Source organism: Vibrio sp. JPW-9-11-11 (assembly GCF_013369335.1).
Taxonomy (GTDB): Bacteria; Pseudomonadota; Gammaproteobacteria; order Enterobacterales; family Vibrionaceae; genus Vibrio.
Window position 1 is genome coordinate 57,672 of record NZ_SZQJ01000001.1, and the last position, 57,167, is coordinate 114,838.

Sequence of the window (57,167 nt, forward strand, 5' to 3'; positions counted from 1 at the left end):
AGCCAACAGTGAAAGGGCGATGTTCAGTGAGAGCGGCAACGGAGGCGATGATGTCCGGATTTTTCACCATTTTGATGGTCATATGGTCGCTATCATCAGTCTTTTTAATCTTCTGCTCGGCGATGCGCTCTGGGCGGTAATCGGCAACGGCGGCGCAACCGATAAAGACATCACTGCTCGTCGCATGCTGCATCGCAGCGTTGTACATGTTTTGTGCGCTATCGACATCAATACGCTTAACACCTGCGGGAGTGGCCAGGGTAACAGGCCCTGCAATCAAGCTAACATTTGCGCCCAAACGTTGGGCCGCCTCTGCCAAAGCAAAGCCCATTTTTCCAGAACTGTGATTGGAGATATAACGCACTGGATCGATTGCCTCGAGGGTTGGTCCTGCGGTGATCACCACAGATTGCCCTTTTAGTGGCTTGTCAGCAAAGAAGTGTTCACATCGCTCCACTAGCTGCATGGGTTCAAGCATTCTACCCGGGCCCACATCACCACAGGCTTGCTCACCCGCGGCTGGCCCCCAAATGTGCATACCACGGCGCTCTAGTGTTGCAATGTTTTCTTGAGTCGCGATATTTCGGTACATCTGCTGATTCATCGCTGGCGAGACTGCAATAGGAGAGTCAGTCGCTAAAATAAGTGTGGTCAGCAAGTCGTTACCCATGCCAGCCGCAGTGCGTGCGATCAGATCGGCGGTCGCTGGTGCCAGTAAGACTAAATCGGCCCATTTCGCCAGCTCAATATGGCCCATAGACGCCTCAGCCGCAGGGTCGAGTAAACTGTCGGATACGGGTCTGCCCGAGACTGCCTGCATTGTAAGGGGAGTAATAAACTCTTTTGCCGCGTGGGTCATCACCACTTGAACTTCAGCACCGCGTTCAATTAAACGACGTGTGAGTTCGGCACATTTATAAGCCGCGATACCGCCGCTGATGCCTAAAAGGATCTTTTTACCTGCGAGTGTTTGCATGATGATCTTCCTAAAAAATTCTGCCCGTAAGATACCACGGCTAATAATTGTGTGCCTAGGGCAGTAAAATCAGTTCTTCACTTTGGACTTTGCGCCAGCGCAAACTTTATCACACCTCTCCCCGTATGCGTTTTCAGTGCTGGCGCCATGTACTTCGCACTGTACTCATCTCAGTTTTTCATTCTCGAGTCTGTTTTATTACCCTTGTTGGAATGCCCACCTCAGAAGATGTAGATGAACACTCCAGTCAAGCAACCCATGCTCCCTAAAGCGTCGATGCCACGAGAAAAGCTTTTATCACATGGCCCTCAGGCACTCACCGATGCCGAACTGTTGGCGATATTTTTGCGCACCGGAACTCGGGGAATGAATGTATTGGCGCTCTCTGAGCATCTAATCCAACAGTTTGGTTCATTAAGAGCGCTGTTTGCCGCTGATTTAGATAACTTCTGTCAGCATAAAGGCTTAGGCACAGCGAAATATGTGCAGTTGCAAGCAGTGCTTGAAATGACCCAGCGTTATCTGAGTGAAGCGCTTAAAAGAGACAGTGCGCTGACCAGCCCGGAGCAAACGAAATTGTATTTGTGTGGACTTTTGCGCGATAAACAGCGCGAGGAGTTTTATGTGCTGTTTTTAGACAATCAACACCGAGTGATCTGTGGCGAATCTCTGTTTCAAGGCACGATAGACGCCGCTTCTGTTTATCCTCGTGAAGTGGTGAAACACGCGCTACAGCACAATTCAGCTGCGCTGATTATTGCCCACAATCATCCGTCAGGTATCGCTGAACCGAGCCAGAGTGATCGCCGCATTACCCGTCGTATAACGGATGCACTGGCGCTGGTAGACATTCGTTTACTCGACCATTTTGTTGTCGGCGATGGCGAGATTGTTTCCTTTGCCGAGCGCGGATGGATTTAAATCACATTATTAGTTGTGAGTTCGTCGAATTCTGCTACAATCCCCCGACATTTTTTTGAACTATTATCAGCTCTGCCTAAAAAAGATCACGAAAACCTGTAAAAAGGATCTGTTCGGGTCTTGAGCAATGCTACTCAAGTTAGTATAATGCGCGACCTTTGATAGCCTTGTATGGGTTTCCATAGCGGTATAAGACCTCGAAATTCTTTTGAGAAATGGTTTCTTTGAGAACTAGAGAGGTTCGGCCACCAAGGTTGATATCGAGCTGAAACGATTTTGGAGAAGACATTCATGTCACGAGTATGCCAAGTAACTGGTAAGCGTCCAGTAACGGGTAACAACCGTTCACACGCACGCAATGCTACTAAGCGTCGTTTTCTGCCGAACCTACAAACTCATCGTTTCTGGGTAGAGAGCGAAAAACGTTTTGTTAAACTACGCCTATCTGCTAAAGGTATGCGTATCATCGATAAGAAAGGCATCGATGCTGTTCTTGTTGATATCCGTGCAAACGGCGTAAACGTTTAAGAGGAAATAGACAATGGCAAAGAAAGGCGTACGTGAGAAAATCCGTCTAGTATCTTCTGCAGGTACTGGTCACTTCTACACGACTGATAAGAACAAGCGTAACATGCCAGGCAAATTTGAGATCAAAAAGTTTGATCCTGTAGTTCGCCAGCACGTTATGTACAAAGAAGCGAAAATCAAGTAATTGATGCTTTTTTGAACTTCCCTCGGGAAGCGTGAATTAGAAACCCAATCATAGCAATATGATTGGGTTTTTTATTACCTGTAAGTTTATTGTACTTGTCGATCACCTTGGCGTAAGAGGCTATTATCTAGACACTAACCGCTGTCATCTAGGAGCCGCTAGCTATGCGAGTCTCGCCCACACGTCGTAGACGTTGGAACAACATCCTGATTTTAGGCATTATCGCCTTTATCGGTTTGCTTAACTTACCAACGTTGATTAAAACCTATTTAATTGATGAGCCAGAGGTTCAAAGTCAGTACCCTTATCTGCTCAATCCTCACGCCGAGCTTCAAGCATTGCACTTCTCAAACTGGTCGCTGGAGAAGAATCAAGGCCGTTGGCGCAGTACAATCCCGACATCGATTACCGAACAAGAGCTAGCTCAACGTTGGCAAAGTTTGGTCGGGACAGAGTTGACTCAAGAACATGTTGATAGCCTGAAAGCTCAGCTTGGTGTACCACAATCGATTGAAGTGTGGTATCTCGACCAGGAAGAGCCACAAAGGATCACCTACTATCAGACCCCTCAATTTTGGTTGCTCAACAACTGGCAAGACAAGTGGATAGCCATTTCGGTTGAATCTGGTTATCTTATGCCTTGATTATACGTGTCTAGCATCATTCGAGGTTCATCATGCCAGAGTTACCTGAAGTCGAAGTGAGCAAAATGGGGATTTCACCTCACTTGGTCGGTCAAACCGTTGCAACGCTGACTTTTCGTACTCCAAAGCTGCGTTGGGATATCCCACCAGAGCTCAAAAAAATGGAAGGTCAGGTGATTCGTAATATCTCGCGCCGAGCCAAATACCTATTGATCGAAACCGACATTGGGACAGCCATTGTCCATTTGGGGATGTCTGGCTCACTGAGAGTGCTCGACGCAGAAATAACGCCCGCTAAGCATGACCATGTCGACTTGAAACTGACGAATGGTAAAGTGCTGCGCTATAACGATCCAAGGCGTTTTGGCGCTTGGCTTTGGACTGAAGATGGAGACCATGCTGCGCTGAGTACGATGGGGCCAGAGCCGTTAACTGATGATTTTAATGCTGACTATATAATTGAAAAGGCTAAAGGAAAGCGTGTCGCGGTTAAACAATTCATTATGGATAACAAGGTGGTTGTTGGTGTGGGCAACATCTACGCCAATGAGTCTCTATTTAGCGCCAGAATTCATCCCACTCGCGCTGCAGGGAACATCACCAAGAAAGAGTGGACGTTACTTGTTCGCGAAATTAAGCAAGTTCTCGACACTGCCATTAAGCAAGGCGGTACTACCCTCAAAGATTTTGCTCAAGCGGATGGAAAACCGGGCTATTTTGCTCAGGAGTTGTTAGTATACGGAAAGGCGGGGGCACCTTGTACAAAGTGTAACCAAACTATATCAGAAAAAAAAATTGGGCAGAGAAACTCATTCTTTTGTGATAACTGCCAAATATAATGACTTTGCTAGCTATAAAACCAACTCAGTACCTAAGCATGCTTAAAACGATTTCTAGAACTCTTCTTTATCTCCCACTTCTATGGTTAGCAATTGGAATAATATGGTTACCTCAAGGTAATAAACCTATGGTGGCAATAGTGGTCCCTGTTGCACTGTTGTATGTATTAACTCACGGTTTTGAAGATGTAAGAAGAAACTTTAAAGATAATTATTGGCTTTCAGGTCTTTTGCTTTCTAGTATATTTGTTGGAGCTTCCTATTTTATACACGGGGCAAGTAGTCAAGAACTTAGAGGACTACTAATATCTCTAGTATATTTAGCTCTATTGCCGATTGGTTTTATTACCATCAATAGGGCACAGACTATAACTTTCCTAGCCTCTTTATCATCATTTTCTTTGTCTATTTGGTATTTTATTATCGAACCTTCAGATAGAATGTTATGGCCAACCAACCCTATCCCATTAGCTATACACCAAGGTATGATATACTTACTTTCTTTAGCATTATTACTTACTGATTTTGACAAAAAGAAAAAATGGCTTCTAGTATTATCCATGCTATTAAGTGGTTTTTCTATACTTCCTACGGAGTCTCGGGGGCCGATAATTTTAGTAGCTATGTTGAGTCTATTATCTTTGGTTATATCGATTTATAAAAAAAGAATACGTGCCAAGCATACACTATTAATTTTCTTGGCTGTGTTTTTAGTATTGTTCGTTACTAAAGAGCCTATATTATCTCGCATAGCAGATACTTCGGCAGAAGTCGTACGTATCAAAAATGGAGACTTAAATTCATCAATGGGCTTAAGAGCTCAGATGTATTCATCTGGAATTGAGCTTTTTATTCAGAAACCATTTTTGGGGCATGGAGAGATCTCCTCAGAGTATGCTGAAAAACATGTTCCAGGCTATAGCCGATCTGCTTATTGGTATATGAAAGGACATTTTCATAATAACTATATTGATAAAATGGCTAAGTCGGGAGTATTTGGATTAGTCTTCTTCCTGTTTTTTCTAGTGTATCCTTTTTATATGGCATTAAAAAAATATAAATTTTGTTTTTGGGTATTAGGTTTACCCTCTATATATTATGTTCTTGTTAGCTTGTTTGATAGTCCGTTTCGTAACGGAGATACAACCGTGCTATATTTAGTTGTCGTGGGGCTAACTCTTCAAGTAATAAGTGCTAGAAGTCAAGATAATAGAGTAGGTGTTGATTAGTTATGAAGTTGTTTTACTACCTCAAGCATATGGGACTTGGTCTCGTGCCCTATGTTCTATTTATAAGATATAAGCAGTCATTAGAAAAGAGGTATGCAAACAAAGAGGACTATATTCAAAAAAGAGTTAATTACTGCTGTAAACTCAGTCGAGGTTTGCAAGTTTCAAATTTTAAAACGCCCATATATGCGTATCAGCGCAAAGGCTACACATCCTACTACCTTGATTTAAAAGAATTCCTACACTACTTTCCTAAATCATGCCGATTTAACTATTACTTTGGTGATGAAACGCACATAGAACCAGTACCCACTCTATTTAAAGCACGTCCAATTGAAGGTGATAATAGTAACTCAGTCCTCTTCAAGCTTGATAAGCGTCGACACTTTCGATTTGTAAACGATAAGCTGAGCTTCATAGACAAAAAAGACGCAGCGGTGTTTCGTGGTGCAGTGACCCAACCACATCGAATTCGATTTATGCAGGAAATGTTTGGCCACCCTTTAGTTGACGCGGGTCAGTCAAATAGTTCCGATGAGCACCCAGAATGGCAAAAGCCATTTATGTCTGTTGAAGAACAGCTTCAATACAAATTTCTAATCTGTTTGGAAGGAAATGACGTGGCTTCGAACTTAAAGTGGGCGATGTCTTCAAACTCTGTTGTAGTGACACCAAAAATGAAGTTTGAAACTTGGTTTATGGAGGGGACGCTTCAGGCGGGTGTGCATTACATTGAAGTCAGAGATGATTGGTCTGACTTTGAAGAAAAGATTCAGTACTACATTGATAACCCTTCGGAAGCTGAAGAAATCGTCAAAAATGCTCATGAATATATAGCTCCATTTAAAGATGAGAAGCTAGAGCAGCTAGTATGTATTAAAACGTTGGAGCGATACTTCGAGCTATCTGGGCAGTTAGAGAAAAAGTAAGCAATGAAAAAAATTCTAATCGTAGGTCCTTCTTGGGTTGGTGATATGGTCATGTCTCAGGGCCTGTATATTGAACTTAAAAAACAGTACCCAGACTCACAGATTGACGTATTAGCACCTGCTTGGTGCAAAGCTATCCTTGAGAGAATGCCACAGGTTGATCAAGCGTTAGAGATGCCGCTTGGTCATGGACAATTTGATCTAAAGACTCGCTACCAAATGGGCAAGCAATTGAGACGCGCAAACTATACCCAAGCATATGTATTGCCCAACTCTGCTAAATCAGCATTGATTCCTTTTTTTGCTAAAATACCCCAACGAGTGGGTTGGAAAGGGGAAATGCGCTTTGGTCTACTCAATGATATCCGTACCAATAAGAAGTCTTTCCAGTACATGCTGGAGCGTTATGTGGCTTTGGCTCACTCTAAATCTACTATGACAGGCAGTGGGTGTTTAGGTGAGCTGAAAGATCTGCCATATCCCGCTTTGAGCCTGCAGCCTAAAAGCCAGCAACAAGCTATGGAACAGTTCGAGCTTAATGATGAGCGTCCTATATTAGGTTTATGTCCAGGTGCTGAGTTTGGCCCAGCTAAGCGTTGGCCAGAAGGACATTTTGCCCATGTGGCTTCGGAGATGATTAGCAAGGGTTACCAAGTCTGGCTATTTGGCTCGGCTAAGGATCGTGAAGTGACTTCTGCCATTATCGATCAGATCGCTCCTGAGAATCAGCAACATTGTTATAACCTAGCGGGTAGCACTTCTTTAGTTCAAGCTGTCGACTTGATAGGCGCATGTCAAACAATAGTAAGTAATGACTCTGGACTAATGCATGTCGCTGCGGCAGTTGGTTGCAATGTCGTTGCCATATACGGTTCAAGTTCACCCAAATATACTCCGCCACTCACTGACAAACTGGCTATTCTAAATACAGATATTGAATGCCGACCTTGTTTCGAACGTACTTGCCCTAAGCAGCACCTTAAATGCTTACAAGAACTTATGCCAGAGAAGGTAATTGAGGCAATTACTAAACTTGATGCTTTGGTAGTGGCCTAATGTCTGGATTGGTTCGCTTCGTTTATACCTTGTTACTGGTAGCTTTTAGCCCTTTGCTGCTTTGGGTGCTTTATCGAGCAAAATCGAACAAACCTAAGTTCGGGCAGCGATGGAAAGAGCATTTTGGCTTTACACCTAAGCTAGGTAATCAGAGAAAAGGCGTCATTTGGGTTCACGCTGTTTCTGTCGGCGAGGTACTTGCGAGCAAAGGGCTAGTGAATCGCTTAGCAAAACAATACCCAGACAAGCAGCTACTTGTTACAACCACAACCAGTACAGGCGCTGAACAAGTATCTAAAATGGGCAGTCATGTCACTCACCGCTATATGCCTATAGACTTCTCTTGGTGTGTACGAAGGTTTGTTAATGTTGTTAAGCCTGACGCATTGCTCATTATTGAAACCGAGCTTTGGCCTAACACCATCCACACTGTCTCTTCAATTAACATCCCCATAATACTTGTTAATGGTCGATTATCTCAGAAGTCATTTTTAAATTATCGGAAGCTTAGCCTACTGATATCACCAGTACTGCAAAAACTGTCGACGATAATGACTGTTCACGCTGATGATGCGAATCGCTTCAGGCAATTAGGCATTAGCGGTAAAAAGGTTATTGATACGGGTTCGATTAAGTATGATGTAAGCCTTGATGAAGAGGTCTATCTTCAAGGCTTAAAACTAAGGGCTAAACTTGGTGACAATCGCAAGGTCTTGATTGCAGCAAGTACGCATCTAGGTGAGGACGAGAAAGTCCTTGCTGCTTTTAAAGCTGCAAAATTGGAATATCCGGAATTGCTACTTGTGCTGGTTCCACGCCACCCTGAGCGTTTTGACTCTGTGGCTGAACTTGTAAAAAATCAGCAGCTATCTTTGGTTCGACGAAGTAGTGGAAGTTTAGATAGGCTACCTGAAGGTACAGACGTCTATTTGGGTGATACTATGGGTGAAATGATTAAGTATCTTGCGGCGAGTGATCTTGTATTTATGGGCGGTAGTCTAATCGGAGACAAGGTGGGTGGGCACAACTTTGTCGAGCCCGCTATGCTCTCTAAGCTAACGATTACCGGACCAAGCTACTATAACTTTGCAGATCTAGGTAAACAATTAATTGCTGCAGGCGCTCTAGAAGTCGTCGAGGATGAAGAGCAATTAGCCAGTAAAGTTATCGAGTATTTCTCGTCACCGTTAAAACTAGAACAAGGTGGTAAAGAAGCTTTATCCGTTGTAGAACAAAACCAAGGTGCGCTGCAGCGTAGCGTTGATATTATCAACAGAGTTATAGAGAGTGCTAAGTGATTAAAACATTCATCATTCATGTCAGCAAAGGCTATGAAGATCGCCGCAAGCATATCGATAGTCATCTTCCCTCTCGCGGGATCAATGAATATGAATATATGCTTCGTGGTGATATCGACGATTTGAGTGATGCTGTACGTCACGAATTTTTTGGCTCGAAGCTTACCTTGGCCGAAAAATCTTGCTTCTATAAGCATTATCTCGTAATGAAAGCCGCTATAGAGCAAAACATAGAACAAGTTTTAGTGTTAGAAGATGATGCGTTATTGGTGGAGAGCTTTCTCCATGACTTTTCTCTCATTTTGTCAGAGTTAGAGGGGAAGAGTAATTATTTCGCTAATATTGAGGAAGCATCTAACTCGGTACCGCTAAGTGTAAGAAAATCAAACCAATACCTATATCCTTGTAAAGTGAACAAGCTATGCGGAGGCTATGTGTTTGATTTAGTCTTTGCCAAAAAGATGGTCGAATACATCGAATCTCAACAAATCGATACGCCAATCGATGGTTTGATTGGTGATAAGATTGATGAACTTCAGTTCAATCTGTATTGGGTTCACCCTCCTGTAGTAAAACAGGGGAGTAAAGTGGGTATGTTTGAAAGCCAGCTGAGTGGTCGTACATCAGGTTTGTATGCCACGGTCAGAAGCTGGTTCAAAGAGGGTTATCGTACTCACATTCGTAGCCATTTAAGTAAAAAGCAAAAAGCCCTATTTAAAAACGTAACCAAGTATTGATTATGACTAGAACCGCCAAGAAATATTTAGCTTTTGTCATTTATGGCAATGATAAGACCTATTATCAGGGTGCACGCTTCTGCATCTTGTCTTTCTTATCTAATTGGCAAGGAGATAAAGGCTCTAGGCCTGAGGTCGTTGTTCTAGCAGAGGAAACAGAGCATTTTTCGGGTTTGCCTATTCATCTTTTTCTGATCAGTGCGGAGCAAAAGCGCGAATGGAGCCTCAATAATACTTATCATTTTCGAATCAAAAACCGAGGCTTAAAGTACCTCGGTGAGCAGTTAGAATTAGAAGAAGACGATAAGTTACTGTTCCTAGATACAGATACGTATTTTGAGCAGTCGACAAATATTTATTTTGATTCCATCACTGCACAGCAGTCACTGATGTTTTTTCCTGAAGTCGCTATCAACACTCTGCCCGACACTAATGAATACGCCGTTATTCGTAACAAAACCTTTGAGCTTGAGGATGGCTCGACTTATCACGTTAGTGACGATTCGACCATGTGGGCTTCGGCTGTGATCGGTATTACAGGCGCGCAATTGAAGGCATTTGATTATGCTGACCAGCTTATCAAGGCGCTACGTAACGGCGGTTGTAAAGCTCATACACTGGAGCAGTTTGCTCTGTCTGAAGCTTTGAGCCGCGAAGTAACATTGGTACCAAGCAAAGATTGGCTCAAGCACTATTCGACCAGCGGCCGTAAGGACTGGGGGCGAAAAGTGCTAGAACGTTTCTTTACTGTGCACGGTAGGAAGCCTTTCGAAGAGCAAATCAAATTAGCAAAAAATGTCAGTTTCACTCGTCCGCTTACTGAAGTCATTCGCGGGCATATATATAAAAAGAAGAAAAAGCTGCGTAAGCTATTGGGACTAAAAGAAGAGTAGGTTTCGAGAGTTTCAGCAACATCTCCTATTTATTACTCTTATAGCCTTCTTCTAGGCTTGTCCACGCGTAATCTGGAAGTTGGATATTACCGAGCCGAACTTCTTTGTCAAAAGACCGTTTGAGTCGCTCTAGATTGCTCTGCTTCCAGCCATTATCTATTTCTTCCCTCTTACATTTATCAAAGTCGATAAGCCAAACTTGGTTGCTTTGGTCGATCAGAATATTGTGAATATTAAGGTCGGTGTGATTGACGTTCGCATCATGCATTTTCTTTATTTCCCGACCGACTTTCTTAAAGAGGTCTTTCGATAGCACTTGTTGAGACAGCAATCCGACAAGGTCGTTAGCATTGCTGATTCGTTGAACAATAATATCCGCTTGATAGGTTAGGCCGCTTTTCGTCACTCGTGCAGCAACAGGAGCGGGTACACTTACATTGCATTCGATTAGGTGACGCAGTAGTTTTAACTCTTGATAGGCCCGAGTATCTTCGAGTGATGTAAACCAATAACTGTCTTTGATGAGTTTGCCAAATAGCCCACCCCTGCGGTAGTGCCTTAGTGCAAATTCGCCGCGATACCCTTGTACAAACCAAGTCGTGCCTCGGCCTCGAGCGCTGCCTGTTACCGCATTGTGTTTTTGCCAGTAGTCGACAGAGAAAGCGTGTTCAACATTTTCAGTCAATAGTAAAGGGTCATGCCAGTATGTGGTGTTATTGATTTGTGTTTGCTTGAACATCTATCTCTGTCTCGACTTGGTCAGTTTGTGGCATACTAGGCGCATGATTATATCAAACACTTGCTGCAAATGAGCCTCTCAAATAATTATCGGAAGATTCTTGTTATCGCAACACACTGCATTGGAGACAGTTTGTTGATCACAACCTTTACTCGCAGCCTTCGCGCAGCGTATCCAAATGCTCAAATTGATGTATTAGTGAATGCGAGAGGTGAGATGGTGTTTGGTACTAACCCAGATATTAATGAACTGGTAGAAATTCCGCCCCGTCCCAAGCTCAAAGATTACTTGCGCATTCTTCGTCAGCGTGGGCGCTACGATCTTGTCGTCAATGAAATGCTTAATGATCGAACTGCTATCTACAGCTTTGTGTTTGGTAAAAAGCGTTTAGGGGCAGTAGATGATTCTCTTGGCGGTGCTTGGCTAAAGAAGTTTATCTTTAATCATCATATCGTAGAGCAACATCGTTATGAACACAAAATGAGCCGCGCTGCGCGGATGCTAAAACTGATAGGGGTTGATATCGAGCCTCGACTCATTTCCCCAGAACAAGCATTACCCAGCGAGATAACAAAGAAATTGCCTGACTCTTTTATTGTGGTTCATGCGCCATCATCTAATGAAATCAAGCAGTGGCCAGTTAACCATTGGCTAGAAGTGATTACAGCGCTCTTAGAGAAAGGATACAAAATAGTGCTGACTGGGGCCGATATTCCTCGCGATAGAATGATTGTAGAAGAGATTCTTACTGCTTTACCAGAATCACCGCATCTAGTCAGTGTGCTTGGGCAGTTAACTCTTGCTCAAACATCGAGCTTATTAAAAATGAGCCAAGGTTTTGTTGGTCCTGACAGCGGGCCTGGGCATATGGCATCGGGCTACCCAATCCCAATTGTTTCGATTATCAGTGTTGCACCTGCGAGCATGTGGTCGCCTTGGCCATATGCTCAGCCTGTTGATATGGAGAACAATCTCTACACAAATGGTACGCCTTCTCAAACCGTGGGCAATATTTGTTTGGTTCAGTCACAGCGTGATTGCGTCCCTTGTTATGGCAATAAATGTAAGATCAGCGATGATTTATACTCTCCCTGTCTACAAGATATAACACCTAATGCTGTCATCGATGCAGTGAGGTCGATGATTCCTTTGCAAAGAGATAAGTAAATGCATAAAGAACCCAAAAGTATCTGTGTATTGCGTCTCTCAGCAATTGGCGACGTTTGCCATGCTCTCTCTGTCGTTCAGCAGATTCAACGGCGTTATCCGAGTTGCAACATTACTTGGATAATGGGCAAGATTGAGGCGCAGTTATTGGGTGACCTTGAAGGTATTAATGTCGTTGTTTTCGATAAGAAGCGCGGTTTTAAAGGGATGAAAGAGGTCTGGCAGCAACTTAAAGGCCAGCGATTTGATTACCTACTGCATATGCAGGTTGCATTAAGAGCGAGCCTGCTGACGCTCGGTATTAAAGCTAAAAAGAGAGTCGGGTTTAGCTGGCATAGAGCCAAAGAAGGCCAGTGGTTATTTACTAATGTTAAGCTGCCTACAACGGGTGCCCCCCATGTTCTCGACAATTTCGCTCAGTTTGCCCTTTACTTGGATTGCCCGGCCCAAGAGCCAAAATGGAATATCCCTCTTGCCGAGAGCGATTATTCGGCGCTGGCTCAACTTGGTGGTAAGCCCTATATTGTTATTAGTCCTGCAGCGAGCAAAGATGAACGCAATTGGCTTCCGGAGCGTTATGCGAGTATTGCAGATTATGCTGCTGGAAAAGGTTATCAAGTCGTGCTTTGTGGTGCCCCTACTGATCGAGAACGCCGCTTAGCAGATAGCATCATAAGCTTTGCCGAGAAACCGATTCATAATCTCGTTGGGCAGACCAGCTTAAAGCAATTAACGGCGGTACTCTCAAAAGCAGAAGTGGTGATTGCTCCAGATTCAGGCCCCGCCCATATCGCTACAACTCAAGGCACACCGGTTATCGGTCTCTATGCTCATAGTAACCCTCGCCGAACAGGGCCTTATAATAGTTTGCCGTATGTGGCCTCTGTTTATGAGCAAGTTGCAGAAGCCCAATATGGTAAAGCGGTCTCTGATTTACCTTGGGGCGCGAGGGTAAAAGGAGCTGACTTAATGTCGAACATCTCTGTTGAGTTAGTCGAGCAGCAATTAGATAAAGTATTGACTGTACCACAAGCTGAAAAGTCAGCGGTGCAATAAGAAACGGAATATATATAGGATAGTTATGCGTATCGCCATCTACCCAGGCACTTTCGATCCAGTGACCAATGGTCATTATGACTTAGTAAAACGAGCGGCGAGTATGTTTGATCACCTTGTTATTGGTGTTGCAGAAAGCCCGAGTAAGAATACTTTGTTTTCTCTTGATGAGCGAGTAGCACTGCTGAAAGAAACCTGCTCAGATCTTAATAATGTTTCAGTCGATGGTTTTAGTGGCTTGCTGGTTGATTTTGCCACGGAAAAGAAAGCGACGATATTGGTTCGCGGCCTAAGAACGACAATGGATTTCGAGTATGAGTTTGGTTTAACGACCATGTACCGTCGTTTGAAACCAGAGCTTGAAAGCTTGTTCCTTACACCCGCTGAAGAATATGCGTTTCTTTCTTCTACCTTGGTTCGAGAGGTTGCTATTCATGGTGGTGAAGTAGAGCAGTTTGTTCCAAAGTGCGTTCACCGTGCAATTGCCCAAAAGTTGGCAGCTAAATAGTCAAGAGAGTCCAATGAATATACTGATTTACACTCATGCGACTTTGCCTGTAGTCAATTATGGTGGTACTGAGCGCGTTATATGGGATCTTGTCTATGCGCTTCATCTGCAAGGTCATCAGGTTACGCTTCTCGCAGGTAAAGGGACGGTTTGCGATTGGGCTAGGGTTATCGAGTATAACTCAGAGGTGCCACTTGAAAACCAAATCCCTAGCGATGTTGATGTGGTGCATTTTCATGGTGATTTTGAACCTATCACGCGTCCTTACGTGATTACTCAGCACGGAAATTCGGACGGACCTATCGATCCAAATACCATTTTTGTCTCTTCACAGCATGCTCGTAATCACGGAGCGCAAGCTTATGTGCATAACGGGCTAAATTGGGACAACTACCTCAAACCAAACCTAAACACCGACCGACAACGCTTCCACTTTTTAGGCAAGGCGGCATGGCGAGTTAAGAATGTTCAAGGTGCGATTGATATAACCAAGCGCGCTGGTGAGCAACTCGATGTGCTGGGTGGTCATCGTCTCAACTTCAAAATGGGCTTTCGTCTTACACTAGACCGTCATGTCCGTTTCTTAGGCATGGTGGATGACACGACGAAGTCGCAAGTCATGACCCAATCTAAGGGGTTAATCTTTCCGGTGACTTGGCACGAGCCGTTTGGTCTCGCTATCACCGAGAGCCTTTACTTTGGCTGCCCTGTTTTTGGTACACCTTACGGGTCACTGCCTGAGCTTGTGAGTGATGAAGTCGGTTTTTTATCAGAGAAGCAAGCAGAACTAATAGAGGCAGTTAGTGGTGCTTCGAAGTATAGCTCTAAAGTTTGCCATGAATATGCAAGAGATTTGTTTAATGCGGATCTAATGGCGAAAGCGTATGTGGTTATGTATGAGAAGGCGGCTTCAGGAGAGGCGCTCAATCCTAACTTGGGTAAGATTATTACTGACTTTAAGCGCCTACCTTACATAAAGTAAGACCACGCATTTGCGTGGCCTATCTATGACTAGTAACCCACGTAAGGGTCGTTGCCGTCTCGGCGCGTCTTGAGTAATTTGAGTATCCACATATATTGCTCTGGACGCGGATTGACAAATTGCTCGACCACTTCATTCATAACTCGAGCGTCTTTATGCTCATCGCCAGATAAGTCCTCAAGCGGCGCTTTTATCTCGATCTCATATTTGCCAGTTTCGATATTGTAGCTGGCAAAAGTCGGAACAATCTTGGCGCGGCTCACTTTAGCTAGCTTACCAAGCCCTGGTAGGGTCGCTTTTTCTGTTGCAAAGAAATCAACGAAAACGCTTTGTTCTGGCCCGTGGTCTTGGTCGGGTAGGTAGTAACCTAAATAGCCATCTTTGACTGATTTAATAAACGGTTTTATACCACCACTGCGGTCATAAACTCGACCACCATATTGCACTCGCTGTTTATGCATCAGCCAATCGGTTAGAGGATTCTTCTGGCTGTTGGCCATCGCAGATACTGGCAGCCCTCGTGATGCGAGTAAGATTGCTGGGATGTCAATACACCAGGAGTGTGGCACAAGCAAAATAGCGCTTTGATCGTTTTTTCTTAGTTCTTGTAGGTGTTCAATTCCTTTTATCTCCGAGTGATTTTCAAGCCACTTTTTACTTCTAAGAGTGATGGCTGGAAAACCGAGTAGAAAAGCACCAGCTGTGGTTAGACATTTTTCTAGGATCTCTTCGCGCTCTTGCTCAGACTTTGCTGGGAAGCAAAGCGATAAGTTAATACGAGCTTTCTGAATAGAACCTCTTTGCTTTTTACACAGTTTCTTTGCGACAAAGGAGGCCACTGAAACTCGAACTGAGTTAGGTAGTAAGGATATAGGTAACCCAATTAATAGCCCAAGCCACGTTCCCCAATGTTTGGGAGCAAGGAATGCTTTTTGGAATGTTGGGTTATATGCTTTAGGGTCGTAGTCGTTGCGATTTGTAGTCACGAAAAACCTTTATCTGACAAGAAAAGAAAAAAGCCAAGAGTTAATACTAAGATAACGTCTTGGCTTTCAATCAGCAAACAGTTCGATCAGCGGTTAATCAAGCTCATATACTCCGCCACACCCTCAGCCACAGTCTTAAACTGGTGATCGCAACCTGCCGCGCGCAGTTTAGTTAAGTCTGCCTGAGTGTACTCCTGATAAGCGCCTTTTAAATGCTCAGGGAACGGGATGGTCTCGACCTCGCCTTTGCCATGGTGCGCAATCACGGCTTTGGCTACTTCGTTGAACGACCCAGCATTGCCCGTACCTAGGTTGAAAATGCCCGATACGCCATGCTCAAAGAACCACAAGTTAACCGCAGCTACATCACCCACATAGACAAAATCACGCTTAAAGTGTTCGCTACCGGCGAACAGTTTTGGGTTTTCACCGGCGTTCATTTGGTTATTGAGGTGGAAAGCAACCGAGGCCATCGAGCCTTTGTGTTGCTCACGAGGGCCATAGACGTTGAAGTAACGGAACCCTGTCACTTGAGACAGTTTTTCTCCGTGCTGTTCGGCGTCTTGCCAAATGCGGCGTACGTAGTTGTCAAACTGCTGCTTTGAGTAGCCGTATACGTTTAATGCGCCTTCGTACTCTTTTTCTTCAATGAAAGTATCAGTTTCACCGTAAGTTGCAGCCGAAGAAGCATAAAGGAAAGGAATTTCACGTTCTAAACAGAAATGCAGTAGTTCTTTTGAATACTCATAGTTGTTGAGCATCATGTACTTACCATCCCACTCAGTTGTCGTAGAACAAGCACCTTCATGGAAGATAGCTTCGATGGGCCCAAAGTCATCACCTGCCATGACTTGAGTTAGAAAATCGTCACGGTCCATGTAGTCTGTGATGTCCAAATCAACCAAGTTCTGGAACTTCTTACCATTCTTAAGGTTGTCGACTACCAAAATGTCGTTAATACCTTGCTCATTCAGTGCTTTAACGATGTTGCTGCCAATCATCCCCGCACCGCCCGTTACGATGATCATACTTTTACCTGCATTAATACTGAGTTGTTGTGAGTATATCAGTTATTAGTTCCTAGTTCCTAGAGGCGAGTTCCTAGAGAGGGCAATGAACATCTTTTTCTAGGAATTCATTTTTAGAAACTAGAAACTGCTTTCAACTAGGAACCTTTTTTCACTACCCCACCCGTCAAATACAACCCAATCGCTGCCAACACCGGATAACCAAACGCCTCATTAATCATCACGCTGATGGGCTGCCACTCAAACCCATGCATACAGCCGAGCACCACCGCCGAGTGCAATACCACATAGGGAATGGTAAACAGCAGCACAATGTAGCGCTGCACCAACTTAAAGGGTTCGAACGCCTTAAGCAGGGCGAGTTTGTGCTGCGCTTTTTCTTCGTTAGCAAAAAACATCGCATCTCCACTGTTGGTGAGGGCTTGTAAGCTCTTATCGATAAACGAGGGGCTACCGAATATTTGGCTCCATAAACTCATGCTTGCTCCTTGAGATTAGATAACTGGGGCTGGATGACCATCACCGGGCACGCCTTGTTGGCCCAATAATGGTGTGGCTGAACCTGTTCGTCGGCAATAGAGAACAGCGCTTGTAAGCGCGCAATTAACTCAAATAACGCCTTACGTTGGGCGAGGGTGAAGTTGTCTTGTGGCTGATTGTGCTCATCACAACCGCCGACTAAGCAAATTCCAATATTGCCGCGATTGTGCCCGCTCACGTGGGCGCCGATTTGATGCAGCGACCGCCCTTGCTCGATATCACCTTGGCGAGTGATCACATAGTGATACCCCACATCACGCCAGCCTTTGGCGAGGTGCCATTTACGGATTGCCTCTACACCAATGGCTTGGCTCGGCGGTCTTACGCTGCAATGTACTGTGATAGCACGCAGCGGATGGTGAGATGAACTCATAGAGACTCCTGTTTTTGGCAAAGGTGAATCAAGTACACCACAAACGCCTCAAGCTGTTGCTCGAGCGAGTGTAGCGCCAGTTCGGATGGATGTTGCATCGCGGCTTTTTTCGAGTGCGCCGCCTGCTTGGCAATATCGGCCAGCGACATCTTTTGCAAATACAACAGCACCGCCAGTTCATGGCCAATCGGTTCGGCTCGCTGAGCTTGGGCGAGTAAGCCGATAAACCCCTCACGGCATAATCGCTTAGGAAACGGAAAATAGAACTCCTCTTGGTTGGGTTGAAAATGGGAATAGACGTAAATCAAGCGCTGCAACGCTTGAGAACGAGGGGCTAGGGCGTATGAATGACATACCGGCATAGCAACTCCCTTTTTGAACAGAGCCGCCATGTTAATTGGCTAATCGCACCTAGGGTCGGGCGGTAAGTGGTTTATCGAGTTTAATAACCGGAAGTGTGACGTGGGTATTGTATTGGTTGCATATTTGGGCGCGTGTTGTTTATTACGCTGTGATCTGGCTGGAAAATCTCCAAATAAGGGGCGATACACTCAACCCCAATCGCGCAGAGCTTGGTGTGGTAAGCGGCTTTGGCTAAGGAAATACAAGGACACCACCATGAGCCACACGCTGGTTGCCGCATTGATGAAGGCGAAAACCGGATCGCCCATCAGTAAATTGATTTTGTTAAAGCTGGCCGACAATGCCGATATCCACGGCCGCTGCTTTCCCTCCTAGCAGTATCTTGCGCTGTATTGCGAAGTGTCGCTGCGAACGGTAAAGCAGCACATCAAGCTGCTCGAACAGCAAGGTTTTATCGAACTGGTGCACCGCTTTGATAAGCGTGGTCGACAGCGCAGCAATCTTTATCAGCTACATACCCCTGCTCATTTGCATGTTGAGCTGGGCGATACTCACAGCCCAAAGCATTCAGACGCTTCTCCCTCTCACCGTGCAGCGACTGCACCCATAATCTCTCAATTAAATACTCATACAGAGGATTATAGGCAGGCAGCAGCAACCATGCGCCCTGTGGATAAGCAGGTAGAGGCATTTCATCGAGAGGGAAAGTCGCATCCGTTTAGTGAGCGCATTCAGACCATGAACGACAGCCACAAACGCAAGGCAAAAGTGGGAGAAAACGATGAATGAGCTACTGTCGCTGAGCGAGAAAAAATCGATACTGCGCCAATACAGTGCCCGAGCCGATGGCAGGCATCAAGAGTTACTCGATGCCATGATAGACCATTACCCCAAACCGATGAGCGGGCTCGAGATAAAACAAGCGCTAAAGATGCAAGGGCCGTTTGCGCTCTCATCGGCGCTGCGCAACAGCAAAATATTTCTCGAGATCGACAAGGTATACGACTCAGATCGCAAGCAGTGGGTGTATGTGCTAGATAACGCGCCAATAGCCAGGGCCAAAGCTGCCAGACTGATGAACCAGTTAGTGTAACCTAACCACGGAAATCGAGCGGTTAACTTGCACCCATCAAATGAAGCGAATACAATCCCGGGTTAGGCTGAAAGTTTATCGGGATAGCCCATTGTGCGGGAAACAAACAAAGCCAAGCCGGTGTTTTGCCCCAGCACATACGTGCACGCCAAGACTGCGCTATCTCGAACGTTTCGCGAAGTCTTTCCCATGGAGAATTTCCTATTGGGGCGGGTTGGAAGAAATAGGTGAAACAATGCTTTATAAGGGGTGGGGAGAAATTCACTGTCTCAAAATGAATAAGAAGTGTCTCGGGCTTGGTTGAATGGCTGAGATGAAAATGCAACAAATAACAATTTTTGGAAGTGTAAGTGATGACAATATCACCTGAGAGAATGACTCACCTGAAACAATTGGAAGCGGAATCGATTCACATTATGCGTGAAGTCGCCGCGGAATTTGATAACCCAGTGATGCTTTATTCAGTAGGCAAAGACTCCTCCGTTATGCTGCATTTGGCAAAAAAAGCCTTTGCCCCGGGTATCCCTCCTTTCCCTCTGATGCACGTCGATACCACCTGGAAATTTAAAGAGATGATCGAGTTTCGTGACCAGATGGCCGAAAAACTGGGCATGAAATTGATTGTGCATCAAAACCCAGAAGGGCTTAAGATGAACATTAGTCCATTCGTTCACGGTAGCTCGAAACACACCGATATCATGAAAACCCAAGGGCTAAAGCAAGCGCTGGATAAGCATGGGTTTGATGCCGCCTTCGGTGGTGCGCGCCGAGACGAAGAAAAATCTCGCGCCAAAGAGCGTGTTTACTCGTTCCGTGATGAACACCATCGTTGGGACCCTAAAAATCAACGTCCTGAGCTGTGGAACATCTACAACGGCAAAGTGAACAAAGGCGAAAGCATTCGCGTGTTCCCTTTATCAAACTGGACTGAGCTCGATATCTGGCAGTACATTTATCTAGAAAACATCGAGATCCCGAGCCTTTACCTTGCTAAGAAGCGCCCTGTGGTTGAGCGAGACGGTATGCTGATCATGCTGGACGATGAGCGGATGGAGCTAAAAGAGGGCGAAGTTGTTGAAGAGAAAATGGTTCGTTTCCGCACCCTTGGTTGTTATCCACTGACTGGGGCGGTGGAATCTGAAGCGACAACACTGCCAGAAATCATTCAAGAAATGTTATTGACTACAACGTCAGAACGCCAAGGGCGCGCAATTGATCACGATAGCTCCGGGTCGATGGAAAAGAAAAAGCGCGAAGGCTATTTTTAAAGATTCGCTCTGGTTAGTCATTCCCCGTGCTTACTACCGCGTTGGTTATTGCTGGTTTGTTGCTCTGCCTGATACTTACTAAGTATCGGGCGGTTTCTTTATTTGTTGTCGCGACGATTTTGCTCTATCTCTCTGGTCAAATAGAGCAAAGCGACATTTTATCCAATGTGACCAATAGTGCAGTGTTAACACTGGTCGGCTTAATGATTGCCTCTTTAGCTTTAGAGAGAAGTCAGCTTCTTACTTGGATTTCGAGTAAGGTATTTCACTCGAGCTACCCCAAAACGCTGTTCCGCTTAGCCGTTTCGACCTCAATCAGCTCTGCCTTCTTAAATAATACCGCGGTTGTGGCGACCTTGATGAGTAGTGTACAGAGAAACCAAGAGCACGCACCTAGTCGACTGCTCATCCCGCTTTCCTACTTTGCCATTTTAGGTGGGACGTTAACCTTAATTGGAACGGCAACCCACTTGGTGGTAAACGCAGTACTGCTAGGTAGTGGTCATCCTGAGCTTGTTTTTTTCGACTTCACCCCTGTCGGTTTGATTCTTCTGATCTCGGTCGGCGCGGTGATCGCTCTGAGTAGTCGGCATCTTGAGAATAAAAGTTCGAGTGAAAAAGCGCAACAAGGCTACTTTATTGACGCCGAAGTGAGCGCTACCAGTCAGTTGGTCGGCAAAACGGTAAGAGAAAACCATCTGCGAGCATTAGATGGACTGTTTTTGGCGGAAATTGTTCGCGGTCAACAGTTGATTTCTCCTGTTACACCAGAAACAAAAATTGAAGCCAATGACAAGCTGGTGTTTACAGGAGATGTAGAAAATATTAAGCAGCTTACCCAACTTGATGGAGTAGTAGTCTTTGCTGATAATAGCCGATTGCTTAGCAGCAATTTAACCGAAGTTATTGTTAGTCCTGAATCTGTCCTCATTGGAAAAACGCTTAAGAGCAGTGGTTTTCGATCTCGCTTTGACGCAGCAGTGGTGGCGATTAATCGCCAAGGTCAACGTCTGTCAGGCAAACTAGGGGAGCAAATACTCCAATCGGGAGACAAACTGGTCTTGGCGATTGGTCAGGATTTTAACAAGAGACAAAACCTCACACGTAACTTCTTTATCTTAAATGGTATTGATCTTAATAGCACCCTAACAGCTTGGCAAAACGCGTTAACCATAACGGGCTTTATTGCCGCAATTGTTACCTCTGCATTTACTCATATAAATCTATTAGAATCTATTGGGGCTTATATTATCCTAATGCGGGCAATCCATGTGATTGATGGCGCAACGATTCGCCGCCGCTTTCCGTTTGAGCTGTGGCTTATTTTAATTTGCGCGCTTTCAATCGCTCAAGCATTTGTTGATTCAGGTTTGGCGAATGGTGTGACAGAGGTGCTATACCAGGTGTTAGGTGATGCATCACCATACATGGCGTTAATCGTGTTATTTTTGGTGACAGTAGTTATGACCGAAGTCATGACCAATACTGCCGCTGCTGCCATTATGTTACCTATTGGTGTATCATTAGCTAGCATTTATCAGGTAAGTAATATGCCGTTTATTATGGCGATAGTATATGCAGCCAGTGCAAGTTTTTTAAGCCCTTATGGGTATCAAACAAACTTGATGGTCATGAATGCGGGTGGATACCATTTTAAGGACTTTATTCGAGTTGGATGGAAGGTGTCTCTTAGCTATATCTTGGTGGCTCTTATCGCGATACCTTTAGTTTTTCCTTTGTAACGAGTTATGAATCCATACAGCAAAAAACAGAATCAATCAGTCAGTGACAATCTTGTCTGGCACAACGCGACGGTAACACTTGAACAGCGTTCATTGCTCAAGAAGCAAAAGCCGGTTGTATTGTGGTTTACCGGATTAAGTGGCTCGGGAAAATCTACCGTGGCAAATGCGGTTGAAAAAAAACTGCTCGCTTTGGGTAAGCATAGCTACCTTCTCGATGGCGACAATGTACGCCACGGACTTAATAAAGATCTCGGCTTTAGTGACGCAGATAGAGTGGAAAACATCCGCCGTATTGGCGAAGTGGCGAAGCTTTTTGTCGATTCTGGCTCGATTGTGCTAACCGCTTTTATCTCACCGTTTATTTCAGATAGGCAGCAAGTGAGAGAGCTATTAAGTGAAGGGCAATTTTTAGAAGTGTTTATTGATACACCACTGGAGATCTGCGAGCAGCGAGATCCTAAAGGGCTTTATAAAAAAGCGCGCGCGGGAGAAATAAAGCACTTTACTGGCATTGATTCTGAGTACCAAGCGCCGACTGGTGCAGAAATTCATGTTAAAACGGCGCAAGCGAGTGTAGATGCATGTGCACAGTACATTGTTAACACACTTATCGAGCAAGGATACATTTAAACGATGCATTACGACGTGTTTAATGGTGATGCAGATGGCATCTTGTCATTGGTGCAACTTCGAAAGTTTGAGCCTAAAAGCTCGACTCTGATCACTGGATTGAAGCGAGATATCAAATTGTTGCAGCAAGTGGTTGCCCAATCGGATACCAGTGGTGTTACGGTTTTAGATATCTCAATGGAAAAAAACATCGATGCCTTGCACTCATTACTAGAGAGAGACATTCCGGTTTTCTATTGCGATCATCATCGTACTGGCGAAGTGCCGCAAGCCAACAACTTTACCGCATTGATCAACCTTGATGCGCAAATTTGTACCAGTCTTCTGATTAACAAGCACATTGGTGGGCGTTATGCCCATTGGGCCATTGCAGGGGCGTTTGGCGACAATTTAAATGCCCAAGCTGAGGCGCTGGCCATAAAGTGTGATTTATCCGCGGAGCAAATCGCCTTCTTAAAAGAGCTGGGCGTGTTGGTGAATTACAACGGTTATGGTGCTAGCTTGGCGGATTTGCACATAGAGCCCACAGATCTTTTCGTGAAATTAATGGCTTATGAGTCACCTTTTGATTTGCAAACGGATACCAGTTCACCATACTTTTTGCTCAAACAAGGTTATGAGCAAGACGTAAATCACCTACGAACATTAAAGCCAACTTTTTATAGTTCGGTTGCCAAAGTATACAGTTTACCGTGTGAGGCCTGGGCGAGACGTATTAGTGGGGTATTTGGCAACCAATTAGCCAATCAATCGCCAGATAAAGCGCATGCAGTCATGACACTCAACCAAAACAGCGAAGATTATACTGTGAGTGTGAGAGCACCTTTAGAAAATCGAAGTGGTGCCGATGAAGTTTGCAGCCAATTTGTAACTGGTGGCGGCAGAAAGGCCGCTGCTGGGATTAATCAATTACCAAAGTCTGAAGTGGAAAACTTTGTTCAGGCTTTGAATGAATATTACGAGAAGTAGGATACAAGATGTCACACTCTTCAGACTTGATTACAAAAGATATTGAAGCCTATTTGAAGGTTCATGAAAACAAGGATTTATTACGTTTTCTCACCTGTGGCAATGTAGATGATGGTAAATCAACCCTAATTGGCCGCCTGCTATACGATTCAAAGCTGATCTACGAGGATCAGATGGCAGCGATTGAGAAAGACTCACAAAAATTCAATACCACCGATGAGGCGTTTGATCTAGCTTTGTTGGTTGATGGATTGCAATCTGAGCGTGAACAAGGCATCACCATAGATGTAGCTTACCGCTACTTTTCGACAGACAAGCGTAAGTTTATTATTGCCGATACCCCAGGGCATGAGCAGTACACTCGTAATATGGTGACAGGTGCATCGACATGTGACCTGGCAATTGTAATAGTGGATGCTCGCCGTGGTATTCAGGCCCAAACTCGCCGACACAGCTACATTTGCTCTCTATTGGGTATCAAACACATTATAGTTGCCATTAACAAAATGGACTTGATGGATTACAGCCAAGAGGTGTATCAACAGATCAAAGCCAATTACCGAGAAATGGCGAAAAACTTCAATATCGATGATATTCGCTTTGTACCGATTTCAGCGCTAAAGGGCGACAATGTGGTGACCCCAAGTGTAAAAATGGATTGGTACCCTGGCGCTACATTAATGAGGTTGCTGGAAACAGTGAAAGTCGATAAAGATAAAGACCTCGAACACATGCGCTTTCCTGTTCAATATGTTAACCGCCCTAACTCAAACTTCCGTGGGTTCTGCGGCACATTAGCTTCAGGCTTAGTGCAACTGGGTGATGAAGTAGTTTCGCTTCCTTCAGGCAAAACCTCTCGCGTGAAAAGTATTTACACTTTTGACGGTGAACTAAGTGCCGTACAGCCAGGCCAAGCAGTCACACTCACATTAGAAGATGAAATTGACATCTCACGTGGCGACATGATTGTACACAAAGGGCACGAGCCTAAAGTGACCAATCAATGTGAAGCACACCTAGTGTGGATGGGCGAGCAGCCGATGTTGACTCACAAAGAGTATCTATTTAAGTTTGCGACCAAGAGCTGCGCAGGTAAAATCTCTGAAGTTGTTCATAAAGTAGATGTTAATACGTTAGAACAGCATGCAGAAAAATCTGAGAGTCTAGAGCTTAACGAAATTGCTCTAACTAGTATTAAGCTCATGGATAAAGTGGCAATAGATAAGTATCAGCAATTGCCACAAACGGGTGCTTTCATTGTTATTGACCGAGTTAGAAACGTGACAGTTGGCGCAGGAATGGTCAATAGTTTGTCAGAATATAAAAAAACAACAGATAGATTATATTCTCAAGCAGAAAAAGAGCTAAATAGTTATGTTCGTAAGCACTACCCTGAGTGGGGTTGCGCAGAAATCTAATGAAATTAATTAGAGTTTTTTCACAAGTTGCTTCAATTCAAATTATAGCTACAGCATTAACTCTTTTTCTGGTGTTGTACTATACGAGAGTTCTTACAATTGAAGAGTTCGGATCTTATGCGTTATTAATGTCAGTGGTTTCACTAGCTTCTCTCTTAGCTGTAGCGGGAATAAACATATCATTGGTAAGAACAATACCTGTTTCTAGCAAAGAGACTAGCCTAAGACTAATAGAGCTGTCACGTAGAAGGGTATTTTATCGTATTTTTTTTATAACACCTTTTGTTGTACTGTTCCTTTTCGAAAAGTCTGACTACCTATCCATTGTTTTCTCTTGTATCTTGATCGTTTTAAAGTGCCTAACTATTAGGGAAACATCAATACTCAATGGAATGGGAAAACATAAAGTTTCACAAATCTTCTTATTTCTTTTATTTCCTTTGTACAATGGGGTTATAAATTTTGTGTTATTTTTATTCGATATTAAGCTTACGATTACATTGATAATTGCTGTAATGTCCTTATCAAGTCTACTAGTCCAATATCAGAGTAGATGCTACAGAAAACGTAATATATCAAGTCACGAATTTGAAGAAGAGGATAGCTCCAAAATTGTAGCTAACTCTAGCATCTTTTGGTTATCTTTAGTCTCTGTAATTGATATGATTGGAGTGGAACTTGGGACCTTGATACTTGGTTTTTTTGGTAGTCCAGATGATATTGCGCTCTTTAGAATTGCATCGCAAACAATGATTTTGGCTGTAATGGTTATCAGTTCAATGAACATTATACTAAACCCCAATATATCAAAATTGTACGGAAAGAGTTGTAATAATACGTCTGCGCTACAGCTCTATTTAACTAAATCTGTTCGGTTAACCTGCTTTATAATATTTCCAATACTGAGTATACTATTCATATTTGGAGAATATGCCATTGTTACTGTGTTCGGCCAAGAGTACAAGTATAGCCATGAAATTATAAAAATACTTATTTTTGGACAGGTTTTTAATTCTTTATGCGGTTCTGTGGGGGTAGTTTTAAATATGACTACTAATGAAAAAATTAGCGTTTTTATCTCTACTCTGGGACTGATTATTTATATTTCTCTCGTAATTATTGGTCTCGCTTTGAAGTTCAATGTATTATATTTGGTTGCGATTGGTTCTGCTTTGAATGTTATTTTTATAAATGTATCCTCCTCTTACTACATAAATAAGAAGTTTGGACTAATTACTTGGCTTAGATAATGGTTTTTAATAATCGATAAATAATCTACCTGACATATAACATATAAAAAAGCTTATTAGGGAGTGTGTAAATGTTGAATATTGCAGTTGTAGGGGCAGGAATTTCGGGCCTTTCTGTGGCAAAAATGTTACAAAAAGAAGGGGCTAATGTTCATGTTTTTGAAAAGTCTTCCACTATCGGTGGTATAGCGCGTGTAACAGATATTGAAGGTTATGGGCCTTATCATACTGTAGGAGGACACTGTTTCAATAGTAAATATGATGCGGTTAAAAAGTTTGTATTTGAGGAAGTTCTACCCAAGGACAAATGGAATAAAATCAATAGAAATGCAAAGATATCATTTCAATCAAGTTTGATACCATACCCTATTGAGTTAAATTTACATGCTTTGGCCAAAGTAGACCAAGACTTGGCGAGTGATGCCCTGGTAGATTTTATGACTGCGCCAGGAGGAAGCTTAAACGACAACCTGGCGAGTTGGTTTAAAGATAGTTTTGGTACTACGTTATCAGATAGGTATTTTATTCCTTACAATCGGAAAATTTGGGGAAGAGAGCCAAGTCAAATGTCTTCGACTTGGGTATCAGACAAACTCCCTCTACCAAACAAAAAACAAGTTGCTCAGAGCTTGTTTACTCCTCAACAAGATTTCATGCCACATGCTAGCTTCTATTATCCAAAGTCTGGTAGTCAAAATGAGTTTATCGAAGCGCTTTCTCAAGGTCTAAAAATTACTAAGTCGTTTGAGGTAAAGAGTATAAATAATGGTATTATCAATGATGAGTTAAAGTTCGATTTTGTCATCTCTACGATACCATTAAACGAAATATGTAATGTGGTATCGTTAAGTCGAGAAGAGAATGAGCTTTGTAAAGCTCTGAAGTATAATAAAGTAACTACGATGCTTTGGGAGACTAATGAAATAGAGGAAACATGGTTATATTACCCTGAAGAGAAGTTTAAGTTTCATCGACTAATAAATATCGGGTCATTTATTCGTCCAAAAAGGAATATTGCGATAACAGAGGCGGTTGGAGAGGTAGATTACGACGAGATGGTTAATAGTGGAAAGGAAATTCATCAGTTGATCAAGCCTATATCCTATAATGTATCAAGTCATGCTTATGTAGTATTCGAAGAAGAAACAAGACAGAAGTCAGAACAACTTATAAAAACCCTAGAAACCCATGGTGTATATTCACACGGTCGATTTGGCCATTGGGAATATTATAATATGGATATTTGCATTCAAAAGTCATTTGAATTGGTCGAGAGGTTGAAGAGGATTTACAAAAATGAATTTTAATTTCAAGTTAAAAATAGTGATTCTTGGACTAAAAAAAACCAAAAGAATCTTGGTTTCATTTTACAGGATCATCTTTGCAAGCTTTATTAATTCTATAGATTGTAATGGTGTAGTTAAAAGTGATAGAGCGAAAGTATTATACATTCCTATCGCTAAAAATGGATGTTCTTCAATCAAGAAACTTATTTATGAATATGAAAGTAGAAAATCTATTGGATCAGACCATGAGCTACATAAGATTGTTAACTCGAACGAATCTATTTTCTCTGAATCCTTAACTGTTGAGCATCAAGGTTACCAAAAGCTATTTGTATGCAGGAATCCTTTTTTAAGAACCATTTCCTTTTATAGAAACAAGTTTGAAGAGTACAATAAGCCACGTGGAAGTGGCCGTCCTGAATTTGCTTACAGCGAATACCTCAATGGTGTTTTTAGATCGAGTATGAAATTTGAAGAAGTAGTTGATGTTTTGTCCCAAATTCCTGATAGCTTGTCAGAGCGCCACTTTCAATCTCAATCTTTTGGTTTTGATTATTATTTGAAAAAGAATGACAATGATATAACGATAATAGCTCTTGAGGACAGAGATAAGCTTAATGAGTTTTGTAGAGGATATTTTGGAAAGTTGATGTACACGACAAACAGTACGTCAACAGATGATGGTGAAATTGACTTAATTAAAAAGTACTATACTATCGAAACCTTGAATAATATCTATGAAAGGTATAAATCTGATGTAAATCGTTTCGGATACAAAAGCGACTATGATAGGTACAAGGAAGTGTTAGTTAGATGAAGAAGTTTGTTTATTTGGTTCAAGGTCGGTCTAGTAATGTAGATGTCTTTTTTTCTTGGGAATCTGAAGACGCTGACATAATTATATTGACTTGGGATAAGGAGAAAGAAGGATGTATTTTTTATCCAAATAGTACTTGGGCTACGGGGAGAAACCGATTATTGTCAGAAGCTCTAGAACGAGATGATTATATGTACTTCATATTTATGGATGAAGACGTAGATTTTACTCTAGGCTCGCATAAAGATCTTGAACGCTGTCTTATAGAATACCAACCTTTAATCGGAGCTCCAGTGCAATTTAAAAGTTCAAGACTTCAGCACATTATAGATAATATACCGCTCCTTTCTAGAAATAAAGTTCAGTATCAGTATCATATTGATGAGCAGTTACAAGCATTTCATAGAGATGCATTGAAAGAAGAATTGCTGTTACCTTACAGAACAACATATGATGATGTTTGTTGGTGGTACAATACCGAACTATTACAATATATTATTAGAGATAAATACCATTCATCATCCTTGCAATTCAATAACATTGAAATAATTAATGAGCAACATATAGACTACCCTCAGAGCTACGACTTGGAAACAGCGAACAATATAATTGATATGGAGGTAGGTCCAGGAAATTATAGGAGAAGGCTAATAGAAGTAGGTATGGGTAAACATGGATGGCTTATGTCTAAGTTTATTATCCTGTATCATCTAATCTGCGAATATTGGAAATCCGCAATAAAATGAACGTTAATTCAAAGTTCCATGCCAACTTTATTGTTGGCTGGTTCGTTTTTTTTCTTTTAATATTGTCATCGCTTTTACATTATTTAGTGCCAGGTTATTATGGATTTGATTATCTAGCTGGATTTACCCTACTTTTGATTTTAATAAATTTCAGGTTGGAGAAGCAAACAATATTACCGTTGTTTTACTTTGCTGTTATTTCCTACACTTACATTATTTCATTTACTGGATATTTATATGATACCCCATTTGGTTTTTTTGAAGGGGCTAGTGGTGAGGAAGTTAGAACTACTTTAAACATATTTACTTATGCTGCAATAGCCTTTATGATGCCATTGCAAATTAAAAGATTTTTCATAAAGAGAAATGAATATGCAAGGATAGATAGATTTAAAAATATTCCAATTCTAGTATTCAAGGAAAAGTTGATTAAGCTATCCTCTTCGCTAATTGGATATATTGTTATCTTATTTCCATTTTCTGCCTATTTTTTCTCTTTTGACGATCCTATGTTGTTTCTGTATCGAATAGGATATGAGTATGAATCTGAGCGTATATATCGAGTTTTAGCAACCATAATAATGCCATTCTCATTTCTTCTTTTAGGTGCGGTTAAACGTAGAAGTGCAAGGTATTTACTGTTTTCTCTTAATTTTATCATGTTTTTTGGTCTTACATCGAGGACAACTTTGCTTCTTCTCGTTATTTATTTTTTTGTGAGGACTTTTATTAGTCGTAAGAGATTTTGGCATTATGGCATGTATTCGTTTATCTTTATGATAATAGCGACGTCGGTCTTGTCTTTTAGGGTCAATCTTCATCAAGGATTTCTTCCTAACTTATTGTCCCTTGTAACGTTAAGTCTTGATTGGGGAGCAATAATTTCTGGTTTTAATTACATTCTTTCTTTCTCTGTATCAGTTGTTCATTATTCTGTGAATGAGTTGACTTTGGACTCTGACATTTTCTGGACATCTATCAATCCTTTACCCAGCGCAATGTTAGATTTGTCGGTAATATACGATAGTCAAATTAACCCATTTGTTCCTGTACCTGCTATTGGTTTGGTGGCCACTTTGGGATTTAACTATCTGATTTTAACCTATTTTACTTTGGGAATGGTTTTTTCTTTGATGTTTGATACTTGCAAAAGTAAGCTTTTAACATCTGTATTAGTATTGTTCCTATTACTAATATCATTACTATCAACACAATATAATTTGAGAGGTTGCTCTAGAATTCTTTCTGTTTCATTTATCCTATATGTCAGCTATTATTTTATGTTACTTATGTCGAGGGAAAGAAAATGCTATTCATTTTAGGTCCGTCAAAGGGGCCTGTTACTGGCCAGAGTTACGCTTTGAATAAGTTTGTCGAAAAAACTAGCTCCAACTGTATTGTTGTTTCAACATCATCAAGATCTTCAAATGTTCTACTCAAGACCCTCTACAACATTATGCTATTCCCGCATATTTTATTTAGATTGATGTCCAGTAATCCTTCCAGAGCCTACATTAGTATCTCTAGAGGTAACCTCTCGCATTTAAGGGACTTGTATGCGATCTTTATTTGTCGGTCTATGTCGATTCCAGTAATATTACACTTACATGGCGCAGACCTAAAACAATTACGCAACTCAATCCCAAGGTTTTGGCGATATATTTTTGACTCATGCTATCGTTATAGTACTGCTAATATTGTACTTTCTGAATCTATGAAAGAACAATTTGACTTTTGCGACGCGTTTAAGACTAAAGTGGTTCCCAATTTTCATGGTTTTGACAATAGAATTGAAGATGTAATATCTCATATAGAAAGCTCTGATCTTTCAACTATTCGGATATGTTATTTTTCTAATGTGATGGCTAGTAAGGGGATCGGGTGCCTTTTAGATGCTTTGAATGATTTGGATTGTGACTTTGAGTTGAAAGTTGCAGGAAAGATTATGGACGATGGTACAATGCCCTTTGAAAGTTTCAAACATGATTTCTTATCTAGAGTAGAGAGTGATGAAAGAATAACTTACTTGGATGGTGTCTACGGAGATGATAAATATAGATTCCTTCTAGACAATCATATTATGGTATTACCAACATTTTATAAAACCGAAGCTCAGCCAATTTCAATTATTGAAGCACTATCTCTTGGGAATATTGTCATTACTACAAAGCATAACTATCTGTCCGACTTGATAGAAAATGATAGAAATGGCCAATTAGTTAATGTGAAATCCCCTGAAGAAATTTCATATGCTATTAATGGGCTATCCAGAGATAGGAGGCGTCTCAAATCGATAATGCTTAGAAATGCTCGTTTTTACTATAACGACTATTCATTGTTGTCACATGTTAACCGTGTAGAGGAAGTGATTTTCCATGGCAAAAGAAGTTGAGCCTCTAATTTCAGTGATAGTTCCAACCTATAATGTGGAAGAATATATTACTGAAGCTATTGTCAGTATTTTTAATCAAACATACAATAACCTAGAAATTATCGTAGTAGATGATGCATCAACTGATAATACATATGCTATTTTGCAGAGTTTGCAATCTAAGGACCCTAGATTAAAATTATTCCGTAACGATACTAATTTGAAGATATCCAAGACATTAAATCGTGCTTTGAAATACGCTTCTGGTGATTATATAGCAAGAATGGATGGAGATGATATATCTTATCCTGAAAGAATTGAGAAGCAATTGTCCTATATTAAATCTATGAATGTTGATATTGTCGGTGTTTCCAACGAGTTCTTTAACAGTCAAGGTGTTTTTGCTGTTAATAATTTGGGTGCGGATTCCGTTCAAATAGTTAATGAAGCTAAATTTAGGAATCCAATGTCACATAATTGGTTGGCAAGAAGAAAAGTCTACGATTTTCTATGTGGCTACAACGATTGCCCTCCAGTTGAAGACTACGACTTTGTTTGTAGAGCCATACTAAATGATTTTAAACTTGTTAATTTGAGTTATGTTGGTATGAAAATAAGATTCCGCCAAGGGAACACATTTGATCAAGGTGCATATTTACAGTATTGTTTAGCCAAATATCTTTCAAAAGAATTTCGAAAGAGTCTGTTACGTGGCGATAAATCTATTTCTTATAATAGGCTAAAAAAAGTAGAGCCATCACATTTGGTCCAAGGTATGTACAGAGAATCACTTCGCTACCGAAGAAAGTACATGAAATACAGAAATGATAGGAATTATTTCGGCATGGTTGTCTCTTCGGTTTTCGCAATGTTCTTGCATCCGAACTCAGTCATTGACGGTTTATTGTTGAGATTTGTTACTAATAAGAAAGGTGATTTTATATGAAGCGTGCTTTTATAACGGGTATCACAGGCCAGGATGGATCATACCTAGCGGAGTTATTATTGGATAAAGGATATGAAGTTCATGGTCTTATTCGCCGAGCATCACTATATAATACAGAACGAATCGATGCGCTGATTAATGTTGGCGCCAATATTAAACTGCACTATGGTGACCTAACCGATTCTTCAAACTTGATTCGACTAGTTAAAGAAATCCAACCTGATGAAATCTACAACCTAGGTGCAATGTCTCACGTAGCAGTTTCTTTTGAATCTCCAGAATATGTTGCAGATGCAGATGGCATGGGTACTCTTCGCCTCTTGGAAGCGATTCGTATCAACGGTTTGGAAAAGAAAACGCGTTTTTACCAGGCTTCTACCTCTGAACTTTACGGTGAGGTTCGTGAAATTCCCCAGCGTGAAACCACCCCTTTTTATCCGCGCTCTCCATACGCCGTAGCGAAAATGTACGCCTACTGGATTGTAGTTAACTATCGTGAATCTTATGGTATGTACGCGTGTAATGGTATCTTGTTTAACCACGAATCACCGCGCCGTGGTGAAACTTTTGTAACTCGCAAGATTACGCGTGCTATTGCTAACATCTCTCAAGGTCTGGAATCTTGTCTAGAACTTGGCAATATGGACGCTCTCCGTGATTGGGGCCATGCTAAAGATTACGTACGTATGCAGTGGATGATGCTGCAACAAGATCAGGCTGAAGATTTCGTGATTGCGACGGGTAAGCAAATCTCTGTGCGTGAGTTTGTTCGCTTATCAGCGAAGGAAGCGGGGATCGAGCTTGAGTTTTCCGGCGAAGGCATTGATGAAATTGCTACTGTGGTCGCTATTGATGCAACAAAAACCCCAAAAGTTAAAGTTGGAGATGTCATTGTAAAAGTCAACCCTCGCTTCTTCCGCCCGGCAGAAGTTGAGACACTGCTTGGTGATCCAAGTAAAGCGAAAGCCAAACTTGGCTGGACTCCAGAAATCACTGTGGAAGAAATGTGTGCAGAAATGGTTGCCTCTGATATCGACAAGGCAAAACAACACGATGTTCTCAAAGAGCACGGTTTTGAAGTTGCGATCTCACTTGAAAGCTAATTAATCATAAATACTATCTCGTTTATATTGCAGAGCTCCTTAATTCAAGCTCTGCTTTTCTATTTAAATTATCGGTACTAGTATGAAAAGAGTATTTGTCGCAGGTCATAAGGGGATGGTTGGCTCTGCTATCGTTCGTCAACTCTCTAAAGACAGCTCAGTGGAAGTTATTACTAAAGATCGCAGCGAACTAAATTTGCTAGATGCATTAGCTGTTGAGGCTTTTTTTGCTGACCACCAAATAGACCAAGTTTACCTTGCAGCTGCAAAAGTCGGGGGGATTGTTGCCAACAATACGTACCCCGCCGAGTTTATTTATCAAAACCTGACGATTCAAAATAACATTATCCATTCGGCACATCTCAATAATGTTCAAGACCTTTTATTCTTAGGTTCTTCTTGTATTTACCCTAAGTTCGCACAGCAACCGATGCGTGAAGATTCTTTGTTGACGGGTACCCTGGAAGAAACCAACGAACCTTATGCCATTGCCAAGATTGCCGGTATCAAAATGTGTGAGTCTTACAATCGCCAGTATGGTCGTAATTACCGCTCTGTTATGCCGACAAACCTCTATGGCGAGAATGACAACTTCCACCCTGAGAATTCGCATGTGATCCCAGCGCTCTTACGCCGTTTCCATGAAGCCAAACTCAATGGCGATTCTAAGGTGGTTGCTTGGGGGAGCGGCAAACCAATGCGAGAGTTCTTGCATGTGGATGATATGGCGGCGGCGTCTATTTATGTCATGAATTTAGATCAAGCAATCTATCAAGCGAATACAGAGCCCATGTTAAGTCATATTAACGTTGGAACCGGGGTTGATTGCACTATACGTGAGCTGGTGGAAACCGTAGCAAAAGTGGTTGGCTTTGAGGGTGATATTGAATTTGATACGACCAAACCAGACGGTACTCCGCGCAAATTAATGGACGTCTCTCGCCTCAAACAGTTAGGCTGGGAAGCGACAACGAGCCTAGAAGAAGGCTTGTCGATGACGTACCAATGGTTTCTAGAAAACCAAGAGACCTATCGCGGTTAAGCGTATGGGTAGAAGGTGACCACACAATATGTTTTTAAGCAAAGAGCGGTTTTCTCACGTCATTGAAAGTACGCCACTCGTGTCCATAGATTTGGTGATTGAGGATGAAAATGGACAAATCCTCCTGGGTGAGCGCTTGAATCGACCCGCTCAAGGATTTTGGTTTGTTCCGGGTGGTCGTATCTTTAAAAATGAGACGCTGGAACAGGCTTTTCTCCGCTTAACGAGAGATGAGTTGGGCCTTGGCTACGATATGTCTCAAGCGACGTTACTTGGTCCTTACACTCATCGGTATGAAGACTGTGTGTTCGGTAGCGAGATCTCTACACATTATGTGGCGATCGCTTACCGGTTAGCGGTTGTTCGCAGTGATCTCAATTTACCGCTGGATATTCAACATGCTCGGTATCGTTGGTACGACAAAGCCGAGCTTTTGACCAGTGACAAAGTGCACCTTCATACCAAATGGTACTTTAAAGAATAATGAAATTTTAATAACGAGTTGACTATGTTGATCCCAATTGTAATGGCTGGCGGCTCCGGCAGTCGTTTGTGGCCTCTGTCACGAGCGAAATACCCCAAACAGTTTCTCGCGGTGACAGGTGAGCAGACTATGCTCCAGCAGACGCTGAGTCGCATGGACGGTTTAGCGCACAATGCCCCTTTTGTCATTTGTAATGAAGAACACCGCTTTCTCGTCGCAGAGCAGTTACGCCGTATTAATGCCGAGCATAGCGGTATTCTATTAGAACCTGTCGGTCGCAACACCGCGCCAGCGATTGCGCTCGCGGCTCTATTTTTAGCGGAGAAAGACCAACAAGCCATAATGCTGGTTCTGGCGGCTGATCATGTCATTAAAGATAGCCAGGCTTTTCATGATTCTGTAGAAGCAGCGATCCCCTATGCGCAGCGTGGCGATATGGTCACCTTTGGCATTACCGCTAACGCGCCAGAAACCGGCTACGGCTATATTAAAGCAGGGCAGGCGATCAGGCTTGAACAAGAACAACGAGGCTTTAGTGTCGAACGCTTTGTTGAAAAACCGGATTTAGCGACTGCCAAGGAATACCTCGAAAGCGGCGATTACTACTGGAACAGTGGCATGTTCTTGTTTAAAGCATCGACCTACTTGGAAGAGCTCGGTAACTGCCGTCCTGATATTTTAGCCGCATGTGAAAGCGCTTATGAGAGCCACTTTGATGACTTGGACTTTATCCGTATGTCAGCGGAGTTGTTTGAGCAAATACCGGATGAATCTATAGACTTTGCTGTAATGGAAAAAACAGACAAAGCGGTGGTGGTGCCCATGGATGCGAGCTGGAGTGATGTTGGGTCTTGGTCGGCGCTGTGGGAGGTCAACAACAAAGATGAGGCGGGTAATGCCATTAGAGGAGATGTACTAACTCAATCCACTTGTAATAGCTACATCTATGCACAAGACAAGTTAGTTACCACAGTGGGTGTGGATAACCTAATTGTCGTAGAGACGAAAGATGCGATTCTAGTCGCGGACAAAGACAAAGTGCAAGATGTCAAAGCCATCGTCAACCAACTTCAAACTCAAAACCGCAGCGAATGTCAGCAGCACCAAGAGGTGTTTCGCCCATGGGGTTCCCATGAGACTGTATCTGAAGGAGAGCGTTACCATGTGAAGCATGTGTTAGTTAAACCAAAAGAGAAAACAGCTCTTCAAATGCATCACCATCGAGCTGAGCATTGGGTTGTGGTATCAGGTACAGCTAAAGTGACAAAAGGTGATGAAACCTTTCTTCTAACTGAAAATCAGTCAACGTATATTCCGGTCGGGACTCCGCACTCGGTAGAAAATCCAGGGCAAGTGCCTTTAGAGCTTATTGAAGTACGTTCAGGCTCGTACTTAGAAGAAGACGATATCGTACGCTTTGATAAGCAGGCTTCGAAATTTGGTGGTGACTACTAATGAATCTGAACAATATAAACTCGACCTTGATTGCCGCCGAAGTTTTACGTACATCAGGGGTCCAGTTCGGCACCAGTGGCGCCCGTGGCCTTGTTTCACAGTTTACGCCCGATGTTTGCGCCGCTTTTACCCATGCCTTTTTAGCGACCTTGCAGAGCCAGTTTTCGGTGACTCATATGGCGGTTGCGATCGATAACCGGCCAAGCAGTCCTGCTATGGCTCAAGCGATTGTACAAGCACTCAAAGATGCAGGTGTAGAGCCAATCTATTACGGTGTTGTTCCCACTCCCGCTTTGGCGTATACCGCAATGCAAGACAACATGCCATGTATTATGGTCACTGGCTCGCACATTCCGTTTGACCGAAATGGTATCAAGTTTTACCGCCCTGATGGTGAAATTACCAAGGCCGATGAGTTGGCTATTTTATCGCAGGCCACACCGTTTGAAGCTATATCTGCGTTCCCTGAGCTGGCAGTGAGTAAGAAAGCCAGTGATGTTTATAAAGAGCGTTACGCTCGTTTGTTTGTAGCAGACTTTCTTAAGGGCAAGCGTATCGGAGTTTATGAGCACTCCAGTGCAGGACGCGATCTCTATCAGCCGCTGTTTGAAGCGTTGGGTGCAGAGGTGATCTCGCTAGAAAGGACGAATGAGTTTGTTCCTATTGATACGGAGGCGGTGGCCGAAGAGGATAAGCAAAAAGCGCGCGTTTGGTCTAAGCAGTACGATCTCGACTTTATTTTCTCGACCGATGGCGATGGCGACCGCCCGCTTGTGGCTGACGAGAACGGCGAGTGGCTCAGAGGCGATATCCTTGGCTTACTCTGTTCAAAAGCACTTCATATTGAAGCCGTCGCGGTGCCTGTAAGCTGCAATACCGTGATTGCTGCTTCTCCTGAGTTTAGCACCGTAAAGACAACACGAATTGGTTCACCGTATGTCATTGAAGCTTTTGGGCCTTTGGCACAGCAATACCAACGTATTGCTGGATTTGAGGCGAACGGCGGTTATTTGCTCGGCAGTGATGTCTCGGTTGGGGAGCGAACCTTAAAAGCACTGCCCACGAGAGATGCGGTATTGCCAGCGTTAATGCTTTTGTCCCTAGCGAAAAAATCAAGTATTACTCGTTTGGTGGCAAATCTACCTCAGCGTTTCACGAGTAGCGATCGCATTAAAGATTTTGCGAATGAGAAAAGTCGCCGTTTGCTAGAGCAGGGCTCCAATGACCCAGAGGGCTTGCTCGTCAAACTCGGTTTTGAAGGGCTCAATGTGGTGCAGATCGATCGCACTGATGGGTTGCGTTTGGTTTTGTCTAATCAGACTATTATTCACCTTCGTCCATCGGGCAATGCACCAGAGTTGCGTTGTTATGCGGAAGCGGATGATACCCAAACTGCGGATGGCCTGGTCAACAAGGTTTTGACGCGCATAAAAGACAGCAATTAATGATTGTGCAATAACGCTCCGCATTCCATTTGTTGACTCGAAATCAGGGCTAGAGATTTAGCCCTGATGATTTTTGGTAAGTACGCCCATGATTTATCCTTTAAAGAACCCGATAAAAAACTTTGCTTGGGGAAGTCGCCAGGCCCTTAGTGAACATTTTAACATTGCCAACCCAAACCATCAGCCTCAAGCGGAACTGTGGATGGGAGCTCACCCTACAGCCAGCTCAGTCATTTCTATTAGTGGTGAAGAGGTGGCTTTGTCGTCTGCGATTGAGACTGACCCGCAGTTTTGGTTAGGTCAGCGTACGTTGTCTTCAGGTCATACGCTGCCTTTTTTAATGAAATTGCTGGCGGCAGAAACGCCTTTATCCATTCAGGTCCATCCTTCGAAAGCTGCAGCAGAGTTGGGTTTTAACAAAGAGAACCAACTCGGTATCGCGATCGATGCGCCCCATCGTAACTACAAAGATGCCAATCATAAGCCTGAACTCGTGTATGCACTCACGCCCTACTTAGCCATGAATGGCTTTAGGGTGTTCGAGCAGATTGTTGAATATTTTGATTTGGTTAACCTTGAATCTATTCGTTCGTTGTTTGCGCCGTTTAAGCGCTCACCGAGTTCGGCAACATTAGCGCATTTTTTCTCGGGCCTATTGGCGATGCAAGCGGAGGAGAGAGCGCGTGCGATAGCAGAGCTTATTGAGTCAATTAAGAGCTTGTCTGTCTCACAAAACATCGATAAAACATGGGCGTTAGTGACGCGTTTTCATTCGCTGTATCCTAGTGATATTGGGATTTTTTCTCCTCTATTTTTAAACGTGATAGAACTTCAGCCAGGGGAGGCGATGTTCTTATATGCAGAGACACCTCACGCCTATATTCACGGCCTAGGTGTGGAAGTAATGGCGAACTCTGACAACGTGTTGAGAGCAGGGTTAACGCCTAAACACATAGATGTTAATGAATTGGTAAGCAATACGAGGTTTGAGCCGATCTCCTATGAGCACCTTAGAATGAAGCCAACGAGTAAAAAAGGGCGCGCTGTTTATCCGATACCTGTTGATGACTTCAAATTTGATCTCCTTCACCCCAGTGATGGCCTTGTATTGGCGGTCTCCTCAGCGGAAGTGTTGCTCGTTTTGACGGATAGTGTGACCATTCGCGTTGAGGATGAGAGTTTAGTCATTCAAAAAGGGGAATCCGTTGCTTTACCTGCCGCAGTAGGTGAATACCAGCTGGAAGGTAAAGGCGCAGTAGCTAGAGCATATTGTTAAGGTAGAAATGAAAGTATCAATTATTACGGTTTGCTTTAATTCAGAGGCAACGATCGAGGATACCATTCAATCAGTTGCGAGTCAGGATTACGTCGACATTGAGTACATTGTTATTGATGGTGGATCCATTGATAACACAAACGCGATTATATCTAAGTACGCTGATGTGGTTGACATTCATGTCAGTGAGCCTGACCGCGGACTGTATGATGCGATGAATAAAGGTATTCACTTAGCTTCTGGTGATGTTGTTGGCATACTAAACTCGGATGATTTTTTTGTATCGTCAAAAAGTGTTTCAGAATTAATGGCCGGCTTTGTAAGCTCGGATGTCGATGCTGTATATTCTGATCTTGTTTATGTTGACCAAGGAGACACGAATAAAATAACTAGGCTTTATAGCTCAAGAATGTTTAAAAGATCTCTAATAAAGTTTGGCATTATGTTACCCCACCCCACTTTCTATGCTAAGAAAAAAGTCTATAACGCAGTGGGTGACTACAAGTTAACCTACAGGGTGGCCGCTGATTTTGAATTTATCACAAGATGCGTTGTTCATAATATCAGCTTAAAACGTGTCCCCGTGATTACTGTAAAAATGAGAGAAGGTGGAATCAGCTCTAGTAGTTTACGGTGGCGAATTCATCAGAATATGGAAATTGTCAGAGCTTGTAGAGAGAATGGCGTCAAGACGAATTTGTTTTTCGTTGCTATGAAGCTGCCTTACAAGATGTTTACTCTAATTACAAGAAAATTGGTTAGGATTTAATTGATGAACGTTCTTGTTACTGGAGCCACTGGTTTTGTTGGTAAACATTTTGTTCATGCTCTCGGTCCAGACATTCGAACTCGTCTTGTTACTCGAAAGCCACTGCTTGGCTGCGATAACTTCACGGTCGACGATATCAATGGAGATACAGATTGGGCAGAAGGGCTTGTCGGGATTAATACTGTTGTTCACTTAGCTGGTGCGGCACACAATAAGCGATCTAATCAGCGCGATTATGTCAGAACCAATGTAGAGGGTACGCTCCATTTGGCGCGAATGTCTGCGGAGGCTGGTGTAAAACGTTTTATTTTTGTGAGCTCGATTGGAGTAAATGGTACAACTACAGGTAGTAGCCCTTTTACTCCAGATTCCAGTGTGAATCCGCATAATGCTTATTCACAATCCAAGTATGCAGCCGAAGTTGGTTTACAGAGACTTTCTGAAGAAATGGGTATCGAGGTTGTGATAGTCAGACCAACCTTGGTTTATGGGCCTGATGCTCCGGGGAACTTTGGTTTGCTCACTAAGCTTGTGATGAGATTACCTTTATTACCATTTGGGTTGGCGAAAAATAGACGTGACTTCATCTCTGTACAAAATTTGTCGGATCTTTTGTTGTTGTGCATGACTCATCCCAAAGCTGCGGGACAAATATTTTTGGCAAGCGATGGAGCAGCCGTTTCTACTAAAGAACTTACCAATGCTATTGCATCAGGAATGAACAAAAGGGTGACTCAGTTTCCCATACCGGTAAGCATAATGCGATTTTTAGGCAAGCTGACTGGTAAATCAGCCATGATCGAACAGTTATACGGTAATTTAGAAGTCGACTCCTCTAATGCAAAAGATCTTCTGGATTGGTACCCACCATTGACGATGGAGCAAGCGATGGCTTCATTAAATAACTCGGACAAATAATAATGCTCATTCGATTGATTGATTTCCTCGCAGCTTTTTTTGGACTGCTTTTCCTATGGCCTATTTTGCTCATTGTCACTGTCATTGGTTTGTTCGACACTGGCTCGCCGATCTTTGTTCAAGAGCGGGTAGGGCGCAATAAAAAACCTTTTAAGTTGATTAAGTTTCGCACTATGACGGTCGAGACAAAATCCGTAGCCAGCCACCTTGCCAGCAATGCGTCGATCACCAAACTCGGTGGCTTTTTGCGCAAAACTAAAATCGATGAATTGCCTCAGTTGATCAATGTGTTGAGAGGTGAAATGAGCCTAGTTGGCCCACGACCTAACTTGTTTAACCAAGAAGAGCTGATTAAAGAGCGTGAGGCTTTAGGCGTATACGATGTGTTGCCAGGTATAACCGGCCTTGCTCAAGTTCAAAACATTGATATGTCGACCCCCGCGTTGTTAGCAGAAACCGACAAAACCATGATTGATACCTTGACACTAAAAGACTATTTTCGATACATCATCATGACGGCTACTGGCAGTGGCTCAGGAGATGCTGTCAAGTAGTTAGCATCTATAAACAAGACAAGAGCCACAAACGCCAGTACAATACTGGCGTTACAAGAATAAAAAGAGTTCGAAAATGGCTAGGCTACAATACCTCTGGAATTTATCACGCCCAACTAAACGTGTGATCAGTGTCTTTATTGATACCGTATTTATTGTTGGGGCGTTTTATGCCGCTTATTGGGTACGAATTGGCGATATTATTCCTTTAGGTGATGCCGTCGCTAAGTATGTGCTTATCGGCACATGGGCTTCAACCATTATCGTGTTCTCTAAACTCGGTTTGTATCGCGCAATTCTGCGCTATCTCACCTTTCATGCCTTGGCGGTGGTTAGCATCGGAACGCTGTTTTCGGCCAGCATGGTGGCGATGTTGGCGTTTTACTTCGATGCGCCCATACCACGCTCTATTCCTATTATCTACGGCGCGTTTTTGTGCTTACTCAGTGGCGGCTCTCGGTTAATCGTGCGCGTGTTGGTCAGTGAGGCTAACAGTAAAGGTAAAAAACGGGTACTCATCTATGGTGCAGGCGCTGCAGGCCGGCAACTGGCACTGGCGCTGCGCTCATCCGAAACTCACAGAGTGGTTGGCTTTATTGATGAAGACCCAACCCTCGATAACACCATTATTCTTGGGGTGAAAGTCAAGGCAACTAACAAGGTGGCGCACCAAGTGAAAAAACGGCAGGTGAGCCAAATCCTGCTCGCGGTGCCGAGTGCCTCGCGCGCCAAACGTAAAGCGATTTTAGACTCTTTAGTACACCTTCCAGTGGAAGTGCTTACCGTGCCGGATATGCAAGACATAGTTGAGGGCAAAGCCACTATTGACCAGCTAAAAGATGTGGCGATTGATGATTTGCTCGGCCGCGATCCGGTTGCACCTCAGCAAGCACTTATGGAAGCCAACATCAAGGGCAAGGTAGTCATGGTGACAGGGGCGGGGGGCTCAATTGGCTCTGAACTGTGTCGGCAAATACTGCTCAATCAACCTAAAACCGTGATCTTGTTTGAACTGTCTGAGTTTGGCCTGTACCAAATCGACCGAGAGCTCAGTCAATGGATTGAAGAGCATCAACTCGACATCACCTTAGTGCCGCTACTCGGTTCAGTGCAGCGCATCAACCGCTTGAGTACGGCAATGAAAACCTATCAGGTTGAGACGGTGTATCATGCAGCGGCCTATAAGCACGTACCACTGGTTGAATACAATGTGGTCGAAGGGGTGCGAAACAACGTATTTGGCACTTGGTATACTGCCAAGGCAGCGATAGAGGCGGGTGTGGAGTCGTTTGTTCTCATATCCACCGATAAAGCGGTGCGCCCGACCAATGTGATGGGCACCACCAAACGTATGGCAGAGCTCGGGCTGCAAGCGCTGGCGGAACAAGAAAACGCCAAAACTAACGGCACCCGTTTCTGTATGGTACGCTTTGGCAATGTGCTTGGCTCATCAGGCTCGGTGATCCCGTTGTTTAAAAAGCAGATTGCCGCTGGCGGGCCGGTGACCGTCACGCACCCAGAGATCACTCGCTACTTTATGACCATTCCCGAGGCGGCGCAATTGGTGATCCAAGCCGGTGCCATGGGCAAGGGTGGCGATGTGTTTGTACTGGATATGGGTGAGAGCGTCAAAATCACCGATTTGGCAGAGAATCTCATCCATCTTTCTGGCTTAGAAGTCAAAAACGAACAAAACCCGCATGGAGACATTGCCATCGAGTTTTCAGGATTGCGCCCAGGTGAGAAGCTCTATGAAGAGCTACTGATTGGCGATAACGTCGAGTGCACTGAGCATCAACGGATCATGACGGCGTTAGAAGATTACCTCTCTTTGGATAGCTATACCGATTTGTTGGCTAAGCTCGATGAGGCATGCCATAGCTTCAATCACGAGCAGATCCGCGTGCTGCTATTAGAAGCGCCGACGGATTTTAATCCCACTGATGGGATTGGAGATTTAGTGTGGCGAAAGCTTAATGAACAGGATCAAGACGATAGTACTGTTCATTAATTGCTGATGAATGTTCGATTTGTGTAGCTATTTAACTGGTTTCGACTATGGTAACCTCGGGCCTAACTAACCTTTATTACCCATTGCGAATAAAAAGGAACCATTGTGAGCGGGCAAAACCAACCACCTCTGACTCAAACTTCTTATCCACCTCAAGTGCCGAGCGCCTTTCAACAAAGCGATGAAATCGACTTAAGAGAGCTGTTTAAAGCACTTTGGGATGGCAAAGTTACTATCATTCTTGCCACCTTTGTATTTGCTGTAGGGGCGGTGATTTATGCCTTAACGGCGCAGGAGTGGTGGTCATCTAAGGCTAAAATTGCCCAGGCGCAGCCACAAGATATTGCGGCCTATCAGCAGCAGGTAAAGCAATTCCAGCCGGTATTTGATGTGTATCAGGAAGATGGCACTGTATTGGTGAGCAAAGAGCTCGATGATTTGATTGATACCGAAGTGCTGTTTCAACGTTTAGTCGATACCTTTACCTCGAGTAATAACAAGCGTGCGTTTCTTGATGCCAGTGAGGAATTTACAGTATTTAAGGCTGAACTTGAACTGAGCTCAGATACTGACAGCGATGCCGCCAAAGAAGCCGAAAGAAAGCTATATAGCGAGTGGTTTGAAAAAATCTCGGCTAGTGTTGTGGACAAAAAAGCAGAAATCTCACCTTACGATATTAGCTTTCAAGCCACCACTAAACAAAGCAGTGCCCGTTTGCTCACCGATTATATGCAGGTGATCACCGCCAAGGCGCACAGTGATGCGTTAAACAACTTGCAAGCGATGATTGATGGTAAGCGCAACGAGTTGGTCCAACAAAAGCGCATTTTAGAATCGCAAGCGAAAAATCGTATTCAGGTGGAAGCTGAAAAGGCGCAATATGCTTACGCCATTGCTAAAGCGGCAGGGGTGGATACCCCAATCCAAACCAATGGCGACAGCGAAATTTTTGCCATCGATATGGGAACCAAAGCGCTTGAGGCTAAAGTAGCGGCGCTGCAATCGTTGAAAAACCTCAGTGTGGTCGAGCCTCGCCTGCAGCAAATCAACGCCAAGCTGGATATGTTGGCTAACCTTAAGGTGGATCGTAATATTCAATTTAACACCTTCCGCTACTTAGAAGACATTGAAGCGCCGATTAGTCGTGATAAGCCCAAACGTGCCCTTATCGCAGTCCTCGGCACTCTCCTCGGTGGCATGCTGGGTGTGGCAATTGTTTTAGTGCGTTTTGCATTTCGCCGCGAAGACGACTGATCGTTATTAAGCAGCAATAAAGCCAAAACGCCTCACTGGCATAAACCAGTGAGGCGTTTTGGCATTGTTGCAAAGGTTATTTCAGCTACAGAATCCGCTTCAGCACTCTATCTGCTTTGACTCGGGTGATCTTACGCATTAACTTCTGTACCGCATCTGGGTAGTCTTCCGCTTTCTCCAGCTGTCTGTAGGTACAGATTAACTGAGTATGTTGAAGAATATTGTCCACTTCTTTTTCAAACTGCGGCGTTAAGTGGTGGAAGTGATCTTGAATTAGAATCGCGTTTTCTAAATCTAAGCTCCAAGCACGCGGATTGAGGTTATTTCCGGTGATCAGCATGTAACGCTTGTCGACCCATATCCCTTTCAAATGAAAGCTGTTTTCATCGTGCTTCCATAATCTTAGAGAGAGCCTTCTTGCGGCGATATTGGCTTCATTGGCTTTGGCAAACTGACGTAAGTTTCTTTCGTATAGATAAGGCAAGCCGCCGATGGTTTTGAACTCTTCTTGTGGTGAAATAAAAAAGTCGTTGGCGGTTTTATCCCCCACCACAATCGTCACCTTGACTCCGCGTCTGAGCGCTTTTTTCACTTCTTTTGCTACGCTGCGCGGGAAGTTGAAATACGGGGTACAGATGAAAATTTCATCCTTGGCTTTGGCCAGCAGTTGATTGATGCCTTGATTGAGCTTGTTGCGCTTTTTACCAACGCCGACCATCGGCGTAATCGCAACTTGCTCGTTAGATACTGGTTGAGATTCAAACGTGTACTGGGCTTTAGCCAGTGAGGCACGCAGTTGGCGAATTTGCGCTTTGATCGCTTTGGTCTCTGGCTTAGTTTCTGAGGTAAGATCATTCACCGCGGGGTGGGCCATCAACTCATTCTGTACAAATTCAACCATGCTGTCTGCTAGTGCTTTATTGGCTAACAAGTGGTAGCGATCAAAGCGATAGCGATCTTTATAGTTAAGGTAGATGTTGTTTAGGCTCGCGCCGCTGTAGAGCACCTGGTCATCAATGATAAAACCTTTTAAGTGCAACACACCAAATACTTCCCGGCCACGTACAGGGATGCCATATACTGGCACTTTATGCGGATGTTTATCCGCAAAGGCTTTATACATAGCGGCATTGGTTTCACCTGGCTCAGCGCCGATTAAACCGCGTTGGGCACGATGCCAGTCCACACAAACATTGATATCTAGGCCTGGATTACGCTGTTTAGCTTGATAAAGCTCGGCCAATATTTCGCGTCCAGCTTCGTCATCTTCAAGGTAAAGGGCCACAAGGTAGATTCGTTTACTTGCCTGACGGATCGCTTCTATCAGGCGAATCCGAAAATCTTTGGCAGCGTACAGCGTTTCAAATCCCGCTGGGTCTTGCGCCAAAGTAGGCAGTTGCTCGAATAAGTTCCTATTGGTCATCATGTTGGGTGGATTACCTTTACTTAAAGTGGACAGGGATATTAGCAAACAAAGCGTCGAGTTTCGAGCGATGAGCGTCGAGTTTCATGCTACTCGCTCCCCGCCGCTCTCAAGCTGATCTCGCCACCAATAAAGCTCTCGATGCCTTGCTCGGTTTCAAGCAGCACCGCGCCTTGTTCATTAATACCTTGTGAGATACCAACAATCTCACGTGGGCCCATAATCAGTTTAATCGGGCGGCCAATAAAGTTATCTAGGCGATTCCAGCGCTCGACAAAGCCTTGCATTCCATAAAGCTCATAATCCGAAAGAGCCTGATGCAAGGTTTTGATCAAGGTGACCGCCAGCTGATTGCGATCAAATTGCTCTGATTGCGCCACTTCACTTAAGCTTGCCCAGGGTTGGGTAATACCTTCGGTGGATTCGGCCATTGAAAGGTTCATCCCCATTCCTATCACTAGATGTGCCGCCGCGCCCGCTTGGCCCGACATTTCCACCAATATGCCCGCAAGCTTCCGGTCTTGATAGTAAAGGTCGTTCGGCCACTTGAGCTTAACTCCAGATAGCCCAAGCTTTTCTAGGGCTTCGACAATGGCCACTCCAACCACTAGACTCAGCCCCATCGCTGCCGCCATGCCAGCATCTAAGCGCCAATACATCGACAAATATAAGTTAGCGCCAAATGGAGAGACCCAATCGCGCCCGCGACGCCCGCGTCCTTTGGCTTGATATTCGGCAATGCACACCGAGCCTGATTGCAAGCTATCGATTCGATCGAGTAGATATTGGTTGGTGGAATCAATAATCGGGATCAGAGTAACAGGTGTGGATAGCGCATCAGTCAAAATTTGCTGATCGAGTAGCTGTATCGGCGTCGCGAGTTGGTAGCCTTTACCTTGCACACGGAATATATCGACTCCCCACTGTTGAATGCCTTTAATGTGTTTACTTATCGCTGCTCGGGTCAGGTTTAACTGCTCGCCCAATTGTTCCCCTGAGTGGAAGCCACCTTGCGCCAAGGTGTTTAAAATCGCGAGTTTGACCGAATGATCTTTCATTGACGATTCTCCAAAATGCGCTCAAGGGTAGTTTCACCGTTAGCACCCATAAAGCGCACTTCATGTTCCAGGGCGATTTGGTAGCGCTGAAACACCTGATCTCGAATGTGCGCCGCGAGATTCACCACGTCAGTGGCTTGGGCATTGTCGGCGTTAATCAGCACCAGTGCTTGGTTTTGATGCACCTGTGCGCCTCCGATGGCAAAACCTTTCAGCTGACATTGATCAATCAGCCATCCCGCCGCGACTTTCATTTTGTCGCCAGAAGGGTAGGCAACGATAGCGGGAAATTGCTGTTTGAGGCGCTCAAAGTGAGCGAGAGAAATCAGCGGATTTTTGAAAAAGCTGCCAGCGTTGCCGGTTTTATTAGGATCGGGCAATTTTTCTCTGCGCACTTGGCAAACACGCTCAAAAATAGCTTGAGCGGTGACCTGGCTCTGCTCATCTGCCAGTGTGCGAAGTGGGCCGTAATCGATATTGGCTTGCCAAGCTTTGTTGAGTTTCAACCCCAGCGCTACAATCGCCACTTTCCCTTGAAGCTCGCGTTTAAAGATGGAATCGCGATAGCCAAATTGACACTCGTCTGCGCTCAATCGTCGAACCGTAAAACTTTCCAGATCCAGCACATCGACATAATCACAAACATCTTTCAGTTCAACGCCATAGGCACCAATATTTTGGATCGGCGCACTGCCGGCACAGCCAGGTATTAATGCTAGGTTTTCCAAGCCGGAGTAGCCTTGTTCGACACACCAAGCCACCAGTGACGGCCAATCTTCACCACCGGCAACGCGCAGGTGCCACGCCTGGTCAGACTCCGATACTTGCTTGCCATGCAGTCGGTTGACGATCACTACGCCTTCAAAGGGGGCGGTAAACAGCACATTGCTACCTTTGCCTAATAATAGCTTTGGCAACTGAGCCCACTCCGGCTTTTGATAAATAGCCATCAAGTCATCGACGCTATGCGCTTCGACTAAGAATTGACACGTTTGAGAGATAGCGAAAGTGTGGTGTTGACGTAAGTCTGCGTTGGCTTTTATCTGCATAGTGGTCGGCACTAGTATTTGCGTAGTGGTTTGCATTGTGTCGCTTGGCTAATCTAAACTGCCAGCATTCTACCTCAATTTGACTCTGGGTTTTACTCTTTGATCGACGCGTTAACTATAGAATCCCTCGACCCTATTAAACTTCCTTTGGTTGCTCGTTTGTATAAAGCGCATTACCCCTCTGGTAAGGCAAAGAAAGATGAGTTGACCATTGCTGGGTATCATCACAATCACCTCGCCGCTGTGGTGCGGTTTCGCACGGTTGAGCAATATCGACTGTTGACCGGAATGCTAGTGGTGCCGGAGTACCGTCAGCAGGGGGTTGGTCATCAATTGATGGCGCATTGCCAGCAGCAGGTATTGCAGCAAGGTGATTACTGTTTTGCCTACGCCCATCTTGAAACTTTTTACTCGCAATACGGTTTTAAAACGCTGGAAGGCTCAGCGTTGCCTAACCCGCTCAATAACTTGTTTGGCCGCTATAGTCGAACTAAAAGTTTAGTGGCGATGCGCTATCAGACTTCCAGTTGTTAAATCTCACTATTCTCAATCTCTGTAAAGCATTTGCTTTATAAAGCGCTTGCTGCATAATATTTGAGTGGTTGAGGGAGCAAAAATGAAAAGCGTCGAAAAGATATTACAAACGGTGAAGCGTGAAGGCGCGGTGACCGCTAAGCAAATTGCTGATGAGCTGAATATGACCACTATGGGCGCTCGTCAACACTTGCAGGCGCTCGAAGACGATGGTTTGTTAGCATTTGAAGACCTTAAGGTCAAAGTGGGGCGGCCTACGCGTCATTGGTCATTGACGCAAAAGGGCCACACACAGTTTGCTGATCGCCACGGCGAACTGACGATTCAAGTCATTGAGGCGGTCGAGTCGCTGTTTGGGACCGATGGACTGCAGAAAGTCGCCGATGAACGGGAAGCCAGCACCTATCAACACTATGCCTCAGCGCTGGAAAAATGTCGCACTCTGGAGCAAAAGCTGGCTCGGTTGGTTGAGCTGCGGCAGCAAGAGGGCTATATGGCAGAGCTTGAAGTACAGGATGCTGGCTTTGTCTTGATTGAAAACCATTGCCCCATCTGTAAAGCGGCCACCCGTTGCCCTAGCTTATGCCAGTCGGAGCTCAATATCTTTCAGCGTTTGTTAGGTGAGCCGTATGTAGTGTCGCGTAGCGAACATATTGTCGCTGGCGAAAGGCGCTGCGTGTATCAAATTACCCCTCGTTAAAAACTGGCTTTATCATTTCTAAAAAATAAGACACCTCCATATCCAAAATGTCATTTCTCGACTATTTTTATAGTGTGTTGATAAAATCATCAACAGTGTTGGAGGCCGTATGCAATCACCTTTAATCAATCAAACCTTGCCATCATTCGATGAGTTAATGGCTATGGCCGAGAGTAGCCCAGATGCTTTCAATCGGTTTAAGCAAGAGATGTGTGAAGAAATGATTCAGTCGGCCTCTGTAGAAATGCAAGACAGACTGTGGGCTCAACAGAGTCATATCGATCGCGTATTGAGTAAGTGTAAGAACCCCAACCAAGCCAACGTAGTGTTGATGCGAGAACTGGTATCGCAAATGGTCAAGTTTCAAGACGTACTCGACAGTGATGGCAGCGATCTTGAAAATAAACCGATAGCAGAAGTGATCCCTTTTGATAGCTGGCGTTGAGCGGGTATAAGTTTGAAGCGGCGAATTTCGAGCCAAAAGTATTGACATCCAGCCACAAGTACTCAAGCTTTGTCGCCACTCGCCACTCGCCACTCGCCACTCGCCACTCGCCACTCGCCACTCGCCACTCGCCACTCGTTCTGTGCTCTAACTCTCAAAAAAATTCTTTAGCCCCCTTGGGTTTCTCCAAACTGCCCCAAATATAGTTAGCACAAGGCCTTGACGCCTTGTGCTATTGCGCAAGGCCATTATCAAATCAACATGGAAATTTCAGGAGAGACGACCGATGAACATTCGTCCATTACACGACCGAGTTATCGTAGAACGCCAAGAAGTTGAATCTAAGTCAGCGGGTGGCATTGTTTTGACTGGTTCTGCTGCAGAGAAATCGACTCGCGGTGTTGTTCTAGCTGTGGGTAAAGGCCGCATCCTAGAAAACGGCACAGTACTACCGTTGGACGTTAAAGTTGGCGACACTGTTATCTTCGCTGAAGGCTACGGCACTAAAACGGAAAAAATCGACGGTAAAGAAGTGCTAGTGATGTCTGAAAACGACATTATGGCGATCGTTGAGTAATAGCAATCATTGAGTAATTTTTTGCTCAGATTCAACTACTAATCAAAATTTAAGAATTTAGAAAAGGAAACTAAAGATGGCTGCTAAAGACGTTAAATTTGGTAATGACGCACGTATTAAAATGCTAGAAGGTGTCAACGTTCTAGCTGACGCAGTAAAAGTAACACTAGGCCCTAAAGGCCGTAACGTTGTCCTAGACAAATCTTTCGGTGCCCCAACCATTACTAAAGATGGTGTGTCTGTCGCGCGTGAAATCGAGCTGGAAGATAAGTTCCAAAACATGGGCGCGCAAATGGTTAAAGAAGTGGCGTCTCAAGCCAATGACGCAGCGGGTGACGGTACCACGACAGCAACAGTTCTGGCTCAAGCTATCGTGAACGAAGGCCTAAAAGCCGTTGCAGCGGGCATGAACCCAATGGATCTTAAGCGTGGTATCGACAAAGCAGTAATTGCTGCCGTTGAAGAGCTAAAAACGTTGTCTGTTCCATGTGCAGATACAAAAGCTATCGCACAGGTGGGTACTATCTCGGCAAACTCTGATGTGAGCGTCGGTAACATCATTGCTGAAGCGATGGAAAAAGTCGGCCGTGATGGTGTTATCACAGTTGAAGAAGGCCAAGCTCTGCAAGACGAGCTAGACGTGGTTGAAGGTATGCAGTTTGACCGCGGCTACCTATCTCCTTACTTCATCAACAACCAAGAAGCCGGTAGCGTTGATCTAGAAAACCCATTCATTCTTCTTATCGACAAGAAAGTATCGAACATCCGCGAACTACTGCCAACGCTAGAAGCAGTAGCGAAAGCGTCTCGTCCTCTGCTCATCATTGCTGAAGATGTGGAAGGCGAAGCGCTAGCGACATTGGTGGTAAACAACATGCGCGGCATCGTGAAAGTCGCGGCGGTTAAAGCGCCTGGCTTCGGTGACCGCCGTAAAGCAATGCTACAAGACATCGCGATTCTGACTGGCGGTACGGTTATCTCTGAAGAGATTGGTCTAGAGCTCGAGAAAGTGGTTCTAGAAGACCTAGGTCAAGCGAAACGTGTGACCATCACTAAAGAAAACACCACCATCATCGATGGCGCGGGTGAAGAAGAGATGATCCAAGGTCGCGTTGCTCAGATTCGTCAACAAATCGAAGAAGCGACTTCAGATTACGACAAAGAGAAGCTACAAGAGCGCGTTGCTAAGCTAGCGGGCGGTGTTGCCGTCATCAAAGTTGGCGCAGCCACTGAAGTTGAAATGAAAGAGAAGAAAGACCGCGTGGAAGATGCACTACACGCAACTCGCGCAGCGGTTGAAGAAGGTGTAGTAGCAGGTGGTGGTGTCGCGCTTATCCGTGCAGCGTCTAAGATTGTTGATCTACAAGGTGACAACGAAGAGCAAAACGTCGGTATCCGCGTGGCACTACGTGCAATGGAAGCGCCTATCCGTCAAATCACCACTAACGCCGGTGACGAAGAGTCCGTGGTTGCTAACAATGTCAAAGCGGGTGAAGGCTCTTACGGTTACAACGCGGCAACCGGTGAGTATGGCGATATGCTAGAGATGGGTATCCTAGACCCAACTAAAGTGACTCGCTCTGCACTTCAGTTCGCAGCTTCGGTTGCTGGCTTGATGATCACCACAGAAGCGATGGTGACGGATCTACCACAAAAAGACGCGCCTGCAATGCCTGATATGGGCGGCATGGGCGGTATGGGTGGCATGGGCGGTATGATGTGATCATCGCCTAGCTAACTCATAGCTAATAGCAATTGAAACGGAGGCTTCGGTCTCCGTTTTTTATTTCCTGCCCTAAACCATCTACTTCAGTAGGTGGTTATCATTCGCGTCGGCCTTACCTGTCAAACCACTCATACTAAATGCATCTTTGATTTTTCCTGAAGTCAAAGAGGACAAATAACCTGAGTAGATACAATCAAACTTCCCACGTATTTTGGTGAGGGGCACCGCTTTCGATCTTTTTCGGAGAGTTGCTTCAAAGCCGTCTCGAGGGTCATATGTACTATCTGCCATTATTGATTCTTTTCGCTTGCTTAAAGGACTGAAGAGATTTGGCGGCATGTCGGTGTCGTGTTATCTGCATCTTCAGAAAAGTAGACTTTTTGTCACGTGTTTGGGTCTTCGCTACCACGTTTAGTTTATTTCGCCAAGACTCTAACTTCAGTAGTATCCATAATAAGAGGTGTAATTGGACCTTTAGGTGGATGGCGATAGTTAGCTCGTCTATCCAGAAAGCGAGCTAATTTCTACTTATGACCATTAGTTGCGTTTTTCGGTTAGTTACAAACTGCGCTTGAGCTTAACCATCACTATTTTTAGTCTTCACTAGGGGCAAGTTCGCAGAATTTAGAAAACGTTTAACTGCTTTTAGCAACGCCGTCCTGGAACTAGATTCAGAAAGAAAATTACTATACTATTTAATAGCCTATAGCTGTAAATTCATTAATGGGCAAACTTCTTAAATTTAAGGATGTAAACTATGAAAAATATTGCGTTGGCAATTTTAGTTTCATTAGGTATGTCAGCTCACGCTTTTGCTGAAGCAGAAACTGCAGCCGCAGGTTCAAGTGCAGGTTCTACAGCAACGGGTGCAGCGGCTGCAGCTGGTGGTGTAACTGCTGGTGCTGTGGCTGCAGGCGTAGCATTAGCAGCAGTTGCAGTTGCTGTTGCTGTAGATGACAGTACCGATGGGACAACTGGTACTTCTAGTACGACAGGAACTAACTGATCGTCACTAGGCTATAGACCATCAAGAGCTCCCACTCGGGGGCTTTTTTTACGGTTAGTTTATCAAGGGTGTGTTATGGTTCACTGTCTTAAAGTCACGCTGTTAGTGTTACTTGTTGTTTTTTCGACAGGATGTAGTCAAAAATTCAAATCGGTTAATGCAACACTCAATGAGGCGTTTCTGGGTGGCGATGACATCGAGTTAACCAAAGAGCAAGTCGTTGGAATTCCTTACGCCAGTATGTACGTTCGGGTCAATCAAGGTCCGCAGGTGTTTATGGTTCTGGCATTTGCGGAAATGAATCCCGTTACTGGGGTCGAGCAGTTAAAGTGGGTTTCGGCCGACAGGGCGATGATCGTCACTGAACAAGGCCGTATTGTGAAAACACTTAATGTGTTTGGCCACAATCTCATCCATTTCTCCCGTGGTAATACCGCAATGCCCAAAGTGGGTCGTCCATATCAATGGACGGCGCGCTACGATTGGGAACCACACAATTTCAACCAGTATGCTGAGGTTTCCTTTGGGGGGCGCGAGCGCGATATGGTCGAGTCACTGCTATGGAGCAGCGATACGCGCATCATCGAAGAAATCGTCCACTTTGAACAAGGCGACATGCAGGTCACCAATCGGTTTTGGCTCAATGAACAAGACCGTGTAGTGAAAAGTGCCCAGTGGCTCATACCAGAGCAACTTCTCATCGAATTTGAAATCGTGAAGCCCTACTTGAGCCAACAGTAATGACAGTTAAGTTAATGAATAATTTGATTAAGATCGTAGCTGCTCTGCCTTTGCTAATGAGCAGTTTATACGTATTTTCTGCCGAACTCAGCGTCTATCTACCACAAACCAAGCAACGTTTTGATTATTCTACGCCAATGCGCTTAGAGCGCGTATTAGCCGACATTCAATCTCAAGCAGACTCGTTAGCGGTTCAGCAGTTTCCTTATGCCATGCAGTTATTTGATCGTAGTGAAGCGCAAAAGGCCCTGCAGTTAAAACAGCAGGTTATTTCAGAGCTCAAACAGTTAGGTCTACAGGAAGAAAAATGGCAAATTTCTACTCAGCTTTTGGTGGATCAAATCGAAAAGTGGAAAGTCGGTCAGCGTAAATTTATTGAAATGGATTACGATGCGGTACGCCTTAATCCTGCCTTTAACCCAATGCTTGAAGGTGAATACGAGCTTGTTGCTCCGCGAAGAGACAACCGAGTGAGCATTGAAGGTTTGGTGTTTAACCCAAGCGCTATAAAACTTAACCCCGACTATACAATATCTGAATATCTAGATGAGTCGATGATGATATCTAGTAGCCATCCAAGTTACGTGTGGCTGATACAAGCAGACGGTAAGGTATTAAGAGTGGGTTATGCCCATTGGAACAATCAAAAACAGCAGGTGATGCCAGGCAGCGTTATATTTGTTGGCTTTAACTCCAAAGCAGACAATATGGTTAAAATGGAGCAAGCGATAGTTTCCTTGATCCGGATGAGGAAAAAGTATTAATGAAACCACTATCTTCAGCGCTTTGGCTTTCGTCCAGCTTAGTCTTTGCTTCAGCTTCAACTATTGCGAAAAACAATGCACAATGGGAAATCTCTCAAACGGATTTTGGTGGCGTAGGTCTGATGCAAGTTCCAACTGGGCGTGTGGCCGAACACGGTGAGTTCAATATTGGTCTTAACTTCAGTGAAGATTATTACCACTACTCAGTCTCTACTCAAATCATGCCTTGGCTTGAAACCACAGTCCGCTATACCCAAGTGCCAGATGTACTCTACAGTGATCGAGAAGGGTACAGCGGCAGCACCAAATATACCGATAAAGGCATCGACGTTAAACTGCGTTTGTGGGATGAAAGCTACTGGTTACCTGAAACCTCGGTGGGGTGGCGCGATTTAGGCGGTACAGGTCTGTTTGATAGTGAGTACGTGGCGGCTACCAAGCGCTTTGGAAACTTGGATGTAACTCTCGGCTTAGGTTGGGGCTATTTAGGTTTGCACAATGATGTGACTAATCCAGCTTGTAAAGCCAGCGAATCTTACTGTGTTCGCCAAGACGGCTATAAAGGCTCGGGCGGTACCATCGACGCCGAACGCTGGTTTACCGGTCCAATGGCAATTTTTGGCGGCTTTGAATATCAAACTCCGTATGAGCCGTTGCGACTAAAACTGGAGTATGAAGGTAACGATTATAGTACTGACTTTCCTGTTGTTCGAGGTAGCAAAGAGATGAACCAAGGCACTCGATGGAACGCTGGTGTCAATTATCGCTTAGGTGATTGGGGGGATGTAAAAGTTAGCTATCAGCGTGGCGAACTCTTCTCGGTGGGGCTGAATCTGTACACCAACTTTAATCAAATGACTTCGGTATGGCGGGATGAACCCAAAGAGGTGCTAACTCAAGGCCAACGACCTGCTGAGGGTGATTCAGAAGCCTATTCCGGTTGGCAAACTGTTTCAAGCAAGCTGCAAAGCAATGCCGGTTATGCGCAAAACCACCTCTATTTAGAAGATGACACCCTAGTGTTGACCGGATCGCAAATCAAGTATCGCGATCGTGAAGAGGCTCTGGATAGAGCAGCGGTGATCTTACACAATCACTTAACGACCACAGAAGAAGGCCACAACATCACTAGCTTTAAAGTGGTGGAGCAGTTGAATGGCCTTGCACTGACTCAAACCGAAATCAACAGAGAAGACTACCTGTTTGCCGCCACTTACTCATCCATTGATGCTAAGTTAAGCGATGCGCTTGAAATGGGTGAGCCCGATGTGTCAGTCAATGGTTCTATTGCTAGTAGTTGGAAGCCTTGGGACTACAGTTTATCGCCTGTGCTAAAACAAAGCTTTGGCGGCCCTGAGTCATTTTATTTATACAACTTTGGCATTAGCGCTGGTGCCCACTATTGGTTTACGGCAAAGCTTGAGTTAAGCGGTGGGATTTACGTTAACTTATTAGATAACTACGATAAGTTTAACTACGGCACCGACAATCACTTTAACCCACATGTAGATAACGAAGCGACGCCAAGGGTGCGCACCATGATCCGGAGTTATGTGCATGACAATCCAGTCCGTATGAACCAGCTGCAACTAACGTGGTTCGAGCAACCTGCTGAGTCCATTTACACCCAAGCTTACGCGGGCTATTTGGAAATGATGTTTGCAGGTGTGGGCAGTGAGGTGCTCTATCGCCCAATGCAGAGCAACTGGGCGTTAGGTGTCGATCTCAATTTTGTCAGTCAGCGGGATCCAGATTCTTGGTTTGGCGTGTATGATGAGGACTACGACTACTTTGATGGCGTTGACTCGAACTCCAGTCGCTGTGTCAGTGCGCCAACGACCTGTCGTGCCTATGTGCTGAACAAAGGTTTTACTGGCCATGTTACTGCTTACTATACGCCGCAGTGGAGTCTATTGGACAATACTCTGTTCAAGGTGAGTGCAGGTCAGTTTCTGGGAGGCGATGTTGGTGTCCAAGGTGATGTTGCTAAGCAGTTTGATTCTGGTGTTATTATGGGCCTTTATGCGGCCTTTACTGATCTCACTTCGGAAGAGTACGGTGAAGGCAGTTTCAACAAAGGGTTCTACATCTCGATTCCACTGGATTTGATGACTGTCAAGCCAAGCACCAGCCGCGCAGTATTGGCTTGGGAGCCTATTACGCGTGACGGCGGTCAGAAGCTGTCGAGAAAATATCACTTGTATGATAGGACCGATGCGCGTGCTCCATGGAGTGAAAAAGCAAGCCGAGTTGAGTAGGTTAAGCGAGTGAGACCAGTTTGGTATTATTGGATCCAAGTTTAGCTTGTAGTTAAGTAA

General features: G+C 44.2%; 57 protein-coding genes and 2 pseudogenes (1 of these 59 only partly in view). 49 read left to right on the forward strand and 10 right to left on the reverse strand.

Going from position 1 to position 57,167, the window contains the following annotated elements; genetic code table 11:
- Nucleotides 1-976: the 5' portion of a bifunctional phosphopantothenoylcysteine decarboxylase/phosphopantothenate--cysteine ligase CoaBC gene (coaBC, locus tag FCU94_RS00275; RefSeq protein WP_176286590.1), read on the reverse strand. The gene continues 242 nt to the left of window position 1, outside the view; the window shows 976 of its 1,218 coding nt (coding positions 1-976); the start codon lies at nt 974-976; the stop codon falls past the left edge of the window.
- A 258-nt stretch (nt 977-1,234) separates the two neighbouring features.
- Here coaBC and radC point away from each other — a divergent pair, with 258 nt between their 5' ends.
- The 11 genes from radC to FCU94_RS00330 all read left to right on the forward strand — a co-directional run bounded on the left by radC (nt 1,235) and on the right by FCU94_RS00330 (nt 10,234).
- A complete protein-coding gene (radC, locus tag FCU94_RS00280; RefSeq protein WP_176286703.1) occupies nt 1,235-1,897 on the forward strand; it encodes a RadC family protein in 663 nt (220 codons plus the stop codon).
- 291 nt (nt 1,898-2,188) lie between these two features.
- Nucleotides 2,189-2,425 (forward strand): 50S ribosomal protein L28, encoded by a 237-nt coding sequence (gene rpmB, locus FCU94_RS00285; RefSeq protein ID WP_004743834.1) that lies wholly within the window; start codon nt 2,189-2,191, stop codon nt 2,423-2,425.
- A 13-nt stretch (nt 2,426-2,438) separates the two neighbouring features.
- Entirely contained in the window at nt 2,439-2,609 is a 171-nt protein-coding gene (gene rpmG / locus FCU94_RS00290; protein ID WP_004410866.1) for a 50S ribosomal protein L33, read from the forward strand.
- Nucleotides 2,610-2,773: 164 nt separating this feature from the next.
- Nucleotides 2,774-3,253 (forward strand): hypothetical protein, encoded by a 480-nt coding sequence (locus tag FCU94_RS00295; RefSeq protein WP_176286591.1) that lies wholly within the window; start codon nt 2,774-2,776, stop codon nt 3,251-3,253.
- A gap of 32 nt (nt 3,254-3,285) precedes the next feature.
- Nucleotides 3,286-4,092 carry a bifunctional DNA-formamidopyrimidine glycosylase/DNA-(apurinic or apyrimidinic site) lyase gene (gene mutM, locus FCU94_RS00300; protein ID WP_176286592.1) on the forward strand — a complete coding sequence of 269 codons (807 nt, stop codon included), beginning with the start codon at nt 3,286-3,288 and terminating at the stop codon, nt 4,090-4,092.
- 38 nt (nt 4,093-4,130) lie between these two features.
- The gene (locus FCU94_RS00305) at nt 4,131-5,321 is read left to right on the forward strand and encodes an O-antigen ligase family protein (RefSeq protein ID WP_176286593.1); all 1,191 of its coding nucleotides are present in this window, start codon (nt 4,131-4,133) and stop codon (nt 5,319-5,321) included.
- A gap of 2 nt (nt 5,322-5,323) precedes the next feature.
- Nucleotides 5,324-6,250 carry a glycosyl transferase family 90 gene (locus FCU94_RS00310; protein WP_176286594.1) on the forward strand — a complete coding sequence of 309 codons (927 nt, stop codon included), beginning with the start codon at nt 5,324-5,326 and terminating at the stop codon, nt 6,248-6,250.
- A gap of 3 nt (nt 6,251-6,253) precedes the next feature.
- Nucleotides 6,254-7,306 (forward strand): lipopolysaccharide heptosyltransferase II, encoded by a 1,053-nt coding sequence (gene waaF / locus FCU94_RS00315; protein WP_176286595.1) that lies wholly within the window; start codon nt 6,254-6,256, stop codon nt 7,304-7,306.
- The gene (waaA, locus tag FCU94_RS00320) at nt 7,306-8,604 is read left to right on the forward strand and encodes a lipid IV(A) 3-deoxy-D-manno-octulosonic acid transferase (RefSeq protein WP_176286596.1); all 1,299 of its coding nucleotides are present in this window, start codon (nt 7,306-7,308) and stop codon (nt 8,602-8,604) included. Before waaF ends, waaA begins: the two co-directional genes overlap by 1 nt.
- Nucleotides 8,601-9,341, forward strand: a complete 741-nt coding sequence (locus tag FCU94_RS00325; RefSeq protein WP_176286597.1) for a glycosyltransferase family 25 protein — start codon at nt 8,601-8,603, stop codon at nt 9,339-9,341. The genes waaA and FCU94_RS00325 overlap by 4 nt, the downstream gene beginning before the upstream one ends.
- A 2-nt stretch (nt 9,342-9,343) precedes the next feature.
- Entirely contained in the window at nt 9,344-10,234 is an 891-nt protein-coding gene (locus FCU94_RS00330) for a hypothetical protein (protein ID WP_217906307.1), read from the forward strand.
- A gap of 25 nt (nt 10,235-10,259) precedes the next feature.
- On the opposite strand, the gene FCU94_RS00335 is transcribed toward FCU94_RS00330, so the two are convergent.
- Nucleotides 10,260-10,973 (reverse strand): 3-deoxy-D-manno-octulosonic acid kinase, encoded by a 714-nt coding sequence (locus FCU94_RS00335; RefSeq protein WP_176286598.1) that lies wholly within the window; start codon nt 10,971-10,973, stop codon nt 10,260-10,262.
- Nucleotides 10,974-11,042: 69 nt separating this feature from the next.
- Between FCU94_RS00335 and FCU94_RS00340 the strand changes: the two genes are divergently transcribed.
- The 4 genes from FCU94_RS00340 to FCU94_RS00355 are packed head-to-tail and all read left to right on the forward strand — an operon-like array spanning nt 11,043 to nt 14,686.
- Entirely contained in the window at nt 11,043-12,140 is a 1,098-nt protein-coding gene (locus FCU94_RS00340; RefSeq protein ID WP_176286599.1) for a glycosyltransferase family 9 protein, read from the forward strand.
- A complete protein-coding gene (locus tag FCU94_RS00345; RefSeq protein WP_176286600.1) occupies nt 12,141-13,196 on the forward strand; it encodes a glycosyltransferase family 9 protein in 1,056 nt (351 codons plus the stop codon).
- A 25-nt stretch (nt 13,197-13,221) separates the two neighbouring features.
- A complete protein-coding gene (gene coaD / locus FCU94_RS00350; protein WP_176286601.1) occupies nt 13,222-13,704 on the forward strand; it encodes a pantetheine-phosphate adenylyltransferase in 483 nt (160 codons plus the stop codon).
- Nucleotides 13,705-13,717: 13 nt separating this feature from the next.
- A complete protein-coding gene (locus FCU94_RS00355; protein WP_176286602.1) occupies nt 13,718-14,686 on the forward strand; it encodes a glycosyltransferase in 969 nt (322 codons plus the stop codon).
- Nucleotides 14,687-14,715: 29 nt separating this feature from the next.
- Here the strand turns inward: FCU94_RS00355 and lpxM are convergent, their stop codons facing one another.
- From lpxM to FCU94_RS00380, 5 genes and pseudogenes are all read right to left on the reverse strand, one after another.
- Nucleotides 14,716-15,672, reverse strand: coding sequence for a lauroyl-Kdo(2)-lipid IV(A) myristoyltransferase (lpxM, locus tag FCU94_RS00360; RefSeq protein ID WP_176286603.1), 957 nt, complete (start codon nt 15,670-15,672; stop codon nt 14,716-14,718).
- Between the two features lie 86 nt (nt 15,673-15,758).
- Nucleotides 15,759-16,700, reverse strand: coding sequence for an ADP-glyceromanno-heptose 6-epimerase (rfaD, locus tag FCU94_RS00365; RefSeq protein WP_176286604.1), 942 nt, complete (start codon nt 16,698-16,700; stop codon nt 15,759-15,761).
- Nucleotides 16,701-16,837: 137 nt separating this feature from the next.
- Nucleotides 16,838-17,179 (reverse strand): hypothetical protein, encoded by a 342-nt coding sequence (locus FCU94_RS00370; protein ID WP_176286605.1) that lies wholly within the window; start codon nt 17,177-17,179, stop codon nt 16,838-16,840.
- Nucleotides 17,176-17,595 (reverse strand): annotated as a pseudogene (locus tag FCU94_RS00375) (N-acetylmuramoyl-L-alanine amidase); the annotation flags it as partial. The pseudogene FCU94_RS00375 and the gene FCU94_RS00370, both read right to left, overlap by 4 nt.
- Nucleotides 17,596-17,609: 14 nt before the next feature.
- The gene (locus tag FCU94_RS00380; RefSeq protein ID WP_176286607.1) at nt 17,610-17,975 is read right to left on the reverse strand and encodes a hypothetical protein; all 366 of its coding nucleotides are present in this window, start codon (nt 17,973-17,975) and stop codon (nt 17,610-17,612) included.
- Nucleotides 17,976-18,231: 256 nt separating this feature from the next.
- Here FCU94_RS00380 and FCU94_RS19265 point away from each other — a divergent pair.
- The 25 genes and pseudogenes from FCU94_RS19265 to FCU94_RS00505 form a co-directional block, all read left to right on the forward strand.
- Nucleotides 18,232-18,499 (forward strand): annotated as a pseudogene (locus FCU94_RS19265) (helix-turn-helix domain-containing protein); the annotation flags it as partial.
- A 258-nt stretch (nt 18,500-18,757) separates the two neighbouring features.
- Nucleotides 18,758-19,069, forward strand: coding sequence for a hypothetical protein (locus FCU94_RS00390; RefSeq protein ID WP_176286609.1), 312 nt, complete (start codon nt 18,758-18,760; stop codon nt 19,067-19,069).
- A 353-nt stretch (nt 19,070-19,422) separates the two neighbouring features.
- Nucleotides 19,423-20,337: a sulfate adenylyltransferase subunit CysD gene (gene cysD, locus FCU94_RS00395; protein ID WP_176286610.1), complete on the forward strand. Its 915-nt coding sequence runs from the start codon at nt 19,423-19,425 to the stop codon at nt 20,335-20,337.
- 26 nt (nt 20,338-20,363) lie between these two features.
- Complete coding sequence (locus FCU94_RS00400; RefSeq protein WP_176286611.1) at nt 20,364-22,079, forward strand: SLC13 family permease; 1,716 nt, start codon at nt 20,364-20,366, stop codon at nt 22,077-22,079.
- A gap of 6 nt (nt 22,080-22,085) precedes the next feature.
- Nucleotides 22,086-22,712: an adenylyl-sulfate kinase gene (cysC, locus tag FCU94_RS00405; protein ID WP_176286612.1), complete on the forward strand. Its 627-nt coding sequence runs from the start codon at nt 22,086-22,088 to the stop codon at nt 22,710-22,712.
- A 3-nt stretch (nt 22,713-22,715) separates the two neighbouring features.
- Complete coding sequence (locus tag FCU94_RS00410; RefSeq protein ID WP_176286613.1) at nt 22,716-23,681, forward strand: DHH family phosphoesterase; 966 nt, start codon at nt 22,716-22,718, stop codon at nt 23,679-23,681.
- Between the two features lie 8 nt (nt 23,682-23,689).
- Complete coding sequence (cysN, locus tag FCU94_RS00415) at nt 23,690-25,099, forward strand: sulfate adenylyltransferase subunit CysN (RefSeq protein WP_176286614.1); 1,410 nt, start codon at nt 23,690-23,692, stop codon at nt 25,097-25,099.
- A complete protein-coding gene (locus FCU94_RS00420; protein ID WP_176286615.1) occupies nt 25,099-26,349 on the forward strand; it encodes an oligosaccharide flippase family protein in 1,251 nt (416 codons plus the stop codon). The genes cysN and FCU94_RS00420 overlap by 1 nt, the downstream gene beginning before the upstream one ends.
- 71 nt (nt 26,350-26,420) lie before the next feature.
- Complete coding sequence (locus FCU94_RS00425) at nt 26,421-27,656, forward strand: protoporphyrinogen/coproporphyrinogen oxidase (protein WP_176286616.1); 1,236 nt, start codon at nt 26,421-26,423, stop codon at nt 27,654-27,656.
- The gene (locus tag FCU94_RS00430; RefSeq protein WP_176286617.1) at nt 27,646-28,452 is read left to right on the forward strand and encodes a sulfotransferase family 2 domain-containing protein; all 807 of its coding nucleotides are present in this window, start codon (nt 27,646-27,648) and stop codon (nt 28,450-28,452) included. The genes FCU94_RS00425 and FCU94_RS00430 overlap by 11 nt, the downstream gene beginning before the upstream one ends.
- Nucleotides 28,449-29,198, forward strand: a complete 750-nt coding sequence (locus FCU94_RS00435) for a hypothetical protein (RefSeq protein WP_176286618.1) — start codon at nt 28,449-28,451, stop codon at nt 29,196-29,198. Before FCU94_RS00430 ends, FCU94_RS00435 begins: the two co-directional genes overlap by 4 nt.
- Complete coding sequence (locus FCU94_RS00440) at nt 29,195-30,520, forward strand: hypothetical protein (protein WP_176286619.1); 1,326 nt, start codon at nt 29,195-29,197, stop codon at nt 30,518-30,520. Before FCU94_RS00435 ends, FCU94_RS00440 begins: the two co-directional genes overlap by 4 nt.
- 257 nt (nt 30,521-30,777) lie before the next feature.
- A complete protein-coding gene (locus FCU94_RS00445; RefSeq protein WP_176286620.1) occupies nt 30,778-31,590 on the forward strand; it encodes a glycosyltransferase family 4 protein in 813 nt (270 codons plus the stop codon).
- A complete protein-coding gene (locus FCU94_RS00450) occupies nt 31,574-32,515 on the forward strand; it encodes a glycosyltransferase family 2 protein (protein WP_176286621.1) in 942 nt (313 codons plus the stop codon). The genes FCU94_RS00445 and FCU94_RS00450 overlap by 17 nt, the downstream gene beginning before the upstream one ends.
- Nucleotides 32,512-33,618: a GDP-mannose 4,6-dehydratase gene (gmd, locus tag FCU94_RS00455; protein ID WP_176286622.1), complete on the forward strand. Its 1,107-nt coding sequence runs from the start codon at nt 32,512-32,514 to the stop codon at nt 33,616-33,618. Before FCU94_RS00450 ends, gmd begins: the two co-directional genes overlap by 4 nt.
- Before the next feature lie 82 nt (nt 33,619-33,700).
- Entirely contained in the window at nt 33,701-34,660 is a 960-nt protein-coding gene (gene fcl / locus FCU94_RS00460) for a GDP-L-fucose synthase (RefSeq protein WP_176286623.1), read from the forward strand.
- 28 nt (nt 34,661-34,688) lie between these two features.
- Complete coding sequence (locus tag FCU94_RS00465) at nt 34,689-35,144, forward strand: GDP-mannose mannosyl hydrolase (protein ID WP_176286624.1); 456 nt, start codon at nt 34,689-34,691, stop codon at nt 35,142-35,144.
- Nucleotides 35,145-35,168: 24 nt separating this feature from the next.
- Nucleotides 35,169-36,599: a mannose-1-phosphate guanylyltransferase/mannose-6-phosphate isomerase gene (locus FCU94_RS00470; protein WP_176286625.1), complete on the forward strand. Its 1,431-nt coding sequence runs from the start codon at nt 35,169-35,171 to the stop codon at nt 36,597-36,599.
- Nucleotides 36,599-38,044 (forward strand): phosphomannomutase, encoded by a 1,446-nt coding sequence (locus FCU94_RS00475; RefSeq protein ID WP_303396527.1) that lies wholly within the window; start codon nt 36,599-36,601, stop codon nt 38,042-38,044. The genes FCU94_RS00470 and FCU94_RS00475 overlap by 1 nt, the downstream gene beginning before the upstream one ends.
- An 88-nt stretch (nt 38,045-38,132) precedes the next feature.
- Entirely contained in the window at nt 38,133-39,320 is a 1,188-nt protein-coding gene (manA, locus tag FCU94_RS00480; RefSeq protein WP_176286626.1) for a mannose-6-phosphate isomerase, class I, read from the forward strand.
- Nucleotides 39,321-39,327: 7 nt separating this feature from the next.
- Nucleotides 39,328-40,089, forward strand: coding sequence for a glycosyltransferase family 2 protein (locus tag FCU94_RS00485; RefSeq protein ID WP_176286627.1), 762 nt, complete (start codon nt 39,328-39,330; stop codon nt 40,087-40,089).
- Between the two features lie 3 nt (nt 40,090-40,092).
- Nucleotides 40,093-41,007: an NAD-dependent epimerase/dehydratase family protein gene (locus tag FCU94_RS00490; protein ID WP_176286628.1), complete on the forward strand. Its 915-nt coding sequence runs from the start codon at nt 40,093-40,095 to the stop codon at nt 41,005-41,007.
- A gap of 2 nt (nt 41,008-41,009) precedes the next feature.
- Nucleotides 41,010-41,561: a sugar transferase gene (locus FCU94_RS00495; protein WP_176286629.1), complete on the forward strand. Its 552-nt coding sequence runs from the start codon at nt 41,010-41,012 to the stop codon at nt 41,559-41,561.
- 76 nt (nt 41,562-41,637) lie between these two features.
- Nucleotides 41,638-43,572 (forward strand): polysaccharide biosynthesis protein, encoded by a 1,935-nt coding sequence (locus FCU94_RS00500; RefSeq protein ID WP_176286630.1) that lies wholly within the window; start codon nt 41,638-41,640, stop codon nt 43,570-43,572.
- Between the two features lie 105 nt (nt 43,573-43,677).
- Entirely contained in the window at nt 43,678-44,826 is a 1,149-nt protein-coding gene (locus tag FCU94_RS00505) for an LPS O-antigen chain length determinant protein WzzB (protein ID WP_176286631.1), read from the forward strand.
- 85 nt (nt 44,827-44,911) lie between these two features.
- Here FCU94_RS00505 and pssA read toward each other — a convergent pair whose 3' ends face one another.
- From pssA to murB, 3 genes are all read right to left on the reverse strand, one after another.
- Nucleotides 44,912-46,252, reverse strand: coding sequence for a CDP-diacylglycerol--serine O-phosphatidyltransferase (gene pssA / locus FCU94_RS00510; protein ID WP_176286632.1), 1,341 nt, complete (start codon nt 46,250-46,252; stop codon nt 44,912-44,914).
- An 86-nt stretch (nt 46,253-46,338) separates the two neighbouring features.
- Nucleotides 46,339-47,307 carry a bifunctional biotin--[acetyl-CoA-carboxylase] ligase/biotin operon repressor BirA gene (birA, locus tag FCU94_RS00515; protein ID WP_176286633.1) on the reverse strand — a complete coding sequence of 323 codons (969 nt, stop codon included), beginning with the start codon at nt 47,305-47,307 and terminating at the stop codon, nt 46,339-46,341.
- Nucleotides 47,304-48,356 (reverse strand): UDP-N-acetylmuramate dehydrogenase, encoded by a 1,053-nt coding sequence (murB, locus tag FCU94_RS00520; protein WP_176286706.1) that lies wholly within the window; start codon nt 48,354-48,356, stop codon nt 47,304-47,306. Before murB ends, birA begins: the two co-directional genes overlap by 4 nt.
- A gap of 102 nt (nt 48,357-48,458) precedes the next feature.
- Between murB and FCU94_RS00525 the strand changes: the two genes are divergently transcribed.
- From FCU94_RS00525 to FCU94_RS00565, 9 genes are all read left to right on the forward strand, one after another.
- Nucleotides 48,459-48,890 (forward strand): GNAT family N-acetyltransferase, encoded by a 432-nt coding sequence (locus tag FCU94_RS00525; protein WP_176286707.1) that lies wholly within the window; start codon nt 48,459-48,461, stop codon nt 48,888-48,890.
- Between the two features lie 82 nt (nt 48,891-48,972).
- Complete coding sequence (locus tag FCU94_RS00530; protein ID WP_176286634.1) at nt 48,973-49,590, forward strand: helix-turn-helix transcriptional regulator; 618 nt, start codon at nt 48,973-48,975, stop codon at nt 49,588-49,590.
- Nucleotides 49,591-49,699: 109 nt separating this feature from the next.
- Nucleotides 49,700-50,035 (forward strand): DUF3135 domain-containing protein, encoded by a 336-nt coding sequence (locus FCU94_RS00535; RefSeq protein ID WP_176286635.1) that lies wholly within the window; start codon nt 49,700-49,702, stop codon nt 50,033-50,035.
- Nucleotides 50,036-50,321: 286 nt separating this feature from the next.
- Nucleotides 50,322-50,612: a co-chaperone GroES gene (locus FCU94_RS00540; RefSeq protein WP_004410737.1), complete on the forward strand. Its 291-nt coding sequence runs from the start codon at nt 50,322-50,324 to the stop codon at nt 50,610-50,612.
- A gap of 76 nt (nt 50,613-50,688) precedes the next feature.
- On the forward strand, nt 50,689-52,335 hold the full coding sequence (gene groL, locus FCU94_RS00545) for a chaperonin GroEL (RefSeq protein ID WP_176286636.1): 1,647 nt from the start codon (nt 50,689-50,691) through the stop codon (nt 52,333-52,335).
- Nucleotides 52,336-53,095: 760 nt separating this feature from the next.
- Nucleotides 53,096-53,344: a hypothetical protein gene (locus FCU94_RS00550; protein ID WP_176286637.1), complete on the forward strand. Its 249-nt coding sequence runs from the start codon at nt 53,096-53,098 to the stop codon at nt 53,342-53,344.
- Between the two features lie 75 nt (nt 53,345-53,419).
- Nucleotides 53,420-54,085, forward strand: coding sequence for a YjbF family lipoprotein (locus FCU94_RS00555; protein WP_176286638.1), 666 nt, complete (start codon nt 53,420-53,422; stop codon nt 54,083-54,085).
- A 14-nt stretch (nt 54,086-54,099) separates the two neighbouring features.
- A complete protein-coding gene (locus FCU94_RS00560; protein WP_176286639.1) occupies nt 54,100-54,849 on the forward strand; it encodes a capsule biosynthesis GfcC family protein in 750 nt (249 codons plus the stop codon).
- A complete protein-coding gene (locus FCU94_RS00565; protein WP_176286640.1) occupies nt 54,849-57,107 on the forward strand; it encodes a YjbH domain-containing protein in 2,259 nt (752 codons plus the stop codon). The genes FCU94_RS00560 and FCU94_RS00565 overlap by 1 nt, the downstream gene beginning before the upstream one ends.
- Nucleotides 57,108-57,167 lie beyond the last annotated feature (60 nt).

What these genes read in the sequence shown, in the direction of transcription:
- radC (WP_176286703.1), top strand. Translation starts at nt 1,235, where the DNA reads ATGCTCCCTAAAGCGTCGATGCCACGAGAAAAGCTTTTATCACATGGC.
- rpmB (WP_004743834.1), top strand. Translation starts at nt 2,189, where the DNA reads ATGTCACGAGTATGCCAAGTAACTGGTAAGCGTCCAGTAACGGGTAAC.
- rpmG (WP_004410866.1), top strand. Translation starts at nt 2,439, where the DNA reads ATGGCAAAGAAAGGCGTACGTGAGAAAATCCGTCTAGTATCTTCTGCA.
- FCU94_RS00295 (WP_176286591.1), top strand. Translation starts at nt 2,774, where the DNA reads ATGCGAGTCTCGCCCACACGTCGTAGACGTTGGAACAACATCCTGATT.
- mutM (WP_176286592.1), top strand. Translation starts at nt 3,286, where the DNA reads ATGCCAGAGTTACCTGAAGTCGAAGTGAGCAAAATGGGGATTTCACCT.
- FCU94_RS00305 (WP_176286593.1), top strand. Translation starts at nt 4,131, where the DNA reads ATGCTTAAAACGATTTCTAGAACTCTTCTTTATCTCCCACTTCTATGG.
- FCU94_RS00310 (WP_176286594.1), top strand. Translation starts at nt 5,324, where the DNA reads ATGAAGTTGTTTTACTACCTCAAGCATATGGGACTTGGTCTCGTGCCC.
- waaF (WP_176286595.1), top strand. Translation starts at nt 6,254, where the DNA reads ATGAAAAAAATTCTAATCGTAGGTCCTTCTTGGGTTGGTGATATGGTC.
- waaA (WP_176286596.1), top strand. Translation starts at nt 7,306, where the DNA reads ATGTCTGGATTGGTTCGCTTCGTTTATACCTTGTTACTGGTAGCTTTT.
- FCU94_RS00330 (WP_217906307.1), top strand. Translation starts at nt 9,344, where the DNA reads ATGACTAGAACCGCCAAGAAATATTTAGCTTTTGTCATTTATGGCAAT.
- FCU94_RS00335 (WP_176286598.1), bottom strand. Translation starts at nt 10,973, where the DNA reads ATGTTCAAGCAAACACAAATCAATAACACCACATACTGGCATGACCCT.
- FCU94_RS00340 (WP_176286599.1), top strand. Translation starts at nt 11,043, where the DNA reads ATGAGCCTCTCAAATAATTATCGGAAGATTCTTGTTATCGCAACACAC.
- FCU94_RS00345 (WP_176286600.1), top strand. Translation starts at nt 12,141, where the DNA reads ATGCATAAAGAACCCAAAAGTATCTGTGTATTGCGTCTCTCAGCAATT.
- coaD (WP_176286601.1), top strand. Translation starts at nt 13,222, where the DNA reads ATGCGTATCGCCATCTACCCAGGCACTTTCGATCCAGTGACCAATGGT.
- FCU94_RS00355 (WP_176286602.1), top strand. Translation starts at nt 13,718, where the DNA reads ATGAATATACTGATTTACACTCATGCGACTTTGCCTGTAGTCAATTAT.
- rfaD (WP_176286604.1), bottom strand. Translation starts at nt 16,700, where the DNA reads ATGATCATCGTAACGGGCGGTGCGGGGATGATTGGCAGCAACATCGTT.
- FCU94_RS00370 (WP_176286605.1), bottom strand. Translation starts at nt 17,179, where the DNA reads ATGAGTTTATGGAGCCAAATATTCGGTAGCCCCTCGTTTATCGATAAG.
- FCU94_RS00380 (WP_176286607.1), bottom strand. Translation starts at nt 17,975, where the DNA reads ATGCCGGTATGTCATTCATACGCCCTAGCCCCTCGTTCTCAAGCGTTG.
- FCU94_RS00390 (WP_176286609.1), top strand. Translation starts at nt 18,758, where the DNA reads ATGAATGAGCTACTGTCGCTGAGCGAGAAAAAATCGATACTGCGCCAA.
- cysD (WP_176286610.1), top strand. Translation starts at nt 19,423, where the DNA reads ATGACAATATCACCTGAGAGAATGACTCACCTGAAACAATTGGAAGCG.
- cysC (WP_176286612.1), top strand. Translation starts at nt 22,086, where the DNA reads ATGAATCCATACAGCAAAAAACAGAATCAATCAGTCAGTGACAATCTT.
- FCU94_RS00410 (WP_176286613.1), top strand. Translation starts at nt 22,716, where the DNA reads ATGCATTACGACGTGTTTAATGGTGATGCAGATGGCATCTTGTCATTG.
- cysN (WP_176286614.1), top strand. Translation starts at nt 23,690, where the DNA reads ATGTCACACTCTTCAGACTTGATTACAAAAGATATTGAAGCCTATTTG.
- FCU94_RS00420 (WP_176286615.1), top strand. Translation starts at nt 25,099, where the DNA reads ATGAAATTAATTAGAGTTTTTTCACAAGTTGCTTCAATTCAAATTATA.
- FCU94_RS00425 (WP_176286616.1), top strand. Translation starts at nt 26,421, where the DNA reads ATGTTGAATATTGCAGTTGTAGGGGCAGGAATTTCGGGCCTTTCTGTG.
- FCU94_RS00430 (WP_176286617.1), top strand. Translation starts at nt 27,646, where the DNA reads ATGAATTTTAATTTCAAGTTAAAAATAGTGATTCTTGGACTAAAAAAA.
- FCU94_RS00435 (WP_176286618.1), top strand. Translation starts at nt 28,449, where the DNA reads ATGAAGAAGTTTGTTTATTTGGTTCAAGGTCGGTCTAGTAATGTAGAT.
- FCU94_RS00440 (WP_176286619.1), top strand. Translation starts at nt 29,195, where the DNA reads ATGAACGTTAATTCAAAGTTCCATGCCAACTTTATTGTTGGCTGGTTC.
- FCU94_RS00445 (WP_176286620.1), top strand. Translation starts at nt 30,778, where the DNA reads ATGTCGATTCCAGTAATATTACACTTACATGGCGCAGACCTAAAACAA.
- FCU94_RS00450 (WP_176286621.1), top strand. Translation starts at nt 31,574, where the DNA reads ATGGCAAAAGAAGTTGAGCCTCTAATTTCAGTGATAGTTCCAACCTAT.
- gmd (WP_176286622.1), top strand. Translation starts at nt 32,512, where the DNA reads ATGAAGCGTGCTTTTATAACGGGTATCACAGGCCAGGATGGATCATAC.
- fcl (WP_176286623.1), top strand. Translation starts at nt 33,701, where the DNA reads ATGAAAAGAGTATTTGTCGCAGGTCATAAGGGGATGGTTGGCTCTGCT.
- FCU94_RS00465 (WP_176286624.1), top strand. Translation starts at nt 34,689, where the DNA reads ATGTTTTTAAGCAAAGAGCGGTTTTCTCACGTCATTGAAAGTACGCCA.
- FCU94_RS00470 (WP_176286625.1), top strand. Translation starts at nt 35,169, where the DNA reads ATGTTGATCCCAATTGTAATGGCTGGCGGCTCCGGCAGTCGTTTGTGG.
- FCU94_RS00475 (WP_303396527.1), top strand. Translation starts at nt 36,599, where the DNA reads ATGAATCTGAACAATATAAACTCGACCTTGATTGCCGCCGAAGTTTTA.
- manA (WP_176286626.1), top strand. Translation starts at nt 38,133, where the DNA reads ATGATTTATCCTTTAAAGAACCCGATAAAAAACTTTGCTTGGGGAAGT.
- FCU94_RS00485 (WP_176286627.1), top strand. Translation starts at nt 39,328, where the DNA reads ATGAAAGTATCAATTATTACGGTTTGCTTTAATTCAGAGGCAACGATC.
- FCU94_RS00490 (WP_176286628.1), top strand. Translation starts at nt 40,093, where the DNA reads ATGAACGTTCTTGTTACTGGAGCCACTGGTTTTGTTGGTAAACATTTT.
- FCU94_RS00495 (WP_176286629.1), top strand. Translation starts at nt 41,010, where the DNA reads ATGCTCATTCGATTGATTGATTTCCTCGCAGCTTTTTTTGGACTGCTT.
- FCU94_RS00500 (WP_176286630.1), top strand. Translation starts at nt 41,638, where the DNA reads ATGGCTAGGCTACAATACCTCTGGAATTTATCACGCCCAACTAAACGT.
- pssA (WP_176286632.1), bottom strand. Translation starts at nt 46,252, where the DNA reads ATGATGACCAATAGGAACTTATTCGAGCAACTGCCTACTTTGGCGCAA.
- birA (WP_176286633.1), bottom strand. Translation starts at nt 47,307, where the DNA reads ATGAAAGATCATTCGGTCAAACTCGCGATTTTAAACACCTTGGCGCAA.
- murB (WP_176286706.1), bottom strand. Translation starts at nt 48,356, where the DNA reads ATGCAGATAAAAGCCAACGCAGACTTACGTCAACACCACACTTTCGCT.
- FCU94_RS00530 (WP_176286634.1), top strand. Translation starts at nt 48,973, where the DNA reads ATGAAAAGCGTCGAAAAGATATTACAAACGGTGAAGCGTGAAGGCGCG.
- FCU94_RS00535 (WP_176286635.1), top strand. Translation starts at nt 49,700, where the DNA reads ATGCAATCACCTTTAATCAATCAAACCTTGCCATCATTCGATGAGTTA.
- FCU94_RS00540 (WP_004410737.1), top strand. Translation starts at nt 50,322, where the DNA reads ATGAACATTCGTCCATTACACGACCGAGTTATCGTAGAACGCCAAGAA.
- groL (WP_176286636.1), top strand. Translation starts at nt 50,689, where the DNA reads ATGGCTGCTAAAGACGTTAAATTTGGTAATGACGCACGTATTAAAATG.
- FCU94_RS00550 (WP_176286637.1), top strand. Translation starts at nt 53,096, where the DNA reads ATGAAAAATATTGCGTTGGCAATTTTAGTTTCATTAGGTATGTCAGCT.
- FCU94_RS00555 (WP_176286638.1), top strand. Translation starts at nt 53,420, where the DNA reads ATGGTTCACTGTCTTAAAGTCACGCTGTTAGTGTTACTTGTTGTTTTT.
- FCU94_RS00560 (WP_176286639.1), top strand. Translation starts at nt 54,100, where the DNA reads ATGAATAATTTGATTAAGATCGTAGCTGCTCTGCCTTTGCTAATGAGC.
- FCU94_RS00565 (WP_176286640.1), top strand. Translation starts at nt 54,849, where the DNA reads ATGAAACCACTATCTTCAGCGCTTTGGCTTTCGTCCAGCTTAGTCTTT.